Source organism: Paenibacillus sp. H1-7 (assembly GCF_022354825.1).
Classification (GTDB): Bacteria; Bacillota; Bacilli; order Paenibacillales; family NBRC-103111; genus Paenibacillus_S.
Window position 1 is genome coordinate 3,283,095 of record NZ_CP031168.1, and the last position, 57,671, is coordinate 3,340,765.

Below are 57,671 nucleotides of genomic sequence, written 5' to 3' on the forward strand. Positions count from 1 at the left end.
GGAGATAAAGACGTGGAAGCGATTATGGGCTACTTGGGAGGTGCTGTTCATGAATCGCATTGATCGCACGTTTGCCGAGCTGAAGGAGCGCAAGCAGCCTGCATTTATTCCTTTTCTGACCATAGGCGATCCGGACCTGAAGACGTCCGTCGATATTATTAAGCAGCTGGAGCAATCCGGAGCGAGCATTGTAGAGCTTGGAGTACCGTACTCCGATCCGCTAGCCGACGGTCCGGTTATTCAGCGGTCCTCGATGCGCGCGTTGAAAAATCATCAAGTATCCATCCTGGATGTGATGAATGCGGCTCGTCAAGCACGGAGCGAAGGCTGCGAGCTGCCGTTTATTCTTTTTACCTATTACAATCCTGTTCTGCAGTTCGGTCTAGACCGCATTTTCCCGATGCTGCAGGAGAGCGATATCAGCGGCCTTATTATTCCCGATCTTCCGATGGAAGAGGATGAAGAGGTACGCAAGCGGGCAGCCGAGTACAACATTCATTTGATTCCGCTTGTCGCACCAACGTCGAACGACCGGATTCGCCGTATTGTTTCGCGTGCCTCCGGGTTCGTCTATTGCGTTTCCTCGCTCGGAGTTACCGGGACAAGAACGGAATTCCACAGCGGCATCGATGGCTTCTTAGAAACCGTCAAGCAGTCGACTTCTTTGCCTGTTGCTATCGGCTTCGGTGTCTCTACAAATGAACAATTTGCTAGATTCGCAGAGATTTGCGACGGCGTTGTCGTCGGCAGCGCACTGGTTCGTCAGGTGGAAGAAGTACTGCCTTTATTTGAGCAGGATGAGACTCGTTCACAAGCGCTCTTGCAAATTCACGAATTTGTGAGAAAATTAATAGGAAAGAATTAATAGCATTACAGTTCAAAAAGTTTGGTTTTCAGCACCAAGAAGGTTGTGAGAAGTCGAATTGAGCTACTTATGCCTTCGTGATCTAAAGACAACTTTTTGAACTGCCATTAATAGTGCGAGCGTGTTCATTATTGAACACGCATTTGCCTTAGTTAGAACCAATTATCGAATGAGGTGACCAGCGTGCAGCCTAAGAAGAACATTGTCCACCTGCCGGTGTATAAACCAGGCAAACCTATGGAAGAAGTAAAGAGAGAGTTGGGCTTGACGGAAGTTATTAAGCTCGCTTCCAACGAAAACCCGTTCGGCTGCTCTCCGAAAGCGAAAGAAGCCATTATTGCAAGTGTTGAGCAAACTAGCATATATCCGGATGGCGGCGCGGTGGAATTAACGAATGCGGTAGCTGCCCATTTTGGCGTGGAATCGAACCAAGTCATTTTCGGAGCGGGCTCGGACGAAATTATTTTGATGCTTGCGCGCGCTTTTTTCGTGCCTGGAGACGAAACGATCATGGCTTCGCCAACATTCCCGCAATATAAGCATAATGCGGAAATAGAAGGCGCGGTATGCATCGAGGTTCCTTGCGTGGATGGATACCACGATCTGCAAGGCATGCTGAGCAAAGTGAACGAGCGCACCAAAATTATTTGGGTGTGCAACCCTAACAACCCTACGGGCACGATGAATACGCATCAGGAGATTGTCGACTTCATCAATGCCGTACCGGAGCATGTGCTGATCGTTTTGGACGAAGCTTATGCCGAGTACAACGTGAGCGGCCAATATCCCGATAGCATCGGATTGGTTTACCAATACAAAAATGTGATCACCCTGCGTACGTTCTCGAAAATTTACGGTTTGGCGTCGCTCCGTATCGGCTACGGTATCGGACATCCCGATGTGATCAAGTCGATCAATCAGGTTCGCGAGCCGTTCAATACGACAAGCTTTGCCCAGAAAGCGGCAGTGGCTGCTCTGGCCGATGAGCAATTCATCGCGGATTGCCGTGAGGCGAATGCCAAGGGGATCGTCTATTTGTCCGCTCAATTCGATGAGCTGAAGCTGAACTACTACTCCGCACACGGTAACTTCATCATGGTAGACGTCGAGCGTCCGGGCAATGCCGTATTCGAAGGGCTGCTGCGTAAAGGGATTATCGTACGCCACGATCCAGGTTGGGGCCTTCCGACCATGCTGCGCGTAACCGTGGGAAGCCAGGAGCAAAACGAGAAGTTTATCGGCGCTCTCAAGCAAGTGCTGGAGGAAGTAGCCGTCATTGCCTAAGGCAAGTAAGGCAAGCGGAGACTCTTCCCGTATAAAACAAAATAAAGGAACTTATTCATGACAAAAATTGCAATTTTTGGCGTAGGGCTGATCGGCGGATCTTTGGCGCTGTGCTTCAAGGGGAAGCCTGGAATTACGGTTGTAGGCCATTCGAACAGCCAGTCGTCTGTAGATAAATACTTGAAGCGGAATGTTGTCGATCATGCAACGACTTCGATGGAAGAAGCGGCTCAGGATGCGGACTTTATATTCGTCTGCGTCCCTGTCGGCAACATAGAAGACTACTTGAGGAGGCTTTCGGAGCTTCCTCTGAAGCCCGGATGCATTATTACCGACGTCGGCAGCACCAAAGCGTCGATTGCGGAGTTTGCGTCCAAGCTTCAGTTCAAGGATGCGTTCTTTATCGGCGGGCACCCGATGGCCGGCAAAGAGAAGTCGGGCGTAGAAGCTGCCACATCACTATTGTACGAGAATGCGTTCTACGTGCTCACACCGGAGCAGTCGACGCCTGCAGAGGTGTATGACCGCCTGGCAGGTCTGCTCCTGCATACGAGAGCGCAGCTCGTCAAAGTGGATCCTCGTCTGCATGACGACGTGGTCGGTGCTATCAGCCATCTTCCGCATATTATTGCCGTTGCATTGGTCAATCAAATTGCTCGGTACAATGGGGATAACGCGCTCTATTCGAATCTGGCGGCAGGCGGGTTCCGGGATATCACGAGAATCGCGTCCAGCGATCCTGTCGTTTGGCGAGATATATTGATCGATAACCGGGATGTCGTACTGAAGCTGCTGGAGGACTGGAATCTGGAGATCGCTTCGTTCATAGAGCTGCTTAAGCAGGGCGACGGGGCAGGGATTGCAGAACAGTTCCGCATGGCGAATGACTTTCGTTCTGCGCTGCCGGAAAGACGTAAAGGCGTCCTGACCTCGGTGTATGAGATCTATGTAGATATCCCTGACCATCCGGGGATTATCGGCCAGATTGCGACGCTCCTTGGCAATCACAGAGTCAACTTGAGCAATATCCAGATTATCGAGAGCCGGGAGGATGTCCCGGGTGTGCTCCGTCTTTCCTTTAGAGACGAGTACCAAATGGATAAAGCGGCCGAGTTGTTGAACAAGGAAAACTATGCGGTTCACGCATAGTTTTCTTTTTTATAATTAAAATTAAAACGTTTTCAAAAAAGTATTGACATTTTGAAAACGTATACATATAATAAAAGTACAGTATGGTTTCTCTCCACTCCTATCCGAATATTTGCACTCTGTGCAGCCGCCTTTTATAGGCGGTTATTTTTTTTGTTTTGTAACCATTTTTTGAAGTTGGAATCGTACAATAGTAGTAACAATATACACCTTTTTTTGGAAGTAATTCTGAAAGTTGTATGAAAGATGTCGATTAAGCAGGATTTTTGACCAAGTTTACCGAATAAAATAAAGAAACCAAATTATTCTTAATTTTTTTTAAAATATACCGCAACTTTTTTACTCCCTTATAGTCAAACAAGTAAGAATCACTGGGGGTAAGCTAGGAATCACAAGGAGGGTCGTATTTTGATGACCGATTCCCAGTTGATCAGAGAGATCAAGGACGGTAACGTCCAGCTTTACGATGAATTAATGCGTCGTTATGAGCGTAAAATACTGGCTTTCATCTATCACATGCTGAAGAGCGCACAAATGGAGTCGTTTGCGGAAGATCTATGCAACGAAACCTTTTATAAGGCATATCGGAGCCTGAATTCATTCCGGGAGGTCGAGGCGACTTTTTCCACGTGGTTGTATACGATTGCCAGGAATACGGTGCTAAGCGAGCTGCGTAAAAATAAAAGTATTAAGGTTTCTTTAGAGCAAAAGCATGAGCCTCTTGCAGGGGAAGACGTCATGCCGGAGCTATCCATGCTGCGTAATGAGAAAGTATCGATGGTTCGAGACGCTATTAACAATTTACCTGAGAAGCAAAGGTCAGCGCTTATATTACGCGAATACGATCAATTGGACTATCAGGAGATTGCCAATATCCTTGGGCAGACCGTAAGCTCGGTGAAATCCTTATTGTTCAGGGCAAGGGCGAGTGTAAAGCTCCAATTGGAACCATACTTTCTTGATCCCATATTTGAGGAGATTGAAGGGATGAAATGATGATGAAATGTGATGATATTCAAGAGCTGCTGGGCGTCTATTGGGATTTGCCGGAGAATGATTTAAAACGCCAGCGTGTTGATGAGCATATTAAGCATTGCCGCAGCTGCGCGGCGGAGTTTGAAATATGGCTGGAGAGCACGGAATTGATTAAATCTGCAGCCGGGCACGAGCCGTTCGAAGAGAGCCAGTCGCCGATCTCGCGCAACGTAATGAACCGGATTTATCAGGATGAGTCGTGGAGAGTTCCCGTTGCGGATCGCATGTACTCCATATCCTATAAGTTTCGCCGGAATATAACGGCCGTAATCGCCTTTTGCCTGGCGCTGTTCATATTCTCGTTTGTTTACTCGATCACCCATTCGCCTGCACCTGATACGCTCGCTGCAACTACGGATTCTTCCGTTTTCGGGCGGATAGGAGATCCGGTCGTAGTAGCCGGAAGCAAATCGGAGTCGATGAACGTACATACGATGCCATCGGCTGTGGCAAGCTTGAAGGGCTTCAGCGAACCGTTCATGTATCAAGTCGGACCGATTCATACGTTCAAGGATTATATGATTTTTGTATCGCTGCTCGGCCTTACTTGTACACTTCTTATTATGAACTGGTTGTCCAGAACCCGATCGTAGTCTAGCGCGAAATTGCCCCTTTCGGGGCATTTTATTTTTTTGGAGTCCTATATAGAAGTAACACTTGCAGGAGAGAGAGGCGGAATGAATTGATCACTTTAGGCTTTATTCGTCACGGTACTACGGAATGGAACCTGGCCGGCAAGATGCAGGGGCAAATGGATACGGAGCTCGCGGAAGTCGGATTGCTGCAGGCAAAGCTGCTGGCTGAGCGGTTAAAGGGAGAGGCATGGGACGGGATTGTCTCCAGCGACTTACTGCGGGCCAAGCAGACGGCGCTTACGATCTCTGAAGCTACCGGCACTCCTCTGATCGGATTGGATATGCGGCTTCGCGAGCGTTCGTTCGGGCAAGTGGAAGGGACGACGCTGGAGGAGCGAATTTCCCGGTGGGGCGAAGGCTGGAGAGGGCTGGAGCTGGGTATGGAGAAGGATGAGGCTTTGCTTGAGCGGTGGAATTCGTTCCTTCAGGAGCTGGAGCAGGCACATCCAGGGAAGCGCATTTTGCTTGTCAGTCACGGCGGTTATATCGCCCCGGTAATAGAATCCATGCTGGGCAATCCCGTGGAATCCCACCTGAACAATACTTCGCTTACCATCATGAATAAAGAAGCCTCGGGGTGGAGCTGCGCATTGATGAATTGCACGGCGCACTTAGCAGAAATGTGATCCGAACATATAGAAGAAGTCCGCATACGACAGCGGGCTTTTTTTGTTTTCAAAAGACATCCATCATGAAAATTTCCTTTAGAGCGTTTAAATTCGGCACAAATTCCCATAATGGTACTAAGCAAGCTTGGAGGTGTCGTACGATGAATCTGGCGGACATGTTAAGTTATGCGGACATTCAGGACTTGAGCCGAATTGCCCATACGTACAACTGCGAATGCAACGGTCACTCCAAAAATGAGCTCATTCAGTCGATTCTCTCAATGGTCAGCCGCAGAGAAGTGTTCGAGCGTCAAGTCATTGACCTGTCGATCGAAGACATCCGCTTCTTGAACTCCTTAATTTTCGATCAGCGAGGCTCATTTAGTCTGGAGGAGCTTATTGCGCGGGTGCAGCAAAGCCGTTTTGTGAAAGATGAGAATGAAGGCTGGAATCCGCGGGACATGATCTCCCGGTTCAAGCAGCGCGGCTGGCTGTTTAACGGATATTCGCAGAACACAAGGTATTTGTTTCAGGTTCCTAACGATTTGAAACGAAGATTTAGCGAAGCGTTGACCAAACAGCTTCAAAAGCAGCTGGTTTACACGAGCGAGCCGATGGTATACCGCGATGAGCAGAAGCTGATCGTCGATGACATCTATCATTTTCTGCACTACATTGAGCAGAACGAAGCGGTGCTGACGGCGGACAATACGATGTATAAAAGGCAGCTGCAGCAGGTGCTGGACCGGCTCTCCGTCAAGGAGGAGACGGTAGGCAAGACAGCTTGGCGGTTCGGCTACGGCCGGCTGTTCAAGGATTATCCGAATCGGTTCTCACTCATCTATGATTATTGCTATTATGCCGATTTGATAACGGAGCATAACCAGGTTCTCGCATTGAGCGAGAAGGGCAGGGAACGTCTAAGCCAAGCCCGCAAAGAGGATATTGTACAGGTGTACCGGTTTTGGCTGCGTCTATACAAGGGAGCCATTCCCAACCTGCAGTCGCTTGTCCATTGGATGGATAAGCTGTCGAAAAGCTGGGTGACGGCGGAATCGCTAAAGGAAGCATTGCTTCCTTTAATACGGCCCTTTTATTACGATTCTGCCGAGTCGATTATGGAGCAGCGGATTTTGCAGATGATGATGCATCTCGGATTAATTCGAATCGGTGAAGCCGAGGACGCCGGGACGGTCATCCAGGTTACGAAGCTGGGCAGCAGTGTCATTCAAGGGAGCTACGTTGCGGAGGACGACAAAATCGAGATCCCGTTTGACAATGATTCGGAGTATTGCTAAAATCACTCCACCATCTATTGGAAAAGGGGAGTTGTCAACATGCTGCACAGCTATAACGGCATTATGCCGCAAATTCACCCAACGGTCTTTCTTGCCGACGGGGTTCAAATTATCGGTGACGTGGTAATTGAAGAAGGAGCGAGCATTTGGTACAATACCGTGCTCAGAGGAGACTTGGCTCCCATTCGGATCGGACGTAACAGCAATATACAGGACGGATGCATAGGACATGTGAATACTGACCAGCCGTTGATCGTTGCGGAGGAAGTATCCGTAGGACACGGCGCCATTATTCACGGATGCAAAATAGGTAAAGGCACATTAATCGGCATGGGGGCTATTGTACTTAACGGAGCAGAGATTGATGAATATGCTTTAGTAGGGGCAGGTTCGTTGGTTACCGAAAACAAGCACATTCCTTCGTACACTCTTTCACTAGGTTCACCTGCCAAGGTCGTAAGGGAATTGCAGCAGAGCGATCTTCAAAGAATGCAGCGAACGATGGAAAGCTATGTGAAGAAAGGCAGCGAATACAGGCAGCAGGCTAAGCCTTAAGCTCTAACAATATGAATATGCCATTAGGTTTGGAGGTAGGTTCTATGGGCAAAATGAATGTTTCCAATGATATGATGCTGAGCTTGTTTGCGGAAATGGTGCTTGATGAAGCCGTGCGTAAATACAGGGAGCAGTATTTGTACAGAGAAATTGATTTGGCTTTGGCAAAAGGAGACGAAGTATCGTTTCTAGCCCTCACTACAGAACTGAAATCGCTCCACAGTAATGGAACATAACCGATACAACTCCTGGACCTGAATTATGACATCTTTTTGAAAGACATATGAATTCCACTCATATGTCTTTTTTTTGTGTTAGAGTGAGATCATATGAAGCCAGCTGATGGAGGAACGACGATGAAATTTAGCGATGTGGAAAGCTCAACATGGAACGAACTTAAGCCTTACGTGGATACTTGCCTGCTGCCGGTGACCGGGCTGACCGGGGATGAAGAGCCTTGGGAGGCGACCCGTGCTCTCGAAGCGCTCAGGGACGCGCTGGACTGCTTTGAAATTCCTTATAAAGGAAGAGTGCTGACGTACCCTGCCTTTCATTATATAGAAGGAGAAGAGGGAATGGCACTTCTCACCGGTGTCGTCCGGCGCTTGAAGGAGCGCTTCCCTTATGTCGTTGTTATCTCCGCCGAGGCTGAGGGACTGGAGCAGCTTGCATCGGACGAGCAGCATGCGGACCTCGTATTCGTTCTTAGCCCTGAGCAGCTGTCAACTTCCATGCCGGAAATTAAAGAGAAGATCGCAGTAAGCCTGCAAACTTTGTGGACAGGGATGTAACGTTCCCGGACCGTGTATGAACGGTACCTTTTTTGCTAATTCTAAGTTATGGGACATACTATTTCCCTTTGTGAACAGATGTGACAATTTCGTTAAATGTTGCAGCAGGGACAAGATTTGATGGCTCGAAATGGAAGTCAACATTCTTGACGCACCTAGAGTCGTAAGCTATTATTAGTAATGTCCTAGTATGTGGTGTAAAGTTATGTCGAACGACGTGATATATGTTGCAAAAGGGGGTAGAACGAGAATGAGTCAGCACAATAGTCATGATGCGCAGCATCAAGGTGAACGGCCGGTTAAACGTCGCGAGATGTCCCGCAGGCAGTTTCTGTCCTATACCCTTGGTGGGGCTTCCGCATTCATGGGCGCCGGAATGATTGTTCCTATGCTTCGCTTTGCTGTCGATCCGGTACTTCAACCGAAATCGCAAGCGGCTTGGGTGAAGGTCGTCGAAGAAACGAAGATCGAGAGCGTTCCGAAAGCATTTAAATTTAAAGTGCATCAGGTTGACGGCTGGTATGAGAGCGATGTCGAGCTGGAAGCTTGGATTTCCAAGGACAAGGAAGGCAAGATTTTTGCTTTGAATCCGACCTGTAAGCATCTTGGATGTACGGTTAACTGGAACGCAAGCCCGGACTACAAGGATCAATATTTTTGTCCTTGCCACGGCGCACACTACACGGTTGACGGTAAGAACCTTGCCGTAGCGCCATTGCCTTTGGATCAATACGAACTGAAGGTAGAGAACGGCTTCGTTTATTTAGGACAACTTGGTCCTAACAAAAGGGTATAAGGAGGCGTAACATCGGATGTTTAAAAGCATGTATAACTGGATTGATGAACGTCTTGATATCACGCCGATGTGGAGAGATGTTGCCGATCACGAGGTTCCTGAACACGTTAACCCGGCACACCATTTTTCCGCATTTGTTTATTGCTTTGGTGGATTGACGTTTTTTATCACGGTTATTCAAATTTTGTCCGGTATGTTTTTGACGATGTACTATGTGCCGGATATTATTAACGCGTATGCAAGTGTTGACTATCTGCAGCATAAAGTAGCGTTCGGAGTTATTGTCCGCGGTATGCATCACTGGGGAGCCAGCTTGGTTATCGTCATGATGTTCTTACATACGCTGCGTGTATTTTTCACAGGTTCGTATAAAGCGCCTCGCGAAATGAACTGGGTCGTCGGCGTTCTGATCTTCTTCGTTATGTTGGGTCTGGGCTTGACAGGTTACCTGCTTCCTTGGGATAACAAAGCTTACTTCGCAACAAGCGTTACTCTGAAGATCATTGAATCCGCTCCGCTTATCGGTGGCTATGCGAAGACGTTCCTGCAGGGCGGCGAGATTGTCGGTGCACAAACGTTGACTCGATTCTTTGCTTTACACGTGTTCTTCTTGCCAGGAGCTTTGCTTGCATTGCTGGCGGGACACTTCTTCATGATTCGTAAGCAAGGGATTTCTGGACCGCTATAAAATGAATGAGATACCGGGCGCGTGTCGGCTGATCCTCCGGGAAGGGCGATTGCGTTGTAACGGTGGTTTTTCTTGCGTGCAGAAAATGTCCATCGGTTGTTATGATGGCCTTTCTGACACTTAAAGAAGTAAGGAGGGGCGGAATTTGGCACACGGCCATAAGTCTGACGAAAAAATCGTTTATGTGGGAGATTCCCGTGTTCGCGCGAAATCTTCGAGAATGGTTCAGCCGGATTACTCGGCATATCCGGGCAAATCCGAAGTATTTATCCCGAACTTCCTTCTGAAAGAATGGATGGTTGGGGTCGTCGTTCTGGTTGGGATTTTGGCACTTGTTGTATCCGAGCCTGCACCGTTGGGTTATCCTGCGGATCCTACCAATACGCAATTTATTCCAATGCCTGACTGGTACTTCTTGTTTATGTACCAATTGTTGAAATACCCTTATACATCCGATCAATTCCTCGTATTGGGAACATTGGGTGTACCGGGCATCTTGTTCGGCAGCTTGATGCTTGCTCCTTTCCTGGATACAGGCAAAGAAAGACGTTTTTACAGACGTCCTATTGCATCCTCTTTGATGATTCTAACGCTGATCGCTTGTACGTATTTGACTGTTACTTCCTGGAGCCACTATCAACACGAGCTTAAGGAAAAGAACATCATTCCTGAGCACATCAAGCGTGAAGAAGAAATGCATGCCGGTAAAGGCGAAAGCGGCGGAGGCGGAGCGAAGAAGCCTGCTGCAGCAGCGGCTATCGTGGCTCCTGACGATCCGGGCGCTGAAATTTTCAAAAAATCGACTTGTATCGCTTGCCATGGCGGTGAACTGAAAGGTATGCCGTCGTCCGGTATTCCTGCTCTTCGCGGAATCGGTGACAAGCACAGCAAGGATGAAATTATGAACATCATCAAAAAGGGACAAGGCAACATGTCCGCTCAATATGATGAGAACATCAAGAAGGGCTTGACCGACGCAGACATCAACAAGATGGCTGACTGGCTGGCCAAACAGAAGAAAGAGTAGTGCAAAGACCTGACCGGCAGCGGTCAGGTCTTTCTCTTAGGGAGGTAGCCCATTGCTTAGCATGTCGATTCGCACCTATGTTTCCAAAGCGTTCCTATCCGGCCGGTTTATGCTATGGTCTTTGTTTTGGGTCAACTTTTTGGGGACGATTTACGGGTATCAATGGTATTGGAAACAAATGACCTATACGGCTGACACGATGTCTCCCGCCTACTTGCCCTTTGTACCTGACAGCCCGACGGCAAGCTTATTTTTTACAGGCACTATCGTGTATTTGCTTGTGGACTCCTACAAAAGGAACGGCGAGCCCCGGCGCTCCTGGTTTCGCAGCTTTGTCGAAGCGTTCGGAGTAGTGACTTCCTTCAAATACGGCATCTGGGCCGTATCCATGATCTGGGCGGGCGCTTACCAAGGAAGCGAAATCGTGTGGCAGGACTGGATGCTTACGATCTCTCACCTGGGGATGGCGGCGGAAGCGTTGTTATATTTACGGTTATACACATACCGAATTTGGCCTATCATCGCCGTCGCGGCATGGACGTTGCTGAACGACTTTATGGATTACGTCTATGGGGTGTTCCCGTGGCTTCCGGATCCGCTGATGGATGACTTGCCGACGATCGCCGCTTTCACCATTGAGCTTAGTATTGTAAGTATTATCGTGGCTTGGGTTATCTATAAGATAAGAGAAATTTTAGCGAAGCGCGAGGTCTAAATGTGGACATCCCTCCATAGGATGATGGTAAGAGGAGGGATGTCCGATGTTGTATAGAGGCACTTGGAGAAGCCTTGGCCTCGTGCTTGTCGTTGTGTTGGGAATACAGCTTGTTGCGGGTTGCAGTAAAGGGGACAAGCCCATAGAGTCCGTCGAACCGAAGCCATCCACAGAACAGCTGCAAAGGGTGGAGCTGCTTAACGAGACAGCCGACGATATGTATAAGAAGGTCATGCAGGGGGATTTGGATGGGGGACGAGCTCTGCTTCAACAAGTAAGCGATCAAGTCACTACCATTCGATATGAGGGGCTAACGACGCTCGAAGGCTTGAATGCGCTAACTGAATCCGTAACTCAGGGGAAAAAGCTGTTCAATTCCGTCCGCGTATCTCCCGAGGAGGGGCAAATAGCCGCTGCGCAAATCAGACTTGCAACGGATGCGCTCTCGCATCCGGAGCAGCCGATGTGGTTGCAATATTACAAGCTGCTGCAAGAAGATGTGAACCGTGTCGAGCAAGCCGGCAAGGAGCAGAAGCTTCCACAGTTCCAGAAGGCCGTCTCCGTATTGGACAGGCATGTTACGATCATTATCCCGAGCTTGCTGATCAGCCGCGATCCGGTGGACGTAGATAAATTCCGTTCCTTGATCACGTTCATTGCCGGACAAGCCCGAACGGAGCAGCAGCCGTATCAGCCGATTGATAATGTACTGCCCCAAGTAAGGCAATTGATCGACAAGCTCTTCCTGAAAAAGGATACGACGGCCTTTTTACCGGTAGTCGATGATAACGATCCGATTCTGTGGACGGTAGCCATCGGATCGGTCATTATTGCTGCGCTAGGCTTCGCCGGCTGGCGCTTGTCCAAGAAAGATAACGGGCTTGTTCCGGTAAGAAAGAACGATGAGGGTTAACCCTGGTGTACTGCTTTATTCCGGCTTAAAGCCTTCCCCGACAACGTCATGAACCTCGGTAATGATGATGAAAGAACGAGGATCGACGGTTCGGGCGATGTCTTTAAGCCTTTTCATTTCTTGCCGGTACACGACGCAATATACCATGTGCTTATGCGTCCGCGAGTAGGCTCCTACCGCTGGAATGAGAGTGGCTCCGCGATCCATATGCTCCGAGATGGCATCTACAAGCTCTTCCGCATGATCGGTAATGATAGTGAATGCGCGAGCCGCGTAAGCTCCTTCGATAATGATGTCGATCACTTTGGTCGTAATGAATACGACAACGAACGTGTACAATATTTTTTCCTTCGGAATGAAGAAAAGCGCGGATCCGATGACCAGCGTGTCGAACGCCAGGATGACGCGTCCCATGCTCCAGCCGATCCACTTTTGACCGATAGTGACGATAATGTCCGAGCCCCCGGTAGTCCCTCCGTACCGAAACACCAGTCCAAGGCCGACTCCCAAAGTTAAACCGGCATAAGCCGTAACGAGAAAATAATCGTGCTCCGAGCGGAACGGAACAATCCAGCCGTTATGTATTAGCACCTCCATTACCCACAAGAAGAACGACAATGACAGCGTGCCGATGACGGTATTGTACATTGTTTCTTTGCCAAGCACCCTCCAGCCCAAATAAAACAACGGGATATTGATGAGCAGCGTCGTCATCGACGGCGGAACATGGAAAATATAATTCAGCAGCAGCGCGATCCCGGTAATGCCGCCTTCCATCAATTCATTCGAGATGACAAAATAGTGCAGACCGAACGCATAAATGGCGGTTCCCAGCATAATGGGGCACCAAATTTTTAGTTTCTTTGTAAGCAAATCCATTTCCCTCCCGCCCTGCGCAAGGATCCGATTCATGTCAGGTTGTTACTAGTATACCTCATCATTTGGCAAAAAAAAATTTGTCTTCCCTACCTGTTTGCGTTAACATGGTAAATGGGAATCTAAAACATATATAGCGTTGTACAAAGTGACAAGGTTGGTGAACATACTCGATGACGGAACGATCGCTTAAGGAACTGCAGCAGGAAGTCGACCAATACATATCGCAATATAAGGAAGGGTATTTCAGTCCGCTGTCGATGCTGGCCCGGATGTCGGAAGAAGTGGGTGAGCTTGCGCGGGAAGTGAACCACCAATTCGGCGAAAAGCCGAAGAAGCCGACGGAAGAGGACAATTCTATCGAACTGGAATTGGGAGATATTTTGTTTATAACGATTTGCTTTGCCAATTCACTCGGAATCGATCTGACGGAAGCGCACGACAAAATCATGCATAAATTCCGTACTCGTGACGCGAACAGATGGACAAAAATAAACACCGATAACGAGTAGAACACATATGCTGTACCATCACCTTTAACTAAAGGAGGATGGGCAGATGGATGGGAAAGAGCTAGTCAAGAAAGCATACGAAGCCATACTCAGCAATGATTTTGAGCAGGCGATTGTATGGTTCGAGCAGGCGATTGCGATGGAGCCGGACAATGCTGCCTTTCATTATAGACTATCGATTACTTATGCTAGAAGCAACAAACTCTCCAAAGCGATAGAGCACGCCACCCAAGCAATTCAGCTCGAACCGGAAGAGGAGCATTTCCGCTATCACCTGCAGCATTTGCGGGCCAAGGAAATCATTCAGCAAGCCGAAAAGTATATTAATGAAAGCGAAGGTCAGGTCTGGATGGCCATATCGCTCCTGAAGCAAGCCGTAGCTCTCGATTCTTTGTCATCGGAAGCTTTCTTGCTCCTCGGAATCGCTTATTCCATAGCCAAAGAATACAGTCTCGCGATTCAAGCCATTCGAGAGCTGCTGAAGCTCGATCCTCAGCACGAGATCGGCATTCAGCTGTTTGAAGAGTACCGGATGAGGCTAAAACAATATATGCAATCTTAGAACAATGACATTTCATGTACAAGAAAGGATCATAACAAGCGATGAGTCGAATTAGAGTTGCAGTAGCTGGAGCCAGCGGCCGTATGGGCCGTGAAGTAGTGAAAATGGTATTGAATGATCCGGATCTTGAGCTGGCGGCAGCCGTAAGCCGTACGTCGGATACGACGATGGATGCCGGCCGGCTCGTTGGTCTGGAGCCTTGCGGCGTATTGATGAGCAACGATTTGGAATTAGCTCTGGTAGAAGGCAAGCCTGATGTGCTGGTTGATTTCACGGCACCGCATTCGGCTGCAACCCATACGGCATTGGCGATTCGGTATAAGGTTCGTCCCGTAATGGGGACAACCGGCTTTACGCCTGAAGATATCGAGAATCTGGACAAGCAATGCAAAGAACAGGGCATCGGAGGCATCATCGCTCCCAACTTCTCGATCGGCGCCATCTTGATGATGAAGTTTGCTGCGCAAGCAGCTAAATATATGCCTCATCTGGAAATCATCGAGTACCACGGTGACCAGAAGCTGGACGCGCCTTCCGGCACGGCGATCAAAACGGCGGAGCTGATATCGGAGAGCCGCCAGGAGCTGCGTCAAGGCAATCCTAACGAAGAAGAAACCATTGAAGGATCGCGCGGCGGATTATACAATGGATTTAGAATACATAGCGTTCGCCTGCCGGGAGTATTCGCACAGCAAGAGGTAATCTTCGGAGCGTTCGGTCAGACGCTGAAGATCCGCCACGACTCGTATGATCGAGCAGGCTATATGCCTGGCGTTAACGTTGCTGTGAAGAAAGTAATGGAGTTTACCGGCCTAGTGTACGGTTTCGAGCATTTCATAGACTAATTGAAGAGAAACGGACAAAGGACCATGGAGCATGCGGATGACGCATGTGCCGAGTCCTTGTTTTGTAAGTTATCCAAAGGAGCCGACCAGGATGTCAATGAAGATAGCGTTAATCGCACACGATAGAAAAAAAGAAGAGATGGTTAATTTCGTCATCGCTTATGAAACGGTGTTCGAGCACCATGAGCTGTATGCGACGGGAACAACCGGCACGCGGATCATGGAGAATACGAGTCTGAACGTGCACCGGTTCATGTCAGGCCCCCTCGGAGGCGATCAGCAGATCGGAGCGATGGTTGCGACCAATGAGATGGACTTCATCATTTTTCTCCGCGATCCGTTGATGGCGCAGCCTCATGAACCGGATATCATTGCATTGCTTCGTCTCTGTGACGTTCAAGGGATTCCTGTTGCAACGAATATCGCCACGGCGGAGATTTTGGTAAAGGCGCTCGACCGCGGAGATTTTGCGTGGAGAGAGCTGGTGCATAAATATAAGCCGGGTATCGAGGAATGACCGAACCATTAGATATTCTTATTTTCGGTGCTCATCCGGATGACGCGGAAATTGGTATGGGAGGCACCATCTATAAGCATACCTCGGCAGGTTACAAGGTTGGGATCTGCGACTTGACGTTGGCGGAGATGTCCTCTAACGGTACCGTAGAGATTCGGCAGCAAGAGGCGGCTTTGGCTTCCGAGCTGCTGGGTCTGGCAATGAGGAGCAACCTGGGCTTGCCGGACCGTGGGCTGTGGATGGGGCCGGATTTGATCCGGATCATTACGCTGGAAATCCGCAAGCATAAACCTAGAATCGTATTTGCACCGTATTGGGAAGACCGTCACCCGGACCATATCGCTTGCAGCAAGCTGGTGCAGGAAGCGGTATTTAACGCTAAGCTGCGCCGATACGAGCCCGAAACCGAAGCTCATACGGTGGAGCAGTGTTATTTTTATTTTATTAACGATGTTGCCGAGTCCGATTTGATCGTAGATATTACAGACAGTCATGACAGCAAGATGCAGGCGCTGCAAGCCTACCGGACGCAATTTGAAGCTGTCGGGTCCGGCAACGATTTTGTCAACACGCCTCTGAACCAAGGATATTTGGAGCGCGTAGAAGCGAAGGATCGGATGCTCGGGCAGAAACGAATGGTGCCTTATGCGGAAGGCTTCGTCAGCAAGCTTCCATATTTAGTCCATTTATTCTGATTCAATGGAAGTCAGTGGGAAATACTAATAAACAGTAACCATGAGCAAGGGAGGGAGCCGCGTGAAAGATCGGTTGAAAATAGGAATTACCTGTTACCCTACATTGGGAGGATCAGGTGTTGTGGCTACCGAACTAGGCAAGCTGCTTGCCGAAAAAGGTCATCAGGTCCATTTTATTACTCATAGCATGCCTTTCCGCTTAGGAAAATTCGATAAAAACATTTATTATCATGAAGTGGAAGTCAACGATTATTACGTATTCAAATATCCTCCGTACGACTTGTCGCTTGCAAGTAAATTGGCGCAGGTGGTCCAGCTGGAGGAATTGGATCTATTGCACGTTCATTATGCGATTCCGCATGCCGTATGCGCGCTGCTCGCCAAACAAATGGTCAACGACCGGATCAAGGTGGTTACGACTTTGCACGGGACCGATATTACGGTATTGGCCCAGGATGAATCGTTGAGCGATCTGATCCGCTATGCAATCAACCGTAGTGATGCCGTTACGGCGGTATCCAAGGATTTGATTCAGGAAACGCGCAATCTGCTGTCCATTGATAAGCCAATTGATCTGGCGTATAACTTTGTAGATAAACGAGTCTATTATCCGCGGGAGGTTTCGGCATTACGCAAGGAGTTCGCGCATCCCGACGAGAAGATTCTCATACATATTTCCAATTTCCGCCCTGTCAAACGGGTAACGGACGTAGTGGAGGTATTCGACCGGATCAGCAAGGACGTTCCGTCCCGGCTTCTATTCGTTGGCGAGGGGCCGGAGCTGTCCAAAGTATTGTGCAAAGTGAAGGAGAAGGGACTGCTGGATCGGGTTACCTTCTGCGGCAAGCAGGATGATGTCGCTCAATTGCTCTCGCTATCCGATGTCATGCTGCTTCCATCCGAGAAGGAGAGCTTCGGTCTAGTAGCGCTGGAGGCGATGGCTTGCGGCGTACCGTCGGTCGCTTCGAATGCCGGAGGGATTCCGGAGCTGATTACGCACGAAGAGACCGGATTCTTGGCCGAAATCGGCGATGTGGATCAAATGGCGCATTATACGAAAATGCTGCTGACCGATCCGGGCTTGTACGAGAAGATGAGAGAAGCTTGTCTTTATAGAGCGCGGTATACATTCTGTAATGACATCATTACTAGGCAGTACGAGGAAATCTACTATCGCGTGCTGGGAATCCCCATGCCCGACGAGCTCAAGTTGAAACCATTGAACTGTTAAAACGGGGGTCGGCATGAAGGAAGCTTTGGAAAAGGGAGCTTATGAAGTGATTGAAACGCTTCATAAGAACGGATTTGAAGGGTACCTGGTCGGCGGCTGCGTCCGCGATCAATTATTGAATCGGCCAGTGAAGGATTACGATATCGCGACTTCGGCGCGTCCGGAGCAGGTTGAGCGTATGTTTGCCAGAACGATTCCGACCGGGATTCAGCATGGAACCGTAACGGTAGTGATCCAGGGGCAGCCCTATGAAGTAACGACATTCCGCAAAGAGGACGCTTATGAAAACTATAGGCGTCCTGCGGAAGTTGAATATATCGACAGCCTGTATGAGGATTTGCGGCGCAGAGATTTCACGATGAACGCCATGGCGCTGGATCGCGAACGCAAGCTGATCGATCCTTTTGACGGTGAATCCGATATGAAGCGGGGCATTCTTCGATGTGTCGGCAATGCCGACGAGAGGCTTCAGGAGGATGCGCTGCGGATGCTTCGCTGTATCCGGTTCGCATCAGAATATGCTCTCGAAGTAGAGGCGGCCACTTGGGATGCATTGTGCAGGCTGGCTCCGCTGCTCCAGCATATTGCAATGGAGCGGGTACGGATGGAGCTGGAGCGAATGCTGTCGGGATCATCGCCCAACCGAGCTATTGACCTTTTGGCGGCGAGTGGAATTTTGCGGTACAGCAAAATTCCGCTCCTTCTTGCATCTCTCGGATCCTTGAAGGAACCAGCGGATTTAAGCAAGCTGAAGGGGCCGCTCAGAAGGTGGGCCTATGTCTATTTGCGACTAGGCGCTTCAGCGGATCAAACCGAGGAAGAACTACGAAGCTTGACGTTCTCGAAGCAGCAGATCGACGAGGTGCGGCATATCGTTGGAGCAGCCGTCTATGTTGGGGAAGGCTTGTCTCAGCATCCTTCTGAACCGATAGAGAAGGTTGCGGCGATGGTATGGAAGCTTGCCGCCATCCGCCATGGCAAACCGGCGATGGAAGCGTTGCATGACATTTTGTCCATGAACCTTCAAGTGCTTCTCGCTTTGGGGGGATCGGACGAAAGCGCAGCATATTGCATGAGATCTGGAATGCAATGGCTGGAGGAAATGCCGGTAGACAAGGTGGCTTCCCTGCAGCTGAGCGGCGGTGAGCTTATAGCTGCTATTGGGCAGCCGGCGGGACCGTGGGTGGCTCAGACTTTGCAGCACTTGGTCAAGCAAGCCGCACTCGGACAAGTTGCTAATGACAAAAGTGCGCTATTAGATGAAGCGGCACAATATGCAGCAAATAATAAGGAAAGTGATAACCGTGGCCATACATGAACAACTGCTTCAAATGTTCGAGGCGCGTCCGGATGAGTTTCTGTCCGGCGAAGAGCTGAGCATGACCTTGAACTGCAGCCGGACGGCGATCTGGAAGCACATTGAGCGACTGCGCCAGGAAGGCTATGAATTCGAAGCCGTCTCGCGTAAAGGGTACCGTCTTGTAGGAAAGCCGGCTCGACTGGATATACCAAGCTTGCTGTCCCGCCTGCAAACAAAGAGCTTCGGCAAAACGATCCGCTATTTCGACGAGGTTGATTCGACGCAGATCGTTGCTCGCGAGCTTGTCGCTAAGGGAGCCGAGGAAGGCACCTTGGTCATTGCGGAGCAGCAAACGTCCGGCAGAGGCCGGCTGGGGCGCAAATGGCATTCGCCCAAAGGCAAAGGCATATGGATGAGCATCCTGCTGAAGCCGCGAATTCCGCTGCAGTTCACTCCTCAGCTCACATTGCTGGTGGCGGTAGCGCTTTGCCGTTCGCTGCGCCAGACGACAGGTTTGCAGATTGGTATAAAGTGGCCTAACGATCTGCTGATCGAAGGTAAAAAAATTAGCGGCATCTTGCTCGAATCGAGCGCGGAGGACGAGAATTTGCAATTTGTCGTCGCGGGTATCGGGATCGGCGTCAATCTGAAGCAGGAAGATTATCCGGATGACGAGCTGAGGGCCAAAGCGACATCGCTGGCCATAGCCGCAGGCAGGGAATGGAATCGCGAGGACATCTTATGCCAGTTCCTGCAGGAGCTGGAGTCATTGTACACGCTGTATCACGAGCAGGGCTTCGGACCGATTAAGCTGCTGTGGGAAGCGCTCAGCGTATCTCTTCAGCGCTCGATCCGGCTGCAGACGCCGAAAGGCGTGTCGGAAGGATTCGCGGTCGGACTGCACGACTCCGGCGCCATCACCGTGCGATTGCCGGACGGGAGCTTGACCAACTGGTATTCTGGAGATATTCAGTTTGCTACGCCGGATGCATAATGTCGAAAAAAAGGTTCCCAAACTTGAAAAGTCTGGTATACTGTAAGTATCAAGGTGATATCCGCGAGGAATCACACTTGTACTTGCTTGTATGGCTTTATCTGGACAACTTTATAGCTTTACCTGGAATATGTCGGATTCTGCTCTGAGCCTAACGGACCGAGACAGAAGGATCATATGATTTTTTTTGCATGTGAACCTTTTAGCTCTCGAGGGCTAAAAGGTTTTTTAGTTCATACTAAAACTAACCTTGGCCTTTGTAGTTAAAATTCAATGGAGAGGTGTGTTGTTAGATGGAAAAACGCAAACCGGTCACTACGTCGAAATTAAAAAAAATGAAAACGGATGGCGTTCCTATTTCGGTAATAACGGCATACGACTATCCTTCCGCTGTATTGGCTGAGGAAGCGGGCGTGGATGTCATTTTGGTCGGCGATTCATTAGGAAATGTCGTGCTTGGTTACGACTCCACCGTACCGGTAACCTTGGACGATATGGTATATCATACCCGGGCGGTCGTAAGAGGAGCCAAGTCTACTTTCGTCGTGGCGGATTTGCCGTTCATGACCTACCATGGAAGCATCGATCAAACGCTGCGCAATGCGGCTCGCCTTATGCAGGAAGGGGTAGCCCATGCGGTCAAAATGGAAGGCGGAGCGGAGATCGCCGAAGCTGTCGCAGCCTGTACGCGTGCCGGTATTCCAGTGATGGGGCATATCGGCTTGACGCCTCAATCGATTCATCAGATCGGCGGATATAAAATCCAGGGAAAAAACTCAGAGTCGGCACGCAAGCTGCTTGAGGATGCAAAAGCGTTGGAGCAGGCTGGAGCTTTTGCCGTAGTACTGGAGCTCATGACGGAGCAATTGGCCGCGCATATTTCCGAAGAGCTCTCGATCCCTACGATCGGTATCGGAGCAGGGCCGCATTGTGACGGACAAGTGCTGGTATTTCACGATGCGCTCGGCTACGCCTCCAACATTGTGCCGAAAAGGTTCGTTAAAGAATATGCTTCCATTGGAGACACGGTTCGAAAAGGCTTGATAAAGTATGTGGAGGAAGTAAAAAACCGTGAGTTTCCGGCGCCAAGCCATTCCTTCCAAATGGAAGAGGAAGTTGCGGAATTTTTATACGGAAGCAAGAAATAAATCGGGGGGGCGAAGAAACGATGCAAACGACCAAAGAAATGAAAGTGCTCCATAGCGTAAATGAAATTCGCCAAGCGGTTCGCGCGGCGAGAGCCGGGCGGCCGACCGTCAAGGTTGGCTTCGTGCCTACGATGGGCTATCTCCATAAAGGACATGCGAGCTTGCTGGAGGCAGCGCGCAAGAAGAGCGACATCGTAGTCCTGAGCATATTCGTTAATCCTCTGCAGTTCGGTCCCAATGAAGACTTCTCGCGATATCCGCGCGACGAGCAAAGAGATTTGGCTCTTGCTAAGGAAGCGGGCGTCGATTTCGTATTTCTGCCGTCGGTAGACGACATGTATCCGCGGCCGACCAAGACGATCGTATCGGTGTCGGAAGTAACCGATCGTTTGTGCGGAGCATCGCGTCCGGGGCATTTTGACGGAGTGGCTACCGTAGTTACGAAGCTGTTCAATATGGTGCAGCCCGACTTTGCGTTCTTCGGGATGAAGGACGCTCAGCAGGTCGCCGTCATTCAGCAAATGGTGGATGATCTGAACATTCCGGTCGATATCATTCCTTGTCCTACCTTAAGAGAAGAGGACGGCTTGGCGATGAGCTCGCGCAATGTGTATTTGCAGCCGGAGGAACGCAAGCAGGCACTGGTGCTGTCTTCCGCATTGAGACTCGCCGAGCGGCTCGTTAAAGAGTCTAATGGAACAATAGCGGCGGAGGAACTGCAGGCAGCCGTCAAGCAGCATATTGAGCAGTCTCCGCTTGCGCAAATCGATTACGCCGATGTTTTGACGTATCCTTCATTGGAGCCGGTAACCGATTTGAAGGCAGTGTCGAGCATCATCGTCGCGTTGGCGGTTAAGTTCGGTAAAACAAGGTTAATTGACAATACCATCATTCAGTTGTAATTTATACGAAGCCGGTTTTCTATTCAGAAAACTTCTTACAGGAGGTTCAACTCATGTTCAGAACGATGCTCAAATCCAAAATACACCGCGCGACCGTAACCGAAGCGAACCTGAACTACGTAGGCAGTATTACGATCGATGAAGATTTGCTTGATTTGATCGATATGCTTCCAAATGAAAAGGTGCAGATCGTCAATAACAATAACGGCGCCCGCTTAGAAACCTACATTATTCCCGGTCCGAGAGGATCCGGTGTCATCTGTTTGAACGGAGCAGCGGCACGCATGGTGCAGGTAGGCGATACCGTCATTATTTTATCGTACGTTATGCTGACCGATGAAGAAGCACGGAAGCATCATCCGCAAGTTGCCATTATGGGCGAAAATAATAAGGTTATCAGCGTATTGAAGGAAGAAATTCATTCCACCGTCATGTAACGAATGAAAAGCCGTGTGGGGGCGAAAAATGAGGGTATGCTCAGCTAAGGTGGGATGCCTACATGTTCAAACATTTATTTGCCTCCATGAACGAAATGCTTGATGAAGTGACTTCCCAATATGCAACGGCGACAGGCGTCAGAAAGAAGCAGCTTCAGGAGAAGCTGAAAGCATTGAAAGCGATGAGCGATACGTTTATTGAAGAATGGCTATTATTCGAAGAAAAGCTGGCCGCTTTTCACCAGCAGCATCATCCAGCCCCACTTACCAATGATTATACGGATCCCGAAATGGTCGGCAAGCGCTCCGACGCTTTTTCCAAAGGCCAAGGATATTATAAGCTCCTGATGTTTGACGAAGCGATCCGCGAGTTTTCCGAGATGGTGCATAAGCAGCCGGATTTTACATTGGCTCGGATGTACTTGGCCATGAGTTATTTGCGCAAAGGAGACATCGCGGAGAGCTACAGTCATTTTCATTTTTTATCTCAATTAACCGAGAACAACCAGATGAGAGCTATTTCGTACAACGCTATGGGCTGCATTCAAGCTCACCACAGCAACATGGACAAAGCCTTCGAGTATTTCAATCTTGCTTTCCAAACGGATCCGACGAGCGTTCAGCCGTTGATGGAAATGGGGCTCTGCGCAGAAAAAAAAGGCCAGCTTCAATTTCATCAGCAGCCGAACCGGCTCCCATAGGATGAAGTTTACTATTCCCTTTTCCCTGCAGTATTGGTATGCTAAGAAGAGAGTGGGAATGAAGGGATTGACATAAAAGGAATGAAATTCGCGGTATTGGATTTTGAAACGACCGGGAGCCAGCCTGCGGATCGCATTATACAGGTTGGCCTCGTCATCATACAAGACGATATCATCACGGACAGGTATACTTCTCTGGTAAATCCCGGGATAGGTATACCTTCTTCTATAACAACGCTAACCGGCATTGACGACGAGATGGTTCGCGAAGCTCCCGAGCTTGATGCGGTAGTAGCGGAAATGGTTCCACTTCTGCAGGATTGCGTTCTGGTCGGACACAATATCGCTTTTGATTTGAGCTTTCTGCAGAGAGCGCTTGATGAAAACGGCTATTTTCCGTTCGACGGCCGGGTGCTGGACACGATGGATACGCTGCGGGTATTGTTCCCTTTATTAACGAGCTTGCAGCTGAGCATGGTTTGTCTTGCCTTCGGGATCGAGCACGAGAGGCCTCATCAGGCGGATAGCGATGCGGAAGTAACCGCTGAAATTTGGCTGCGCTGTCTGCAGAAATTTCAAAGTCTGCCGCTATTGACCATTCAGCGCTTGTCTATCCTGTTCGATGGAGTAACGTCCGATTTCGGCTGGTTTGTTCAAGAGATGAAAACGTACAAGGAAATGTTCACCACCGTTGATACGGAGACAGGACGTTATTTCCGCCAGTTCGCAATCAATGTAGACGATTGGGGAGACGAAGAGCCGGTTAGGGAGGATGCGGACGTATCCAAGCTTCCCGATAGCTTTTCGGACTTCTATGAGCAGTTGAAGGAACAGATGAAGCAGCGGTTCGCCTCATATGAGGACCGGGAAGCTCAAGTGCGGATGCTTGAGGAAGTGGAATCGGCATTTCAGCAAGGACTACACTTGATGGTTGAAGCGGGAACCGGTACGGGTAAATCGCTGGGCTATTTGATCCCATCGTTGTATTACGGGCTGAAGCAGGATAAGAAGGTATTGGTCAGCACCCATACGATCAATCTGCAGGAGCAAATTCGCGAGCGGGATATTCCTCTGCTTCACAGCTTGTTTCCCGTAGGATTCCAGGCGTCCGTACTGAAAGGAAGAAGCCATTATTTGTGCTTGCGTAAATTCGAGCATAAATTGAATATGCAGGATTTCGAGAACGGCAAGGAAGACCGGATCACGGCCGGCCAGATGCTGGTTTGGCTGAGCGAAACGAAAAGCGGAGATGAAGAAGAGCTGCATTTTGCCGCTAACCGGGGTGCGCAGTTCTGGCATTCGGTGGCGAGCGATTCCGACTCCTGTCTGAATAGGGCTTGTCCATGGTTCAAGAAATGCTTTTACCATCGCGCCCGCCATGAGTCCAACATAGCGGACGTGGTCATTACAAACCACTCTATGTTGTTTACGGATACGAAGGCGGAGAACCGCCTGCTGCCGACTTATAAACATTTGGTCATCGATGAGGCTCATCATTTCGAAGAGGTGGCGAGCAAGCATTTAGGCATTGAGCTGTACTATGGCACCTTTATTAACACGCTATGGTGGCTTTATAAAGACGCGAGAAGCGGCCAGCTGCCTTCGTTGAAAGCGCGCCTGCAAAGAAACGAATCGGAGCGGGCCCAAGCGTGGTGCGATACGATCGATGCGGTTGCACCGAAGCTTGTTCAGGTTAAGGAGCAGTGGGATGAGCTGGCGGAAGCGTTGTATCAGCTGTTAGCTACCCGTTCGGATCCTTCGCAAACCGAAGGCGGCCAGCTAGTTTTCCGGGTCAAGAAAGACGATACGCCGGCCGTTTGGGAGAAGCTGCTTGTTCTGGAGGAGAATATTCACCTCGTAACGAATGAAGTGCTGAAGAAGCTGGACAAAATGGTCAGCGAGCTGAAAGAAGTGCAGGAAGAGCTGGATCTGCAAGGCATGGTGACCGACCTTAGCGGTACGGTGAAGGAGCTGTCGCGTCAGAGGGACAATCTTCATTTCTTCATGACCATGCCGGATGATAATTATGTGTACTGGCTCGAAGGCGGCCAATTCAATAAAGCCAAGTCGCTTCAATTGGTTTGCGTGCCTATCGACGTAAGCCCGATGCTTCAGCAGCATTTTTTCGATGTCAAGGACAGCGTGGTCATGACTTCGGCTACATTATCCGTGGGCAAATCGTTCGATTATACCTGCGAACAGCTGGGGCTCGAGAGCAAGGATGAACCCGCCAAACTGAAAACGGTTCAATTGCCGTCGCCATTCAATTACCGTCAGCAAGCGCTGGTTGTGATACCGAGAGACTTTCCGAGCATTAGAGGAAATTCCGGCGAGCAGCAATTTCTCGATCATTTGACGCAGTCGCTTGCGGAAGTGGCCTTGGAGACGAAGGGCCGGATGCTGGTGCTGTTTACTTCCAACCGGATGCTGAAGCTGGTTCATACTTCGCTGAAGGAGGTTCTAAGCCCGTTCGGCATTCAGGTGCTGGGGCAGGGGGTAGACAGCAGCAACCGCAGCAAATTGACGCGGATGTTCCAGAGCAGCCCGGCAAGCGTGCTGCTTGGCACAAGCAGCTTTTGGGAAGGGGTCGACATTCCCGGAGATGCGCTGACCTGTCTGGCTATTGTCCGGCTGCCATTTCAGCCGCCGAATCATCCTCTGGTGGAAGCCAAGACGGAGAAGTTAAAAAAGCTGAACCAAAACGCGTTTATGAAGCTGTCGGTTCCGCAAGCGGTCATTCGTTTCAAGCAAGGATTCGGAAGGCTCGTACGCACCGCAAACGATAAAGGTATCGTCATCATTTATGATACCAGGGTCATTGATACGACGTACGGGAAGTACTTTTTGTACTCGCTGCCCGGCCCCAAGATCGAGCACATGCCGACCAATCAGTTGGTTCCGAGAATTAAGCAGTGGATGGGGGAAAGCGGTACATGAAAACAATAAAAATATCAGAGGCGGTCGTTCGGCGGCTGCCCGTCTATCTTCGATTTTTGAACGAACTGAGCAAGAAAAATGTCAGCACCGTATCTTCACAGGATCTGGGTCAAAAGCTTGATTTGAATCCGGCGCAAATCCGAAAGGATTTAGCCTATTTCGGAGAGTTTGGAAAAAAAGGTATCGGCTACGACGTCGATTATTTGATAGAGAAAATACGGCAAATTCTGAAGCTGGATAAAGTCATTCCTGTTGCATTGGTCGGAGCGGGAAATCTTGGGCGCGCCTTATGCAATTACAACGCTTATTTGAAGGATAATATGAAAATTGTGGCCGTGTTTGACGCCCATGCCTCGAAAATCGGGGAGTCCATCAATAATCTTCATGTGAAGCCGATGGGCGAGCTGAAGGAAACGATCGAAGCTCTGCATGTTCGAATCGGCATTATAACCGTACCGGCGGCCGAAGCGCAGAACGTAGCCAACCAGTTTGTGGAAGCAGGCGTTGAAGCGATACTGAATTTTGCACCTATTATCATCAAGGTCCCGAACGAAATTCGTGTCCATCACGCCGATTTCACCACCGAGCTGCAAAGCTTGGCGTACTACTTGGATTAATGGAAAAATGAGAACATGAAAAAAGCCTACATTCGATGTAGGCTTTTTTGTGCGTCCTTACCTTATGCAGACAGTAGGAAGATGATTTTGTAAATGATATAGGCCAGAGCCATACTGATTGGGATCGTAATAATCCAGGTCATGACCATTTTGGTAACCGTAGCCCATTTCACATCATGGAACCTCATGACAGCACCCGTACCGATGATGGAAGAGGAGATAACATGAGTGGTGGAAAGAGGCATCCCCATGGCCGTCGATGTTTGGATAATGATGGAAGAATTTAAGTCGGAAGCAAATCCGTTGATCGGCTCGATCTTGATCAGGTTTTTACTTACCGTTTTAATAATTTTCCATCCGCCGATCGAAGTACCCAAGCCCATTGCGGTAGCAGCCGACAGCTTGACCCATAACGGAACATCCAGTGAGTCGTGATGACCTAAAGCAACCATACCGAAGACAATGATTCCCATCGCTTTCTGAGCATCGTTCCCGCCGTGGGACAAAGACAGCAGCCCTGCGGAGAAAATTTGAAAGAAACGGAACATCCGGTTCAGCTTCGATCTGGAATGATTGCCGCTCATGAAAATAATTCGGCGAATAATCCACATAACAATAATCCCCGTAGCAAATGCAACGATGGGCGATAAGATCAGAATGATGATGATTTCCTTGAAGCCGCTCCAGTTGACGGAGGCTACCCCAGCGCCAGCAATAACCGCGCCGGCCAGCGAGCCGATCAGCGTATGCGAGGAGGAGGATGGAATGCCGAAATACCATGTGACTAGATTCCATATAATAGCAGTTAGCAATGCCGCAATAACAACAAGTACGCCGTTCTCGACCGTCGCAGGGTTCGCAACCTTTCCTCCGACCGTCTTGGCCACCTCCGACGAGAAGATCGCTCCAATAAAGTTCAATATCGCTGCATAAAAGACCGCGAACTTGGGAGAGAGCGCCCGGGTTGAAATAGAAGTTGCTATAGCATTCGCCGTGTCATGAAATCCGTTAATAAAGTCAAACAGAAGCGCCAGAGCAACGATGATTATTAAAAAGGTTAGCATGTTTACCTCCTACCGATTATGAAAGACCTTACGAATATCGCAGGACGACGCTCTCCAAAATATTCGCTACGTCTTCACAGGCATCCGTAGTTTGTTCGAGTCGCTCATACAATTCCTTCAGTTTAAAATCATGATACGGATCCTTCGGATTCAAGAAAATTTCTCGAATGCCTTCGCGCATGAGACGGTCCGCCTCGTTCTCCAGGCTGTTGATCTGAACGGTGTGTTCGGTAATTTGCATATATTTCTTTTTGGACAACAATTTGAATGCGTCCAGAATGTGCTGACAGCTATCGACCAATACGGCGGAAAATTCTCTCATGTAATTATCGCTTGTGCTGATATTCAGGTAATCGAAACGTGCGATAGTCGCCTCGATACCGTCGATCACATCATCTACTTTGGAGGCCAGCTCCATAATGTCTTCCCGATCCAAAGGAGTTATGAACACTTTGTTAAGGCCTTTAAAGATTTGGTGCGTGATTTGGTCGCCTTTATTTTCCAAATCCTTCAGCTGAGGGTAAAATGCAGCCGGCGGCTGATCCCCCATAACGGCGTTGCGGAACGTTTGTGCCGCGTGCAGCGTGTTCTCCGACGCTTTGATTAACAGGAGCAAAAAGTCGGTGTCGTTCTTTTTGGCAAAAAGCATGAAACGGCCTCCTTAATAATATCTCAATATAAAAACGCTGATTAACGCAGATTATGTAGAAAAATAGCGTTAAAATTAACACAAAAATAAAAATAACACATGATACTGATGGAATGCAATCATAGTTTGTCCATTTCGGGAGATGTTCATCAATGTTCAAATTATGCTCCCCAATTGGGACTGGGCCAGCATTCCTTACTTGATTTTGACGGATTGAAGTTGTACAGTGGAGATTGATGCTATTGAACATGGGAAGGACTAGGTGATGATGAAAAAAACGATTATTACAAATGGGATTTTCATAACATGGAATCACGATAATCCGGTAGTCCACGGGTGTATGGTGATTGAAGGAAATGTAATTACATATATAGGTAAAGAAGCGCCGCTTCCTTTGGATCATTATGATGAGCAAATCAACGGGAACAACAAATTGTACATGCCCGGTCTGGTGAATACGCACTGCCATGCAGCGATGTCACTGCTTCGCGGATATGGTGACGATCTTGCCCTGCAAGTATGGCTGCAAGAGAAGATGTGGCCGATGGAAGGCAAATTCACCGCACACGATGTACAATGGGGAACCCAGCTTTCGATCCTGGAAATGATCAAAGGCGGTACTACCACGTTCGTCGATATGTACGACCATATGAATGAAGTGGCGCAAGCCGTGGAACAAAGCGGTATGCGCGCATGCCTGACACGCGGCGTAATCGGTCTATGCCCTCCGGAGGTGCAGGACGCGAAGCTGAAAGAAGCGATCCAATTCGCGAAGGATTGGCACGGAAAAGCGGGAGGTCGCATTACGACGATGATGTCGCCTCACGCTCCCTATACATGCCCTCCGGATTATATCGAACGTATTGTACAAGCAGCTCATGATCTGGATCTTCCTATTCATACGCATATGTCCGAAACGGCGAGAGAAGTACAAGATAATGTAGATTCCTATGGCGCAAGACCGGTTGCTCATTTGGAGAAGCTCGGTGTATTCGCAAGACCAACCTTAATTGCCCACGGGGTGCATTTGACGGATGAAGAAATTCAAGTATTGAAGAAATATGACGTTAGAGTCTCGCATAATCCGGGCAGCAACTTGAAGCTTGCAAGCGGAATTGCAAGAGTGCCGGAATTGCTGAACAACGGGGTGAAAGTATCCTTGGGTACGGACGGCGCGGCGAGCAACAACAACCTGGATATGTTCGAAGAAGTGCGCTTGGCTGCTCTGATTCATAAAGCCGTTACTGGAGATCCTGTGGCCGTTCCTGCCGAAGCGGCATTGCGCATGGGTACATTGGAAGGAGCCAAGTCAATCTGGCTTGATGATGTAGGAGCTCTGGAAGCGGGAATGAAGGCCGACTTCATCGCGCTCGATATAGACCAGCCGCATTTCTTCCCGAAAACGAATTTCATCTCCCACGTCGTTTATTCCGCGTCGGCGAAAGACGTTACGGATGTGTGGGTAGACGGAGCAAGAATTGTGAAAGACGGCGAATGCCTCACTTTGGATGAAGAAAAGGTGCTATTTGAAGCTCAGCGCTGCTTCGAACGGCTGACTAGCGAGTAATCGGATGATTACTCATAGGAGGTTAGTTTCAACATGAAAATCAAAATAGCGGTTGCAGCGGTCGCTGCAGCTGCTCTTCTTTTGTTTTTTGGCTTGCGCTTCATTAACGCCGTTCAGGAAGACGAATGGAAAATCCAGCGAAGCGCGGTACAGACCGCCTACGAAAAAACGATTTTGACGAAAGCGGACAAAGTAGAGCGGTTCGTAGGAGACAAAGCGTATACCGTCATCCGCGGTGAAGATAAAATTGCGCAAAAGCTGATCGTATGGGTTGGGGAAGACGAGATTTTCACTCAAATGCAAAGCGATGGAGTTACGGAAGAGCAGGTTCTCTCGGTACTCCAGACAAAGCAGCCGACGGCGGACGTACTGCGGACGATGCCCGGCGTGCTGAACGGAAATTTGGTCTGGGAGGCTTTCTACAAGCTGCCGGCCGATGAAACAGGCAGCGAGCGCTTTTATTACGATTATTATAGTTTTAAAGACGGTGCATGGTTGGACACTTATCGTCTGAGCATTCAATGAATAGCGAAGCCAATGTCGGTTCCTGAGAGTTCGCGGGTTCCGGCATAAGCTTCGTTTTTTTATTGTTCTGTTAGGGAAATGGCTTCATTGCCACACATTGCATCAGTACTTTTGATATATCATGTGATATACTCTTAATATGCTTGCGGCGATATATTAATCGATATACTAAATAGAAAGGGGGACGTCGGCTCATGAAGTTGCGTCTCTTACCTGTACTTGTAAGTGTAGTTATTTCGGCATCCGTCTTGTTTGGCGGCTGGTTTGCATATCAAAGCTATGCTATGGAGAATCCGTTGGAAAGTATCGTTGCGAAAACGCCAGGAGTGGACTTGGTCAATACGCGTATTACGAATAATGAGGCTATAGTGGAATTGAAGCTTCAACCGGGAACAAGCTTGCGCGAAACCTATGCGAAAATTCAAAATGAAAGCACTGCTTTCCTTGGTAAAAAAGAGTTGAAGCTTAAAGTCGTGAACGATACGACTCCGGAGATGGAGCAATGGTGGTCTTCGGCGTTGTTCGATGTGGCTCAGGCCATGGAAACGAGACATTACGCTCAAATCCCGACTACCCTGCAATCCCGTGTCAAGAATGCATCGGATATGAAAGTGGCGACGGAAATGGATGACAAATTCGTCTTCATTACATTGACGGACGGTGACAAAAGCAAATATGTGATGCTTCCTCGCACGCCTGAGAAAATGGGGGTGTGGCCTAATGAGTAAGATCTATAAAGAAATTGCCATCGGATTTATTCCGGTCTTAATAATATTCCTCTTTTTCATAGGAGTAAACGCCATTCCGCTGGTGTTTATGGCCATTATTTTGGGTTCGCTGTTCTATATGAATCAAATGCGCAGCGCCAGCGCCGGCTTTGGAGGCTCGGGCGGCAAGTCGAAAAGACAGCAGGCACCGTCCTATATGACGTTCGACGATATCGGCGGACAGCAACGGGCGAAGACGGAGCTGAAAGAAGCGCTCGATTTTCTTATTAAGCACGAAGAAATCCGCAAGCTGGGCATTCGTCCTTTGAAGGGCATCTTGCTTGAAGGGCCTCCGGGCACCGGGAAAACGCTGCTGGCCAAAGCTGCGGCGCATTATACGAATTCGGTATTTATCGCCGCATCCGGCAGTGAGTTTGTCGAAATGTACGTCGGTGTCGGTGCGAGCCGCATCCGCGATTTGTTCAAGGAAGCGCGCAGCCGTGCCGTGAAAGAAAATAAAGACAGCGCGATCGTCTTTATAGACGAGATCGACGTCATCGGCGGTAAGCGCGATGGCGGCCAGCACCGCGAATACGATCAGACGCTGAACCAGCTGCTGACCGAGATGGACGGCATCCACACGACGGAAAGTCCCCGCGTGCTGATTATGGCCGCGACGAACCGCAAGGAAATGCTCGACAGCGCATTGCTTCGTCCGGGACGTTTCGACCGTCATATCGAAGTGGATTTGCCTGATAAGAAAGGCAGACTGCACATCCTGAATTTGCACGGCAGAAACAAGCCTCTTGCCGAGAATGTCAATCTGGAGAGCATTGCAGAGGAAACGTTCCACTTCTCCGGCGCGCAGCTGGAGAGCGTGATGAACGAAGCGGCGATTTATGCTATGCGTGAAGATAGCGAGCTGATCGAGCAGCGTCATTTGTCCCAAGCCGTGGACAAAGTCATGATCGGCGAAAGAACGGACCGTGAATCGACGAAAGAAGAACGCGACCGCGTCGCATTGCACGAGCTGGGCCACGCGATTGCAGCTGAGGCGGTACGTCCCGGCTCCGTGTCTCAGGTTGCGCTTAGCCCGCGCGGCAAGGCGCTCGGCTATGTGCGTCATAATCCGCAGCAGGATCAGTATTTGTATACGAAAGAGCAGATCGAGGATCAAATCGTTATCGCCTTGGGCGGAGCAGTAGCCGAAGAAATGTTCTACGGCGGACGCAGCACAGGCTCCCGTAATGACTTCGAACAGTCGTTGAATATGGTGCGCACGATGATGGATTCCGGTTTGACGAATCTTGGGATCATAGATCGTCAAATGGTAACGAAGGAAGAGCTGATGAAGGAAAACGCGATGATTCTGGATCAGCTTACGGAGCGCACTCGCGAGCTGTTGGAACGTCATCGGATTGTATTTGAACAATCGCTGTATATTTTGATCAAAGAAGAAGTGCTCTCCGGGGATCAGTTCCGAGAATTGCTGGAGCAATCCCGTCTGCAAACAGCTTAATATTTCCGGTTTGCCTAGGCAAATTCGGGCAAAGCTCAAAGATGCAAGCATGGCTGCTTGTATTTTTGAGCTTTTTTGCGTTAAATAACCGTTCTGGCTCAGCAAGACGGGTTTACGGCAAGGGCAGCAGCGATTCTATGAAAAATTTATCGATTTTCGCAACTTTTTCGCTATTTTTGAGTCTAATAGATTGGTAAGTTTCGCCAAAATATCCTTTGATCCGATTTCCGATCATATCCATAAACATAATACTACATAAGCTGAGGTGTATGATGAGAGTTATTACCGCTTTAATCTCTATGCTGCTTGTCTCTCTGTTGCTATTTCCAATGATGGCGCTTGCCGCGGTTCAGCCGATTCAATTGTTCTTGAACGGAAAACAGCTGAATGCGGAAGTGCCGCCACGAATTATTAAGAACAATACGGTTGTGCCTGTACGCATTATCGCGGAATCGTTGGGATCGGAAGTGAAATGGGAGGAAAAAAGCCGCAAGGTTACGGTAGATAAATCCGGGGTCAGCATCCAGCTCTTCATTGATAAAGCGGAAGCTTTAGTGAATAACAAGAGCTTTAAGCTGGAAACCTCCCCGACCATTGTTGAAGGCAGTACGATGCTGCCTTTGCGGTTCGTAAGCGAGCAATTCGGCGTGAAGGTGACATGGGACGATTTGACGCGATCCGTGTTTATGTTCCAGAACGAGGAGGAGCAGCCTTCCGCAGGCAATGCTGAGGGAGAAGCTTCTACAGGTAAAGACAACAGTTCCGGGGACAAGCAGGCTGAGGCTGATAAGCCGTCGGACACAAAACAGCCTGAGGATTCCAAGAACGACGATAAATCGCCGGCGAAGCCAACACCGACACCGACTCCGATCCCGTCTAAACCGGAAGGAACCGGGCAGGACAAAGGCAGTACAGGTACAAACGCCAGCGAAGCGGACAAGCCTTCCGGCAAACCTGTAGACAAACCTGAGGACAAACCGGCTGGCAAGCCGGAATCCGGCTCTAAAGACGATCAGCAGACGTCTGGAGACAATGGGAAAGAAACGAAAACGACCGTCCGCTCGATTTCGCTTGAGAAGGACCAGTTCGTAATCAAGACCGGCGGAGCGGTAACCAAACCTAGCGTAAAGATAGAATCCAATCCGGATCGCATTGTCATCGATATCCCTAACGGGCAGCTGGATCCTTCGTTGAAGCTGAATGAGAAAGGCGAAGGCGATATCAAGGAGAACCACGATAGTGTCACGCAAATTCGATATTTGCTATTTTCAAAAGAATCGTCTATCGTTAGAATAATAATAGATTTGAATAAAAAAGTAGATTTCCGATCCAGTACAGCGACCGTCACATCTCAGCTGTCATGGACGCTTTCCGCAGCAAAGGACCGTTATAAGGTTGTGATCGATCCTGGGCATGGCGGCAAAGATACCGGCGCGATATCCCTTACGAAACGACGGGAGAAAGATTTCGTATTGTCTTTGGGGACCAAAGTATACAAGCTTCTGGAAAAAGAGCCGCGCATCCAGCCTTATATGACGCGCGACGACGATACATTCGTTGAATTGGACGGGCGTACCGAGTTTGCCAACGACTTAAAGGCGGATCTATTTGTTTCCGTGCATGGCAATTCGGCGGGCAAAGAATCGGTGGAAGGAATAGAAACCTATTATTATACCGAACAAAGTCTCGAATTCGCCAAGCTGATGCACGAGAAGCTGTTGAAGGCTACGCAATTCAATGACCGCAAGGTAAAGCAGAACAATTTCTATGTCATTAAGAATACCGCGATGCCTTCCTTACTGCTGGAGCTCGGCTTTTTAACGAACAAATCCGATGAAGCAGCCATGTATTCGGAAGAATTCCAGGATCGAGTTGCCGCGTCCATCGTTGCTGCTATCAAACAGCAGTTGAATATCGACTAAGGAGAGGGTAGCGATGCAAAGACGGATACGTAACAGCGCCATAATCGGTTTGACGTTGATCGTGCTGTTGTCCGGTTGCGGGCAGGCCAAAACTCCTGCGCAAGGTTCGGGGAGCCAGACACAGACCCCCATAACCCAACCGACGCCTACGCCGGCGCCGACACCGGCCGTACCGGAAAGCAAGCAATTGAAGATCAAGGTATATTATGGGGATGAAAATGCAGAGAAGCTTGTCGAGCAGGAAGCATCTATCACTTACAAAGAAGACAGCGACAAATATGCGGCAGCCTTGAAAGCTTTGACAGCCAGCCCGGACAGCAAGAATCTGGCGCTGCTAAAAGGGTTTACTTTCAATTCCGTTGCATTAAAGAATGGAACTTTAACGGTTGACGTATCGATGGCTCCCGAGTCGAGATTAGGCTCCGGCGGAGAAGCGATGCTGTTGGAAGCTATGAAAAAAACGGTTTTCCAGTTTTCAGAGATTCAGAGTCTGGATATTTTACTAGACGGAAAAGCCGTAGACAGTTTAATGGGACATATGGACCTGCCTCATCCGATGAAGCGCGGATAACCGCGCTTTTTTGAGGCTCTCTTTACCAAAGTATACCGGAAGGGGCAATAACATGAACAACAAGCATACACACACCAAGAAAATGGCCGCGGCGATCATTGCGGCATCCATGCTGGTAAGCAGTCCCGCGTTCGCTGCAGAAACGGTTAAGAATAGTTCAACAACTGCGGTGAATACAAGCTCTGCATTTACCGACGTCGCTAGCGACCATTGGGCGATCAAGCATGTTACCAAATTGGCCGCATTGGGTATTATTCAGGGCGTAGACAAAGGCAAGTTCAGCCCGGATACCCAAGTATCCCAGCAGGATGTCGTCATTATGGCCGTGCGGATGATGGGGCTGGAAAGCGAAGCCTTGAAGAACAAGACGGAAACGAATCTGCCGGTTACGGTGGACAGTTATGCCAAACCATACATAGCATTGGCGTTTGAAAAAGGCTTATTGAGCGTCAAGGAAGAATCCGACGGAACTGCGGCAAACTCCAAGACCGCTTGGGGATCCAAGTCTGCAACAAGAGAATGGGTCGCAAAGCTCGTTATTCGTTCCATCGATAAAGAAAACTTGGCCGATCAAAAAAATGCCGATCCGTCGACGTTTGCCGATTCCAAGGACATCTCCTCCTGGGCGGTAGGCTATATCAATGCTGCCGTTAGTTTGAACATCGTCAACGGGATGGACGACAATATGTTCCAGCCGAAGGGAAATGTCACCCGTGCGCAAATGGCGACGTTCCTGAGCAGAGCGGACAAGGAATTGACGACCCGTTCGGATCGCGTATTCATCGGTTATATGATGGAAATGAAGGACCGTAAAATTTCGGTTCTGGATAAAAAAGGAAATACCAAGGAGTTTACCGTTTCAACGGATACCGTATTTTATAATGCCAAGGATGACAGCAGAATTCCTTCGACTCAGTTGAAGGAAACCAATGAAATCTATGTCATTCAATCGAATGGAACGGCCTCATACATCGAATTGACCAATGACGAAGAGCAAATGGAAACGTTCGAAGGAACGCTGGATCAAATTTATGTGCCTAAGATGATGGTATCCGTAACTCAAGGCGGTACGGAGGATCTGAAGGAGTTGGCTCCTAACGTAACGGTGACGGATAAAGACGGCCGCGGCTTGAGTCTGGGCTCCATTCCGCTCGGAAGCATTGTTGAGCTGAAACGCAACCTGCTTATTCCGAATTCCAAATATTCAAAAATCATTGTGAAGCAAGTTCCGGTTACCAAGACGGCCGAAGGCAGCGTTGTAAACGTTGATCGCGACGCGAATACGATTACGTTCATGGAGAAGGCGTCCGGACAGAACGAGACATTCCCGATCAGCATCAAGCTGTCGGTAACTTTGCCAGGCGGTGCGGCAGGCGATTTGTCGAAGGTTCGTTCGGGAGATATCGTTTCCTATGATATTAAAGGCAACCAGGTTACAGGTATCAAGGTATCCAAGCAGGCCGACATCGGAGCGAGTATCGAAGGAACGTTACAAAGCGTCAGCGAAGATAAGAAAATATTGACGATTAACAAGGCCGACAACACATTGGGTGCTTATTATATTGCGGAAAATGCCGTAGTTTCCATCGAGGGCTTGGGCAATGCCGGATTATTCGATCTGGAAGCCGGAGACCAATTGAAGCTGGATCTGGTGAACGACAAGGTTGTTAAGGTTGGCGTAACGAGCCGATCGGTCAAACAAATGTCGTTTGCCAAAATCGTCACTTACGAGCCTGAATCGAAATTGCTTACGGTTACCGACGAGAACGGAAATCCGTTTGCTTATCGGATGACAGATACTACAGGAATCAGCTATTGGGATGCTCCGATGAATCTGGACGATTTTACGGATAAATTTACCAAGACCAAGGGCACGAAGGTGGATTTGAAGGTTTCCAAAGATAAGGTCATCAGCATTAAATATGCGATGAATGCGGAAGGAACCGTAACGCAAATCAACTCGAGCACGAATCAAATTACCATCCGTGCGTCCGGCGGACAAAACGTAACATTCAGTATGATGGCTAACATCGGAGTGGAAACCTTGGCGAAGGCCGGCGCTACTTTGAGCGACCTTAAGATCGGCGATACCGTAGTCGGCAACTTGAATAAAGATCAGGATCTCATTACGCAAATTGCCGTGAAGAGAACCGACGTATACAAAACGCTCATATCCAACTCCACCGAAAGACAGCTAAGCGTAAAAGACGAGAGCGGCGGCATGCTTGTATTCACGATCGACAGCAATGATAAGATTGTGAATCCGGGTAAAGCGACGCACAGCTTCGGTGATATTTTGGTGGATGAGTATATCAAGGTTTCTTACACCGGCAAAAAGCTGGAGAACGTGGAAATTTTGAATACTACTCGCGGTAAAGTGACAGGCGTGGATTCCAATGCCGGCACGATTACGGTTTCGGATTACGCCAAAGGAGTACAAATATTAACGGTAGGCAGCAAGTTCGTAATCAAGGAGTTTGGCACCACTTCGGCGGATTTGAACAGCATTAAAGCTAATGATCGTGTCGAAATCATCAAAGACGCCAAGGACCAATTGATCATTACGAAAGCCGCAGCCTCCAAACGGACGGTCAGCTCCTATGATCCGGTTCTGAACCTGCTCCAGCTGAAGCCGGGCGGCTCCGGCGATAAAACGACGTACAACTTCTACGCAAGAGCCTATCTGCACCAAGGCGCTACGACCGTTGCACCGTCGAGCTTCGTAGAAAACGATGAAGTAACCATTTACGTGTTGGATGATAAAATTTACGAAGTAGAAAAATAATCGGATTTTTCCTTATTTTTCTGCACAAAGGCAGTAACTTTTACTTTCATGAAACCGTCTATAGGAGAGAAGCATCAATATCTGTCCTGTAGGCGGTATTTCTTTCTTAGGGCTTGTCGAAAAATTTATTAAGAATTTTCGTGAAAAGTTCGTATTTTGTCGTATGAAGTCATTGATTCCTATGCCGCGATTCGTTAAACTGAAGTTTATACTACGAGAAAGAGGTAGCTTGTGCCAATGAACAAGAAGCAGGTTCGCAGCATTCTCGATACGATAGCCGGCATGTTTCCCGATGCCCATTGCGAGCTGAATCATTCCAATTCCTTCGAATTGACGATCGCCGTATTATTGTCCGCCCAGTGTACGGATGAGACGGTCAACAAGGTGACGGCTTCTTTGTTTCAAAAGTATAAGCGGCCTGAAGACTATCTAGCCGTTCCACTGGAAGAACTGGAGCAGGATATTCGGCGTATCGGGTTGTTCCGGAATAAAGCCAAGAACATTCAGGCGTTGTGCGCTATGTTGTTGGACAAGTATGGCGGTGAAGTACCAAAGCTTCACGAGCAGCTGGTAGAGCTGCCGGGCGTGGGCCGGAAAACGGCTAACGTGGTAGTATCGAACGCATTCGGCGTTCCTGCTATTGCAGTGGATACCCATGTGGAACGTGTTTCGAAGCGATTGGGAATGGCGAACCTGAAGGATTCCGTCCTCGAGGTGGAAAAAAAGCTGATGAAGCTCGTTCCGCGTGAGGAATGGACGGAGACGCATCACAGGCTGATCTTTTTCGGGCGCTATCATTGTAAGGCGCAAAACCCGCAATGCGAGAGCTGTCCGCTGACGGAATCGTGTCGTGAAGGAAAAAAACGTATGAAATCCGGTAGTCGTAGGAAACCTATACAGTAGCAAACTTTACCACAGCAAAAAATAAGGATGGGATTAACAATGAAATGTATCGCAGTATACACCAACGATTTCGAAGTGTTCTCGGATATTTACGAAAAGGTGCTCAGCACACCGTTAGCAGAGAATGAAGAGAAGCAAGTGGAAGGCGTAACCGTTATGGAATCGGGAAGCGTTCCGGACAACTATTTGGACCGCATGAGAACGAAGCCGGAAGTTGTCGTTATGAAAGTTCGCGATAAAGACATCACCATTTTGCAGCACCGCAACTTGTTTGAAATCTTTATCCCCGAGAAGGAAAGTGTGGTACACTAAAAGCCGAAGCAATTCGGTTTTTTTTGTTGTATGCACAAAGCTGCAATAATTATGGGGGATTAGAAATTAGTTACGGGGAGATTGGGATGAGCAACTTGACAGTTATCGGGGAAACCATGGAAAGCGCGATTCGGACGCTTCTTAAACAGGTAGAGGAAGCTAAGGATGCGGAAAATAAGAAGAAAATTACGCAGCTGCTGCAGAAAGCGGAAACCGGCAGCTTTTATATCGCCTTTTGCGGACACTTCTCCGCCGGGAAGTCGAGCCTGATCAATAAATTGTGCGGGCATATGCTGTTGCCCTCGAGTCCGATTCCTACAAGCGCGAATATCGTCAGCATCAGCAACGGTGAAGCGGGAGCAAGAGTGACCCACCGGGTAGAAGGAGACGTGGAGCAAGCGCGTGTACAGACCGTACCGCTGGAGGAGCTGGCGGCTTATTGCCGAGATGGAGAAGCCATTGAAACGGTCAATCTGCGGTATCCGATTCCGTTCCTTGGCGAGCACACCTCGCTATTGGATACACCGGGGATCGACTCCACGGACGATGCCCACCATCTTGCGACAGAATCTGCGCTTCATCTGGCTGATGTCGTGTTCTATGTAATGGACTACAACCATGTCCAGTCGGAAATCAATTTTGCCTTCACGAAAAAAATGCAGGAGTGGGGCAAGCCGCTGTATTTGCTGATCAACCAGGTGGACAAACACCGGGATCAGGAGCTGTCCTTCGAAACGTATCGCGAAGGAGTCAAGGAAGCGTTCGGCAATTGGCACATTAAGCCCGACGGGATTATTTATACGTCCGTTAAGGTCCCGGCTTATCCCCACAGCGAGTGGGGCAAGCTGGATTGGCTGCTGCGCAGGCTGATCGAGGAACGCGGGCAGCTGACGTCGCTGAGCCTGGAAAAGTCGGCGAAGCATCTGGCTGCGGCGCATGCCGGAAAAATGGCCGAGCGCAACGAGCCGGCCAAAGAGGAGCTGCGCGCCCGCTTAGCCGCCGACGAGGGTGCCGAGTCGGCACAGCAGCAGTGGGCGGAGCTTGGCAAGGCGGCAGCCGAGACGGCAGCGTTGCCGGAGACGCTGCGTGCGGCGCTGCGCAAGGAAGTGGGAGCGATATTGGACAATGCCAATATCACACCCGCGGTGACGCGCGATCTGGCGCACGAGTATTTGCAAAGCCGGAAGCCCGGCTTCAAGGTAGGCTTCTTCGCAGGCGCAGCCAAGACGGCGAAGGAAGTGGAGCGACGGCTTACTGCGTTCCACGGCGATTTCGCTGGACAGGTCGCGACGCAGGTGGAACGGCATTTGCAGCAGGCGCTGAGCAAAGGAATGGATGATTCGCCGCAGGTTGATCCGGACCGCGTCAGAGCCGCTGTTGAGCGTTTGCATGTTGACGTGAGGCCGGAATGGCTCGCCGATCAAGTCAATGAAGCAGCCGGCTTCGGCGGCGATTATACGCTCAATTATACGAAGCAGGTGGCGAGCGACCTGAAGATGCAGTACCGCAAGCTCGCGCATGATCTGATCGACGAGCTTGCGGCCGCCCTTAAGGCTGCGACGGAGCCGCAGCTGAAGAGCCTGCGCGAGCAGCTCGGCGCGCTTGAGAGCCGCCTCGGCAGCCTGCGGGAGCTCGAGCGCCTCGCCGCCGCAGAGGCGGCCTACGCCGCGCAGCTGCAGGCGCCGCTTGCCGCGCTGCACGTGGCTGCGCCGGCGCTGCCGGACCCGGCCGCGGCCAACGTGGCGGCCGCTTCCGGCGCCGCAGCGCCGCAGACTGCCGCCGACGACGCCGCGCGCGATGCCCTAGCGGCGGTAGCCGCCGCAGCGGGCCGCGCGGCGCGCACAGGCGCTGCGCCGCTGGCGAAGGGCGGCCACCGCGCCCGCCTGCGCGAAGCGGCGGCGCGGCTCGCCCAGGGCGCGCAGGAGCTTGCGGGGCTCGCTCCGCTGGCGAGCATCTGCCGCTCCTTGCAGGAGAAGGCGGAGCGGCTGGAGCATAACCGCTTCACCATCGCCTTGTTCGGCGCGTTCAGCGCAGGCAAATCCTCGTTCGCCAACGCTTTGATCGGCGAACGGGTGCTTCCGGTATCGCCGAATCCTACGACCGCGGCGATCAACAAGATCATGCCGCCGGAGCCGGAGAACGGATGGCCTCACGGCACGGCGAAAGTACGGATGAAGACGATGGACCGTCTTACCGACGATATCCGCTATTCCCTCGAGGTGCTCGGAATCGAAGTGTCTACGCTCCAGGAGGGCTTGAGCGCGATCCGCCGCTTGTCGGCCGAGCAAGTATCGGCTAAGGGCAAGCCTCATTACACCTTCCTCAAAGCGGTGGAGCGGGGCTGGAGCGACGTTGAAGACCATATCGGCAGCGAGCTGAAAGTCGATAAGGAGCAGTTCGGCGCGTATGCGGCCGACGAAGCCAAATCGTGCTTCGTCGATCTGATCGAGCTGTATTATTCCAATCCGTTAACCGATCAAGGGATCGTCCTGGTTGATACGCCGGGGGCGGATTCCATTAACGCGCGCCATACGGGCGTTGCCTTCAACTATATAAAAAATGCGGACGCCATTTTGTTCGTTACCTATTATAACCATGCCTTCTCGCACGCCGACCGGGAGTTTCTGCTTCAGCTTGGCCGCGTGAAGGACAGCTTCGAGCTGGATAAAATGTTTTTCATCGTTAATGCGGCGGATCTTGCATCCACTGCGGAAGAGCTTGAAGGCGTTGTGGGGCATGTCGTGACCAACCTGCAGCAGCACGGAATCCGCCAACCGCGGATTTACCCGTTATCGAGCTATTACGCGCTGGAAGGGAAGCTGGCCGGCAGCGAAGAAACGATACAAAACTCCGGTATCGCACAATTCGAATCGGATTTCGTCCGGTTCTCTCTGGAGGAGCTTACCGAAATTGCCGTTCGGTCCGGCATCACCGATTTGGCTCGTGCATCCGACGTGCTGAAGCAGTGGATCGGGAGCGCACAGTCGGATGCCACCGAGCGCAGCAACAAAGCGGCAGCCGTTCGGAAGGCGCTGCAAGAGGCGGTCGGGATGCTGCAAGGCATCTCGACCGAGCCGGAAGAGCGGGAGCTCCGTAAAGAAATCGAGGAGCTGCTCTATTATGTGAAGCAGCGCGTCGGTTTCCGTTTCGGCGAGCTGTTCAATCTGGCTTTCAACCCGGCGGTATTCCGCGAGGAAGGCAAAGATACAAAGTCCATCATACAGTCCGCTTGGGACGATCTGCGCCGGATGATTGCCTTCGACTTGTCGCAAGAAATTCTCGCGACCACGCTGAGAGTGGAGAATGCCATTCATAAGACGGCCAAGAAACGAAGAGAGCAATGGCTTCTGGCGCTGGGCGCCGATCTCTCCGCGTTCCAGCCTTCGGCCTATGAACCGCGGGAGCTTCAGACGCCGCAGCTGTCGGACGCTTTTCATGCCGGTGACAGCGTAACGTTGAAGTGGCTTGCCGGATTTTATAAGAACGCGAAGCATTTCTTCGAAGGAGACGGCAAGCAGACGATGCGAACCGAGCTGGAGGCGCGGCTGAACGAGCCGCTGGCCGCTTTCGTGCAGCAGCAGACGGATCGGCTGGAGGCGGAATACCGCGAGCAGCTCCAGGCATGGTACCGCGATTTGGCGGAACAGATGCAGCGGGAGCTTGGAGAATATGCGGAGGGCCAATTGGCCGCCTTGGAGATGTCGATCGATATCGGCGAGCTTCAGGCGAAGCAGAGCAAGCTGCAGTCGTTTCTCTAGGTCTTCCGAGGCTCTGTAAGTCTTGTCCCACCCTCGAATTTCTTGGTTGAAAAAACGGTTTATACCGAAAGTTTCACTGGCTTCAAACCGCAATTTCATGTCGGCTGTCCTGTCGGGGACAGCCGATTTCATTAGTTTTATTGAAAGGGTTTTCATTGGCGGGAATTGGCATTATTCACGTGATATAGGTGGATTGTGCTGCCATTTTGTGAAGAAATGCGCTTATTTCTCCCGTAAAGGGGAATTATGACAGGACGGTTTGTTGCCGCTCCCGGGGGATGATGTTAAGATTCAAAAAAAGCGAACGCTTTCGAATGCAGTCCACGCTGCTTCGGAAGCAATTTTTGCTTAAGCGGCCTTTTTAGGCTGCAAGTCACTGGAGGGGGTCACCATGGAAGTCTTTAGGCAACTTAAGGAATTTTACTGGTCGGAGAAAAAGTATTTGTTCGCATCGATTTTCTCGCTGATGACCGCAACGGCGTTAGGTTTGGTTTACCCGAACCTGCTGCGCTACCTGATTGACGATGTGATTTCGAAGAACAATTTTTCCGTGGTGCCTTATCTGTCATTACTTGTCGTAGGGGTGGTAAGCTGTAAAGCCTTTTTCCAGTTTCTTCACGGGACTATGAGCGGAAGGCTCGGCAACAATGTAGCGTATAATTTGAGAAATGCATGTTACAAAAAATTGCAGTATTTGTCGTTTCAGTACTACGATAAAGCTCGCACAGGGGATTTGATGTCCCGTCTCACAGCGGACTTGCAGGCCGTTCGAGATTTCATAGGGTTCGGCTTCGTACAAATATTAAACGTTTTCATGATGTTCACCTTCGGGACGATCATGATGGTAAGCATCAACTGGCAGCTGACCTTGATCACGATGATTTTTATGCCGTTTCTTGTATTTACGGCGATCCGTTTCGAGGGGAAAATACATCCTGCCTTTCGGTCGATCCGCAAATCGATGAGCACGATGACGACATCGGTTCAAGAGAACATTACCGGTGTCCGCACCGTGAAATCGTTTGCCCGGGAGCCTCATGAAATTATTAAGTTCTCGGAGCGCAACGAAGAGTACAAGGTCAATAACGTGTTGACATCCGGAATTTGGGCGCGCTATTTTCCTTTGATGGAGCTGTTCGCGAACCTGAGCGTCGTGATTTTGCTCGGGATCGGCGGCTATATGGTCATAAATCAATCGATATCCCTCGGAGAATTGGTTGCCTGTTTCAGCTTGATCTGGTACATCATCGGGCCAATGTGGGGTATCGGGTTTCATATCAATAACTTTACCCAGTCCAAGGCGGCAGGTGAACGGGTTCTTGAAGTCCTGCATCAATATGTCCACGTCAAGGATAAAGAGAACGCGATTCAGCTGTCCTCCGATCAGGTTCAAGGACATGTTCGCTTCGATGACGTAACGTTTGCTTATACCGATAAACAGCCTGCTCTGCACCATTTTAACCTGGACGCGCCGGCGGGTTCGGTCATCGGGCTGCTCGGCGGAACGGGATCGGGCAAATCCACGGTCATTCAGCTGCTGCTGAGAGCCTATAACGTCAAGGACGGCAGCATTTCATTAGATGGAAGGGACGTCCGCGACATCGAGCTCGAAAGCTTGCGCAATCAAATGGCCATCGTATTCCAAGAAACGTTCCTGTTCTCATCCACCATCCGCAACAACATAGCTTACGGCGTACGGGATGTGTCTATGGATCAAATAATTCATGCCGCCAAGCTGGCCAAAGCGCATGACTTCATCATGGAGCTGCCGTTAGGCTACGACACGATTGTCGGCGAGAGAGGCATGGGACTGTCCGGAGGCCAAAAGCAGCGTATCGCCATTGCGCGCGCTTTGTTGAAAAATCCGAAAATTTTGATCCTCGACGACGCAACCAGCGCAGTCGACATGGAGACGGAGCACGAAATTCAGCAAGGGTTCCAGGAAGTGATGAAAGGGCGGACCACCTTTATTATCGCTCATCGGATCTCTTCTCTCCGGCATGCGGATGAAATCATTGTACTCGATGAAGGACACATTGTTCAAAGAGGTACCCATGAGCAGCTAATGGAGCAAGAAGGGCCGTACCTTGAAACCTATAAAATCCAATTTGCCGACAACCCGGACCTCATTCAGTCATCGGCGGACGTTCATTCCGTCGTTCCGGAGGAAAGCCATCAGGCGGCGAATCAGGTTGCAGCAGCGGTTCATGCCAAAACAGGGGGGTACGCACAGTGAGCAAGTCAGCGTCAGCGAAAGCGGCGTCCGGACTGAAGGCTGATAACAGCCAGGCCGGTCAACGGTTTGTATATCAGGACGATGAAGTACTCGATAAAGAGTTCGACTGGGGCCAGGTAAAGCGGCTCAGTCATTACTTGAAGCCTTATTCTAAGCAAATTTTGCCCGTTATTATTACCATGATGATCGTTGGAGCTTTAACGAAGCTGCTGAATCCGCTGCTTATCGCCTATGCCATCGACAATGCATTGAAACAGGGCAACACGCAATTATTGATGCTATGTGTTAGCGGGATGCTCGGATTGTACGTCATTCAGTGGGCGGCGAACAATTACCGAATCCGCTACACGAATATGATTGGCCAGAAGGTCATTTACGATCTCAGGCACGATTTGTTCAGTCACATTCAGACGCTGTCGTTCAAATTTTTCGACAAGCGGCCTGCAGGATCGATTCTGGTCCGGATTACGAACTACGTCAACTCCTTGCAGGATCTGTTTACCAACGGGGTCGTGAACCTGCTGATCGACTGCGTACAGCTGATCGGTATTATATTCATCCTGTTATTCTATAATTTCAAGCTGGGAACGGCTATTATCGTTACCGTACCGATTATGTTCGTCATCTCTACCAAGCTGCGTTTACATATTCGACGTGCATGGCAGGTTGTGCAGACGAAGCAGTCGCGAATCAATGCCCACTTGAACGAATGTATTCAAGGGATCAAGGTAACACAGGCGTTTACGCAGGAAAAAGAAAACATCGCTTTCTTCGACCACATGAATCTTGATAACCATAAGTCGTGGAACCGGGCGACGACGCTGAACCAATCGTTCAACCCGATTATTGAGGTTACCGGAGCTATCGGCTACTGTATCTTATTCTGGTTCGGTGCATATTTGATACAACAAGAAGAAATTACGATAGGTATATTGGTTGCCTTCGCTACGTATATCGGACATTTCTGGGAGCCGATCAACCGTCTCGGTCAGATGTACTCGCAAATGCTGATTGCTATGGCTTCATCGGAACGGATTTTCGAGTTCATCGACGAGAAGCCGAACGTGGATGAAGCTGCCGATGCAGTCGTACTGCCGCGGGTGAAAGGCGATATTGAATTGAAGAAAGTGGAATTCGAATACGAACCGGGCCGTTTGGCGCTAAAAGGCATCGATCTCAGCGTAAAAGCGGGCGAATCCATTGCCCTCGTCGGCCATACGGGATCGGGCAAGAGCACGATTATCAACCTGCTCTGCCGCTTTTACGACATTACGAGCGGTTCGATCACTATCGACGGTCACGATATCCGCAATGTCTCCGTTCCGAGCTTGCGTTCGCAGGTCGGTATCGTACTGCAGGATACATTCATCTTCTCGGGGACGATTCGGGATAACATCCGGTTTGGGCGTCTCGATGCAACGGACGAAGAGATTGAATTTGCGGCTAAAGCGGTACGCGCTCACGATTTCATCGTAAACCTGCCCCAAGGCTACGATACCGAGGTGCAGGAGCGGGGGAACGTTCTCTCGATGGGCCAAAGGCAGCTGATCTCCTTCGCCCGCGCGCTTCTCGCCGATCCTCGCGTCTTGATTCTCGACGAAGCGACGGCAAGTATCGATACGGAAACCGAGCTCAAAATCCAGGAAGCGCTCAAGACGCTTCTGGCAGGCAGAACCTCCTTCATTATCGCTCACCGGTTGTCAACCATCCGCAATGCGGATAAGATTGTCGTACTGGATCACGGAAACATTATGGAGCAAGGAAATCATGAAGAGCTTATGCGACATAAGGGAATTTACTACGGATTAATTGAAGCGCAATACCGCTTTTTACGAGAAGTAGGCTAACAAGGAGACACCCGCAAGGGTGTCTCAGTCTGTCGAGAAACCCGTTTTTACCCGAAAATAGTAGCTGGGGGTAGGTGGGGTATCTCCTGGAGGAGCGTAAGCGACCGCCTTTGTTTTCAGAAAATTACTGCTAGAAAGCGATAAATTAAAGATTTTCTGAAAACAACAGCAGCTGGAAGGAGGTACCCCACCGGGTTACCATACAGAATTTTCGATATCAAGGGCTTCACGACAAAATTGACACCCGCAAGGGTGTCTTTTTGTGTCGATTGCTGTTTCTTCACACATTGGCCGGAAGACCTGTATTGTGAAGAGAGGTGCTATTCAGGGACTAGCGAGAATACGATGATAAGGTGTTCGTAAATATTTTGAAGTGCAGGAGGTTCAAGTGGATTACATAACAAGCTGGAAAAAGAATCAATGGTTGGTCGTCTCGTGCTGCTTGATGACGGTGCTCGTTGTAGTTTTTTCCTCTGTTTATGTATACATGTACCAGCATATCGTTACCCGGTATCAAGTGTTTGTAGGAACCGAGCACATAGGCGCGGTCAGTGACCAGGCTCTCGTCAACGATTGGCTGGCACGTAAACAGCAGCAGATCAAGCTGCAAAATCCGACCGTTCAGGCGGAGATGGTACTTGGGGATGTGCATTTTGTGAAGGAGCAGGAGTATAAAGCGGCTTTCAACAATGAGCAGGTATTGGCGTCGTTGGAGAAGAGGGCGCGAGTCCGGACCAGCGGTGTACAAATTCAAATCGACGGGGTTCCGCTTGGAATCGTCAAGGATGAGCAGGCCGTGAACCGGCTTTTGGACAGGTACAAGAGTAAATATGTTCCAGCCGCGGAGGCAGGTGCAGAGGGCGGCGGCGGACAGCTTGTGTCCGCAGAATGGACGCAAAAAGTGGAGCTTGCCGCGGTGGAGATTCAACCGGAGCAAGTGGACGAGTCGGAAGCATTATTAAACAAGATCGAAACGGGCGGCATGCAGCCCATTACATATACGGTTCAGCGGGGAGATTGCATCTCATGTATCGCTCACAAGTTCGGAATCAGCCAGCAAGTGATTTACAGTAACAATCCATCGATCAAGAGTACGGTGATCCGGGTTGGGGATGTACTCGATTTGACCGTAATGAAGCCGCTTTTATCGTTGAAAACCGTAGAAAAGCACAACGAATCGGTGGAAATCCCTTTTACGACCGCGTATATTGAAGAGCCTGAGATGAAGGCGGGAAGCTTTGAGACCGTAACGGCCGGGGAAAAAGGCGTAAAAAGTGTGGACTATTTGACGACAAAAATTAATGGCGAGCTGATAAGCGAATCGGTTGGAGCCGAGATCATGATTCAACCGGCCAAGCAGGCTGTTGTGAAAAAAGGAACCAAAGTCATTCCGGGCGTCGGAACAGGAAGCTTCGCGTGGCCAGTCTTTCAAGCGCAGCTCACAAGCGAGTTCGGCCAAAGATGGGGCAGGCTGCATCCAGGGACCGATATGGTGTCGGAGCAGACGGGTATATTGGCCTCTGATCATGGTAAAACCGTGTTTGCCGGCTGGAAAAGTGGGTATGGAAACTGTATCATTATCGACCATCAGAACGGCTACAGCACCCTGTATGGGCATTTAAGCAAAATATCCGTTACCGAAGGAGAAAACGTGCAGAAGGGCGAGAAAATCGGCGTCATGGGGAGGACCGGGAACGCTACCGGCGTTCACCTTCATTTTGAGGTGCGCAAGGGAGATTCGCAGCTGAATCCGCTGAAATTTTTGGGCAAGGCGGCGTCTTAGAAGCTCTGATCTGATAAATATTTTTTATCAACGTACAACCTTGTGAAGGTTCGGTTTTGAGCAGTCATTCACAACTACAATCACTAGACCGGGATCGGCTAACGATCACCGGTTTTTTGCCGTACATTTGCAAATTGCCCCATAAACCGCTACTCTAAAATGAAGCGACTGTCAATTGTCGAATGCTGGTAAAGGGGAGAAATTGTCTTGTCTACTCGATTTTTATGGCGTACGGTCGGACTTGCCGCGTTGTTGTCTACGCTGCTGTGTATTTTTGGCTTTGTGTATGCATTCAATCAAATCATTTTTCCCAAGAAAGCAGTCAATCCGGATGTCGCTGCAGCGCCTCAAGAAACAGTGAAGCCGGTGAAAACCTCATTCGCCGATAAAGAGAAAATTCAGATTGTGGCATTGGGCGATTCGTTAACGGCAGGCACCGGCGATCTATCAGGTCGAGGGTATGTCGGCCAGGTGAAGGAGATGCTTGGAAAGCAATTCGGAAAGCCGGTATTCGTCCTCAACAACTTCGCCATTCCCGGATTCCGTACCTACGATGTGCTGAAGGATATGGATGCGAAGCAGGATATCGGCAAATCGATCGCCCAAGCAGATCTAGTTCTTCTGACGATCGGAGGCAACGATTTATTCGAGGGTGGACAAGGCATATTCAACGGGCAAAACGAGGAGGGCTTTAATCCCGCAGCGGCGGCGGGCCGTGTGCCGGAGGCGCTGAAGAGGCTCGGTCAAATATTGGATACGGTGGCCAAAGCCAATCCGAATGCCGTTATTGCCTACGTCGGCTTGTATCATCCGTTCCTTGACTTGGATGAGAAAAGGGAAGGCTCGCTGCTCATTCAGAAGTGGAATACGGCTGCGTTCGAAATGATCAATAAATACCCGAATATGGTGCTGATACCGACCTACGATCTGTTCGAGCTGAACCTGAACAAATACTTGTACACGGATCATTTTCACCCGAATCAGGACGGTTACGAACGAATCGCCGAGCGCGTCGTCCAGGTTGTGAAATAAATCGCAGCAGACAAAGGAGAGAAGGATTATGGGAAGCCATCCGGAAGTTGTATTGTCTGTCCACAATGTGAAGAAAACGATCAAAAAGAAAGAGATTATAAAAGGCATTTCCTTCGAGGTGTATGCAGGCGAAATATTCGGCTTTCTTGGTCCCAACGGCTCCGGCAAAACGACCACGATCCGCATGCTGGTCGATCTCATCGCACCGACGGAAGGCACCATTACGATATGCGGGTACGACGTGCACAAGCAGCACAACGAAGCGATGCAGTACGTAGGCTGTATCGTTGAAAATCCGGAGCTCTATTCGTATTTGAGCGGGTGGGAAAACCTCGAGCATTTTGCCCGCATGCTGCCGGGGATCAACGAGGAGCGGATTCAGGAGGTTGTCAAGATCGTCGGGATGGATGCGCGTATCCACGATACAGTCAAAACCTATTCTCTCGGGATGCGTCAACGTTTAGGCATCGCGCAGGCGCTGCTGAACCGTCCGAAGCTGCTCATCTTGGACGAGCCTACGAATGGCTTGGATCCGCAAGGGATCAAGGAGATGCGGATGTTTATCCAAGAGCTGGCACAGACCGGATTAAGCCTGTTCGTGTCGAGCCATCTGTTGAGTGAAATTCAACAAATGTGCGACAGGGTTGCGATCATCAGCCACGGGCAAGTGATCAAGGTCGGCGAGGTCGACGCCTTGATTGACGAGTCCGCAAGCCGGGTCGTGTGGCGCATTTCTCCGAAGGAACGGGCGCTGGAGCTGCTTAATGCGCAGAATGATGTGGTCGTTCTGGATGTAAGCCATAAGGCGGAAGAGTATGACAGCAGCGATTCCTCGCAAGAAGTGCATGATATCGTCACGCAGCTGAATCCGGAGACGGTACCGGTTGTAACCCGTCAGCTGGTCGAAGCGGGAATTCAGCTGTATGGAGTAGAGACGAAAAGTCCGACGCTGGAAGATTTATTTTTAAGCCTAACGGAGGGGAAACGCATTGGTTAGCCTATACCCGCTGGTCAAAAACGAGTGCATCAAAATCATCAAAAAGAAGCGGCTTCTCGTCGTTTTGCTAATTTTGACGGCTCTTATCCCCATGTTTACTTATGCGCAAATGAAAGTGGCGGAAAACAATCTGAAGCAGTTCGGCACTTCGGACTGGCGCGCGGAGCAAAGACAGAAAATTGTCGACTATACCCGAAGCATCGGGAGCGCCCGCGTTCCGGAGGAATGGAAGCAATTTCGCCGGGTGGAGGTCATGCTTGCGCAATATTATTTGGATAAAGATGTGAATCCTGCGGCTCCTAACGGGGTAACCTTTACAAGAGAATTCATTAAAAATGCCGTCGGCCTCTTTATTCCGCTGATGGTTATGGTCATCGCTTCGGACCTGGTATCCTCCGAGCATTCGACGGGGACGATCAAGCTGCTCTTGACAAGGCCGGTCGGACGATGGAAAATCTTGATGAGCAAGCTGATCAGTATCGTTTTATTTACTTCGTTAATCGTGACCTGCACGGCGCTCCTCTGTTATTTGATATCCGGGATCGTGTTCGGATATGGCGGATGGGATATGCCCGTCTTCTTCGGCTTCCAGATCGTCGGAACCGAGGTCGACACCTCCTATGTCCGTGCGGTAGATCAATGGCTGTATTTGATCATGGAATTCGGGCTTGTCTGGTATTCCGCTCTTATCGTCGCGGTCATGTCGCTTATGGTTTCCGTATTGATCCGCAGTACGGCGGCGGGAATGGGACTGATGCTCGCGGTGTTAATTTCGGGAACGATCTTGACCAACATGGTCTCGTCTTGGGAGGCGGCCAAATATTTGTTCATGGTCAACCTGCGGCTGACCGACTATTTGACGGGCAGCTTGCCGCCGATCAAAGGAATGGATTTGCCGTTCTCGCTCGCTGTTCTGACCGTCTGGGGACTTGCTTCGGTAATCGTCTCCTTTACGGTATTCACGAAAAAAGATATATTGAACTAACGGTGCGAGATGATATAATGCACAGTATAACTCACTAGAACATAAGCTTTGCAGGTAAAGGGGGGTCTTCAATGGCTGATCAGGTAGATGTATTTGATGCCGCTGCGACCACGCGTTCGGATTACGACGCTGACGATATACAAGTACTCGAAGGCCTGGTTGCGGTCCGCAAAAGACCGGGCATGTACATAGGAAGCACCAGCACGTCGGGCTTGCACCACTTGGTATGGGAGATTGTGGACAACGCGGTCGACGAGCATTTGGCCAAGTTTTGCAACAAAATCGATGTGACCATTCATAAGGATCAATCGATTACCGTCTATGACAACGGCCGCGGCATACCGACGGGGATGCACAAGATGGGCATCCCTACGCCGCAAGTCGTCTTTACGATATTGCACGCGGGAGGCAAGTTCGGCGGCGGGGGCTACAAGAAGTCCGGGGGACTGCACGGCGTAGGCGCTTCGGTTACGAATGCGCTGTCCGAATGGCTGGAGGTTACGATTTACCGGGACGGCAAAACTCACCGTCAGCGGTTCGAATATGGGGTGGATGATAACGGAGTCGAGCATGTCGGCGAGCCGGTTACAGGGCTTGAAGTCATAGGGAATACGCGTCAGACCGGAACCAAGGTAACGTTCAAGCCGGATAAAAGAGTGTTCCAGGGCGGCATTGCCGTAAACTACGATACGCTGCTGGAGCGCTTACAAGAGATCGCTTTTCTGAACTCCGGTCTCCAGGTGACGATTAAGGACGAGCGGACGGACAAGCAGGAGGTATTCCTCTACGAAGGCGGCGCAAGCCAATTCGTCCGGTTTTTGAACGAGGATAAGACGGTACTGCATGACGTAATCCATTACACGGCGGAGAAGGACGAGATCGAAGTCGAAGTGGCGCTGCAGTACAACGACGGCTATACCGAAACGATCGTTTCGTTCGTCAACTCGATTCCGACCCGCGGCGGCGGAACGCATGAGACCGGATTTAAGACCGCCTATACGCGGGTAATGAACGATTATGCCCGGAAAACCGGGATTTTGAAGGAAAAGGACAAAAATTTGGACGGCCAGGATTTGCGGGAAGGCATGATGGCCGTCATTAACATCAAAATGGGTGAAGTCGAATTCGTCGGTCAGACGAAGGACCAGCTCGGCAGCGCTTCGGCGCGCAGTGTCGTCGATTCGGTCGTATCGGATAAAATGGCGGTGTTTCTGGAGGAAAACCCTCAGGTCGCCCAAATGATAATGAAGAAGGCGGTCCAATCCGCCAAAGCGAGAGAAGCGGCACGCAAAGCCCGCGAAGAAGTACGGAGCGGGAAGAAGGGCAGGAGCGAGAGCTCGAACCTGGGCGGCAAGCTGACTCCGGCTCAATCCAAGGATTACTCGCGAAACGAGTTGTTTATCGTTGAGGGAGATTCCGCAGGCGGCTCGGCCAAGCAGGGGCGCGATTCGAAGCACCAGGCTATTTTGCCTTTGAAAGGGAAGCCGATGAATCCCGAGAAGGCGAAGCTGATCGATATTATGAAGAACGACGAGTACAAGGCGATCATTTCCGCCATCGGTGCGGGAGTCGGTCCCGAATTTGACGCGTCCGAAAGCAATTACGCGAAGATTATCATTATGACGGACGCCGATACGGACGGCGCGCATATCCAAGTGCTGCTGCTGACCTTCTTTTACCGCTATATGAAGCCGCTGATCGACTCGGGCAAAGTATATATCGCCCAGCCGCCGCTCTATAAGGTAACGAAGAAAGCCGGCAAAAACAGCTCGATCCGGTATGCCTGGACGGATGAGCAGCTTCAGGCGCTTAACAAGGAGCTGGGTAAGAACGTCGAGCTGCAGCGTTATAAAGGCTTGGGTGAGATGAACCCGGACCAGCTGTGGGAGACGACGATGGATCCTGCTACCCGAACGCTGCTGCAGGTACAGATTGAGGACGCGGCCAAAGCCGAACGGCGTGTATCTACGCTGATGGGGGACAAGGTTGACCCGCGGAAGCGCTGGATTATCGAGAATGTCGACTTCACCGAGTTCGAGGAGTAGATGAAACGTGACGATATTGGAAAGCTTTTTACCTGCATTTCTAGAAGAAGTGGTTGGCGACCGGTTCGGTCGCTACTCCAAATATATTATTCAAGACCGCGCGATTCCCGATGTGCGGGATGGCTTGAAGCCGGTTCAGCGGCGTATATTGTACGCCATGTACGATGCCGGCAATACGCCCGATAAGCCATACCGGAAATCGGCCAAAACCGTCGGCGACGTGATGGGTAACTATCACCCGCACGGCGACTCTTCGATTTATGAGGGCATGGTCCGGATGGCGCAGCCGTGGAAGATGGGGCATGTGCTGATCGACGGTCACGGCAACTGGGGCTCGCAGGACGACGATCCTGCAGCCGCGATGCGCTACACCGAAGCCCGCTTATCGGAAATCGCGATGGAGCTGCTGCGCGATATTGAGAAGCGCACCGTGCAGTTTAAAGATAATTTCGATAACACGACGAAGGAGCCGGTAGTGCTGCCTTCCCGTTATCCGAACCTGCTTGTGAACGGAGTAAGCGGGATTTCATCCGGCTTCGCGACGGAAATTCCGACGCATAACCTGCGAGAAGTCATCGACGGCTGTATTGCCTTGATGGAACGGCCCGAGATGGAGCTCGACGAGCTGATGCAGATTATCAAGGGGCCGGACTTCCCTACGGGCGGCATCATTATGGGCTCGGACGGTATTCGGGAAGCGTTCCTTACCGGCAAAGGCCGCATTTATATCCGTGCCCGTACGGAGATTGAGACGGTGCGCGGCGGCGCTCAGCAAATCGTCATTACCGAGATTCCGTATCAGGTTGTCAAAGCGCGGCTTGTTACCGCGATGGAGAACATCCGTCTCGAGAAGAAGATCGAGGGCATTGCCGTTGTCCGTGACGAAAGCGGACGCAACGGGCTTCGAATCGTTGTAGAGCTTAAGAAGGATGCCGACGCCCAAGGCATATTGGCTTATTTGTTCAAGAAGACGGACCTTCAAGTCACCTATAACTTCAACATGGTGGCTATCGTCAACAAGACGCCTCGGCAGCTTGGCGTCAAAGAAATTCTTCAAGCCTATATAGCGCATCAGAAAGAAGTGGTGACCTACCGCTCCCAGTATGAGCTGGACAAGGCGGAGGATCGGGCTCACGTGTTGGAGGGCTTGGCCAAAGCGCTTAACATATTGGACGAAGTCATCGCGGCGATCAAAGCGTCCAAAAATCGCCAGGATGCGCAAAACAACTTGGTTGCACAGTTCGGCTTTACCGAGCGTCAAGCGGACGCCATTCTTACGCTGCAGCTGTACCGGCTGACCAATCTTGAGATTCATTCCATCGAGAAGGAATTGAAGGATGTGCAGAAGACGATCACTTACCTGCGCGGTATTTTGAGCAGCGAGAAGAAGCTGATGGGTGTTATCAAAGATGAAATGTCCGGCATTCGCAGTAAGTACGGAGTGGACCGCCGTTCGGATATTCAGGACGAAGTGGAAGAGCTGAAGGTAAATCTCGAGGTCATGATAACGGCGGAGGACGTCTTCGTCACCTTGTCCAATGAAGGGTACATTAAGCGGACAAGCAAGCTCTCGTTCACCCGTTCGGGCGGCGAGCTGGAGAAGACCGGCCTCAAGGAGGGCGACTACGTCCGATATCTGCTGGAGGTCAATACGCTCGACAACCTGCTGATCTTTACGCAGAAAGGCCAGTACTATCTGCTTCCGGTACATCAGGCTCCCGAGTACAAGTGGAAAGAGAACGGAACGGCGATCGTCAATGTCATTCCGATTCCGAAGGATGACCGTATTGTGAACGTCATTCCGCTTCGCGACTTTGACGATCCGGGCAAATCGCTTGTTTTCGTCAGCAAGCGCGGACAGGTGAAGCGTACTGAGCTGAAGGAATATATGACGAATCGTTCGAACGGTATCGTCGCTTGTAAAGTAGGGGAGAACGACGCGATCATCGATGTGCGCGTGAGTACGAACGACCAGGATATTTTGCTGGTGACGAAGCAGGGGATGGCGATCCGGTTCAGGGAAGATGAGGTTAATCCAATGGGACGAGCAGCCGGCGGCGTTCGCGGCATTCAGCTGAAGGACGACGATGAGGTTGTCAGTGCCGAATGGATTCAAGGTGAGGAAGGAGAGCTTCTCGTCATTTCCGACCTTGGCTATGCTAAGCGCTCTCTCATACTGGATTATCCGGTTCAAGGCCGGGGAGGTAAAGGAATTTTCACGTTCGAGTTCCGGGAAGGCAAACGGGTAAGACCGAACGGCGACGTCCTTATCAAGGCGTATACCGTCAAGGAGGAGCTGCTGCTTACGGCCGTTCTGCAGAGCGGAGAGAGAATGTCCTTCTCGTCCGAAGCTACGCCGATCGAGCAGCGCAAATCTACAGGCAGACAAGTCATTTCAGTGCCTAAGACCGATTTGATCGTCGACCTGCTGAAGGTGGATTAATCGTAGCTGTTGTAGTTAGGCTCCATTTTTTCTATTAATTGGATGAACATTTCAAGGACGGCCCACACTGGCATGGAATCATCAAGTCTCTCCAGCCATTGTGGGTCGTTTATTATGCCCTTCTGCAGCGCTTTCTCTCCGATCATCTGCTTCCACGCTTCCATTACCGCATCGCTCCTTCGCATGAATTGACAAGCTCCGCCGATCCTCATGTGCCCATAATGCAATATATGTTGAATGAGGTCTAATGTGCCTGTTTTTTATCGATTAATGTCTTAAAATATTTATAGCGTTAACCTTTAAACCTTGGGCTGTCAATGGTATAATATTAGTAACAGCACAGATGGTGACGGTACTACCGATCTTGGAGCAAGTGCGGACGAAGGCAATAAAAGTAGATGCAGGAGTGATGAATTGTGGTTACTCACGAATTTGCTAAGCTATGGTGGAAGCTATCCAAAGATTTGCGCAATCATATGGAGACGGAGCTCGCGCCAACGTTGACGGAAGGACAATTGACCGTATTGGAGCTGCTATCGGGACACGAGCGAATGAAGCCGTCCGATTTCATTGAGTTTTTGGCTACGACGCCGGCCGCCATTACAACGTTGCTCGACCGGATGGAGAAGGCGGAGCTGATCACGCGGGAGCGCGATGAGAAGGACCGTCGTATCGTCTGGGTGCAGGTAACGGACAAAGGGAAGACCGAATGCCAGCGCGGAAAAGAGATTCGGGATCATTTCCTGCAAAATTATTTAAGCCGGATTTCCTCCCACAATCAGCAGGTACTGGTATATTTATTGGGGAAAGTTGCGAACGCCTAGTTGATCTTGATTGAAAATAGCGTTATGATATACGTACATAAGCTATGTGTAACTGGCGGAACATGGGTAACCATGAGGGAGCACATAGAAACATTAGCCGTACGCCTGGGCAAAGGTAAGGGATCGTATCCCTTGCCTTTTTGCGTTTTTACATTACTCAAGCCGAGAGGATGGATGGTTATGGAAACGAATAGCATGATTTTGGATGGCGCGAGTGTAGCAAGCGAAATCAAAGAGGAGCTGAAGGAGCGAATCGCCCGGTTGACGGACAAGGGGATAACTCCGTGCTTGGCTACGGTGCTGGTAGGCGATGATCCTGCCTCTGAAACGTACGTCCGAATGAAAGGCAACGCCTGCAGACGGCTTGGCATGGAATCCAAACGGATTCAGATGAGCGGGGAAACAACCACCGGGCAGCTGCTCGCAGTAATAAGGGAGCTCAATGCAGATCCGACCGTGCACGGCATATTGCTTCAGCATCCCGTACCGCATCACATTGACGAGCGGGCGGCTTTTGAGGCTATTGCTATCGAGAAGGATGTGGACGGGGTCACAACGCTAGGC

53 protein-coding genes, 2 pseudogenes and 1 riboswitch (2 of these 56 cut by a window edge) are annotated in these 57,671 nt (G+C 50.2%); of the genes and pseudogenes, 51 read left to right on the top strand and 4 right to left on the bottom strand.

The window, feature by feature from the left end; all coding sequences use genetic code 11:
* The 16 genes from trpB to DVH26_RS14685 all read left to right on the top strand — a co-directional run.
* Positions 1 to 63, top strand: the end of a protein-coding gene (gene trpB, locus DVH26_RS14610) for a tryptophan synthase subunit beta (RefSeq protein ID WP_239634408.1). 1,143 nt of this gene lie to the left of the window's left edge; 63 of the gene's 1,206 nt are visible here — the last part of the coding sequence; its start codon lies off the left edge, out of view; the stop codon is at positions 61 to 63.
* Positions 50 to 865, top strand: coding sequence for a tryptophan synthase subunit alpha (gene trpA / locus DVH26_RS14615; RefSeq protein ID WP_239634409.1), 816 nt, complete (start codon positions 50 to 52; stop codon positions 863 to 865). The genes trpB and trpA overlap by 14 nt, the downstream gene beginning before the upstream one ends.
* Positions 866 to 1,048: 183 nt before the next feature.
* Positions 1,049 to 2,149 (top strand): histidinol-phosphate transaminase, encoded by a 1,101-nt coding sequence (hisC, locus tag DVH26_RS14620; protein WP_239634410.1) that lies wholly within the window; start codon positions 1,049 to 1,051, stop codon positions 2,147 to 2,149.
* A 57-nt stretch (positions 2,150 to 2,206) separates the two neighbouring features.
* Positions 2,207 to 3,298 carry a prephenate dehydrogenase gene (locus DVH26_RS14625; protein WP_239634411.1) on the top strand — a complete coding sequence of 364 codons (1,092 nt, stop codon included), beginning with the start codon at positions 2,207 to 2,209 and terminating at the stop codon, positions 3,296 to 3,298.
* A gap of 411 nt (positions 3,299 to 3,709) precedes the next feature.
* Complete coding sequence (locus tag DVH26_RS14630) at positions 3,710 to 4,294, top strand: RNA polymerase sigma factor (protein WP_239635371.1); 585 nt, start codon at positions 3,710 to 3,712, stop codon at positions 4,292 to 4,294.
* A complete protein-coding gene (locus DVH26_RS14635; RefSeq protein ID WP_239634412.1) occupies positions 4,291 to 4,926 on the top strand; it encodes an anti-sigma factor family protein in 636 nt (211 codons plus the stop codon). The genes DVH26_RS14630 and DVH26_RS14635 overlap by 4 nt, the downstream gene beginning before the upstream one ends.
* An 89-nt stretch (positions 4,927 to 5,015) precedes the next feature.
* Positions 5,016 to 5,594 carry a histidine phosphatase family protein gene (locus tag DVH26_RS14640; protein WP_239634413.1) on the top strand — a complete coding sequence of 193 codons (579 nt, stop codon included), beginning with the start codon at positions 5,016 to 5,018 and terminating at the stop codon, positions 5,592 to 5,594.
* 143 nt (positions 5,595 to 5,737) lie between these two features.
* Entirely contained in the window at positions 5,738 to 6,874 is a 1,137-nt protein-coding gene (locus tag DVH26_RS14645; protein ID WP_239634414.1) for a hypothetical protein, read from the top strand.
* 39 nt (positions 6,875 to 6,913) lie between these two features.
* Positions 6,914 to 7,429: a gamma carbonic anhydrase family protein gene (locus DVH26_RS14650; RefSeq protein ID WP_239634415.1), complete on the top strand. Its 516-nt coding sequence runs from the start codon at positions 6,914 to 6,916 to the stop codon at positions 7,427 to 7,429.
* Positions 7,430 to 7,473: 44 nt separating this feature from the next.
* Positions 7,474 to 7,665, top strand: coding sequence for an IDEAL domain-containing protein (locus DVH26_RS14655; RefSeq protein ID WP_239634416.1), 192 nt, complete (start codon positions 7,474 to 7,476; stop codon positions 7,663 to 7,665).
* Positions 7,666 to 7,785: 120 nt separating this feature from the next.
* Positions 7,786 to 8,220: a DUF2487 family protein gene (locus DVH26_RS14660; protein WP_239634417.1), complete on the top strand. Its 435-nt coding sequence runs from the start codon at positions 7,786 to 7,788 to the stop codon at positions 8,218 to 8,220.
* 250 nt (positions 8,221 to 8,470) lie between these two features.
* Entirely contained in the window at positions 8,471 to 9,016 is a 546-nt protein-coding gene (locus DVH26_RS14665) for a Rieske (2Fe-2S) protein (RefSeq protein ID WP_275590473.1), read from the top strand.
* A 16-nt stretch (positions 9,017 to 9,032) separates the two neighbouring features.
* Positions 9,033 to 9,704 carry a menaquinol-cytochrome c reductase cytochrome b subunit gene (gene qcrB / locus DVH26_RS14670; protein ID WP_239634418.1) on the top strand — a complete coding sequence of 224 codons (672 nt, stop codon included), beginning with the start codon at positions 9,033 to 9,035 and terminating at the stop codon, positions 9,702 to 9,704.
* 145 nt (positions 9,705 to 9,849) lie between these two features.
* Entirely contained in the window at positions 9,850 to 10,731 is an 882-nt protein-coding gene (locus DVH26_RS14675; protein WP_239634419.1) for a menaquinol-cytochrome c reductase cytochrome b/c subunit, read from the top strand.
* Between the two features lie 61 nt (positions 10,732 to 10,792).
* Positions 10,793 to 11,446 (top strand): DUF1405 domain-containing protein, encoded by a 654-nt coding sequence (locus DVH26_RS14680; RefSeq protein ID WP_239635373.1) that lies wholly within the window; start codon positions 10,793 to 10,795, stop codon positions 11,444 to 11,446.
* Between the two features lie 46 nt (positions 11,447 to 11,492).
* A complete protein-coding gene (locus tag DVH26_RS14685) occupies positions 11,493 to 12,359 on the top strand; it encodes a sporulation protein YpjB (RefSeq protein ID WP_239634420.1) in 867 nt (288 codons plus the stop codon).
* A 15-nt stretch (positions 12,360 to 12,374) separates the two neighbouring features.
* Here DVH26_RS14685 and DVH26_RS14690 read toward each other — a convergent pair whose 3' ends face one another.
* A complete protein-coding gene (locus DVH26_RS14690; RefSeq protein ID WP_239634421.1) occupies positions 12,375 to 13,238 on the bottom strand; it encodes a YitT family protein in 864 nt (287 codons plus the stop codon).
* 170 nt (positions 13,239 to 13,408) lie between these two features.
* On the opposite strand from DVH26_RS14690, the gene DVH26_RS14695 reads away from it, so the two are divergent.
* From DVH26_RS14695 to DVH26_RS14760, 14 genes are all read left to right on the top strand, one after another.
* A complete protein-coding gene (locus tag DVH26_RS14695) occupies positions 13,409 to 13,747 on the top strand; it encodes a nucleotide pyrophosphohydrolase (RefSeq protein ID WP_239634422.1) in 339 nt (112 codons plus the stop codon).
* Positions 13,748 to 13,793: 46 nt separating this feature from the next.
* On the top strand, positions 13,794 to 14,309 hold the full coding sequence (locus tag DVH26_RS14700; RefSeq protein WP_239634423.1) for a tetratricopeptide repeat protein: 516 nt from the start codon (positions 13,794 to 13,796) through the stop codon (positions 14,307 to 14,309).
* Positions 14,310 to 14,350: 41 nt separating this feature from the next.
* The gene (dapB, locus tag DVH26_RS14705) at positions 14,351 to 15,154 is read left to right on the top strand and encodes a 4-hydroxy-tetrahydrodipicolinate reductase (protein ID WP_239634424.1); all 804 of its coding nucleotides are present in this window, start codon (positions 14,351 to 14,353) and stop codon (positions 15,152 to 15,154) included.
* 97 nt (positions 15,155 to 15,251) lie between these two features.
* Entirely contained in the window at positions 15,252 to 15,671 is a 420-nt protein-coding gene (locus DVH26_RS14710; RefSeq protein ID WP_239635374.1) for a methylglyoxal synthase, read from the top strand.
* Complete coding sequence (gene bshB1 / locus DVH26_RS14715; RefSeq protein WP_239634425.1) at positions 15,668 to 16,366, top strand: bacillithiol biosynthesis deacetylase BshB1; 699 nt, start codon at positions 15,668 to 15,670, stop codon at positions 16,364 to 16,366. The genes DVH26_RS14710 and bshB1 overlap by 4 nt, the downstream gene beginning before the upstream one ends.
* 61 nt (positions 16,367 to 16,427) lie before the next feature.
* Positions 16,428 to 17,597: an N-acetyl-alpha-D-glucosaminyl L-malate synthase BshA gene (gene bshA, locus DVH26_RS14720; RefSeq protein ID WP_239634426.1), complete on the top strand. Its 1,170-nt coding sequence runs from the start codon at positions 16,428 to 16,430 to the stop codon at positions 17,595 to 17,597.
* 13 nt (positions 17,598 to 17,610) lie between these two features.
* On the top strand, positions 17,611 to 18,915 hold the full coding sequence (locus DVH26_RS14725; protein WP_239634427.1) for a CCA tRNA nucleotidyltransferase: 1,305 nt from the start codon (positions 17,611 to 17,613) through the stop codon (positions 18,913 to 18,915).
* Positions 18,908 to 19,891 (top strand): biotin--[acetyl-CoA-carboxylase] ligase, encoded by a 984-nt coding sequence (locus DVH26_RS14730; RefSeq protein ID WP_239635375.1) that lies wholly within the window; start codon positions 18,908 to 18,910, stop codon positions 19,889 to 19,891. The genes DVH26_RS14725 and DVH26_RS14730 overlap by 8 nt, the downstream gene beginning before the upstream one ends.
* 293 nt (positions 19,892 to 20,184) lie before the next feature.
* Positions 20,185 to 21,039, top strand: coding sequence for a 3-methyl-2-oxobutanoate hydroxymethyltransferase (gene panB / locus DVH26_RS14735; RefSeq protein ID WP_239634428.1), 855 nt, complete (start codon positions 20,185 to 20,187; stop codon positions 21,037 to 21,039).
* Between the two features lie 38 nt (positions 21,040 to 21,077).
* Positions 21,078 to 21,941 (top strand): pantoate--beta-alanine ligase, encoded by an 864-nt coding sequence (panC, locus tag DVH26_RS14740; RefSeq protein ID WP_239635376.1) that lies wholly within the window; start codon positions 21,078 to 21,080, stop codon positions 21,939 to 21,941.
* A 53-nt stretch (positions 21,942 to 21,994) separates the two neighbouring features.
* A complete protein-coding gene (gene panD / locus DVH26_RS14745; protein ID WP_239634429.1) occupies positions 21,995 to 22,378 on the top strand; it encodes an aspartate 1-decarboxylase in 384 nt (127 codons plus the stop codon).
* Positions 22,379 to 22,440: 62 nt separating this feature from the next.
* Positions 22,441 to 23,079, top strand: coding sequence for a tetratricopeptide repeat protein (locus DVH26_RS14750; RefSeq protein ID WP_239634430.1), 639 nt, complete (start codon positions 22,441 to 22,443; stop codon positions 23,077 to 23,079).
* Positions 23,080 to 23,160: 81 nt separating this feature from the next.
* A complete protein-coding gene (gene dinG, locus DVH26_RS14755; RefSeq protein WP_239634431.1) occupies positions 23,161 to 26,016 on the top strand; it encodes an ATP-dependent DNA helicase DinG in 2,856 nt (951 codons plus the stop codon).
* On the top strand, positions 26,013 to 26,633 hold the full coding sequence (locus tag DVH26_RS14760; protein WP_239634432.1) for a redox-sensing transcriptional repressor Rex: 621 nt from the start codon (positions 26,013 to 26,015) through the stop codon (positions 26,631 to 26,633). Before dinG ends, DVH26_RS14760 begins: the two co-directional genes overlap by 4 nt.
* A 62-nt stretch (positions 26,634 to 26,695) precedes the next feature.
* Here DVH26_RS14760 and DVH26_RS14765 read toward each other — a convergent pair whose 3' ends face one another.
* Positions 26,696 to 27,697 (bottom strand): inorganic phosphate transporter, encoded by a 1,002-nt coding sequence (locus DVH26_RS14765; RefSeq protein ID WP_239634433.1) that lies wholly within the window; start codon positions 27,695 to 27,697, stop codon positions 26,696 to 26,698.
* Positions 27,698 to 27,725: 28 nt separating this feature from the next.
* Positions 27,726 to 28,346 carry a DUF47 domain-containing protein gene (locus DVH26_RS14770; protein WP_239634434.1) on the bottom strand — a complete coding sequence of 207 codons (621 nt, stop codon included), beginning with the start codon at positions 28,344 to 28,346 and terminating at the stop codon, positions 27,726 to 27,728.
* Positions 28,347 to 28,614: 268 nt separating this feature from the next.
* Here DVH26_RS14770 and DVH26_RS14775 point away from each other — a divergent pair, with 268 nt between their 5' ends.
* The 19 genes and pseudogenes from DVH26_RS14775 (at position 28,615) to gyrA (ending at position 56,283) form a co-directional block, all read left to right on the top strand.
* Positions 28,615 to 29,913 (top strand): amidohydrolase, encoded by a 1,299-nt coding sequence (locus tag DVH26_RS14775; protein WP_239635377.1) that lies wholly within the window; start codon positions 28,615 to 28,617, stop codon positions 29,911 to 29,913.
* 33 nt (positions 29,914 to 29,946) lie between these two features.
* Complete coding sequence (locus DVH26_RS14780) at positions 29,947 to 30,438, top strand: cell wall elongation regulator TseB-like domain-containing protein (protein ID WP_239634435.1); 492 nt, start codon at positions 29,947 to 29,949, stop codon at positions 30,436 to 30,438.
* A 194-nt stretch (positions 30,439 to 30,632) separates the two neighbouring features.
* Positions 30,633 to 31,166 carry a hypothetical protein gene (locus DVH26_RS14785; protein WP_239634436.1) on the top strand — a complete coding sequence of 178 codons (534 nt, stop codon included), beginning with the start codon at positions 30,633 to 30,635 and terminating at the stop codon, positions 31,164 to 31,166.
* The gene (locus tag DVH26_RS14790) at positions 31,159 to 32,664 is read left to right on the top strand and encodes an AAA family ATPase (protein WP_239634437.1); all 1,506 of its coding nucleotides are present in this window, start codon (positions 31,159 to 31,161) and stop codon (positions 32,662 to 32,664) included. The genes DVH26_RS14785 and DVH26_RS14790 overlap by 8 nt, the downstream gene beginning before the upstream one ends.
* A 269-nt stretch (positions 32,665 to 32,933) precedes the next feature.
* Positions 32,934 to 34,586: an N-acetylmuramoyl-L-alanine amidase family protein gene (locus DVH26_RS14795; RefSeq protein WP_239634438.1), complete on the top strand. Its 1,653-nt coding sequence runs from the start codon at positions 32,934 to 32,936 to the stop codon at positions 34,584 to 34,586.
* Between the two features lie 13 nt (positions 34,587 to 34,599).
* Positions 34,600 to 35,157, top strand: a complete 558-nt coding sequence (locus tag DVH26_RS14800) for a GerMN domain-containing protein (RefSeq protein ID WP_239634439.1) — start codon at positions 34,600 to 34,602, stop codon at positions 35,155 to 35,157.
* Positions 35,158 to 35,209: 52 nt separating this feature from the next.
* On the top strand, positions 35,210 to 37,942 hold the full coding sequence (locus DVH26_RS14805) for an S-layer homology domain-containing protein (protein ID WP_239634440.1): 2,733 nt from the start codon (positions 35,210 to 35,212) through the stop codon (positions 37,940 to 37,942).
* 237 nt (positions 37,943 to 38,179) lie between these two features.
* Positions 38,180 to 38,845, top strand: a complete 666-nt coding sequence (nth, locus tag DVH26_RS14810) for an endonuclease III (protein ID WP_239634441.1) — start codon at positions 38,180 to 38,182, stop codon at positions 38,843 to 38,845.
* A 39-nt stretch (positions 38,846 to 38,884) separates the two neighbouring features.
* A complete protein-coding gene (locus DVH26_RS14815) occupies positions 38,885 to 39,157 on the top strand; it encodes an NAD/NADP transhydrogenase alpha subunit (RefSeq protein WP_239634442.1) in 273 nt (90 codons plus the stop codon).
* An 86-nt stretch (positions 39,158 to 39,243) separates the two neighbouring features.
* Positions 39,244 to 42,915, top strand: a complete 3,672-nt coding sequence (locus tag DVH26_RS14820; protein WP_239634443.1) for a dynamin family protein — start codon at positions 39,244 to 39,246, stop codon at positions 42,913 to 42,915.
* Between the two features lie 391 nt (positions 42,916 to 43,306).
* Positions 43,307 to 45,151: an ABC transporter ATP-binding protein gene (locus tag DVH26_RS14825; RefSeq protein ID WP_239634444.1), complete on the top strand. Its 1,845-nt coding sequence runs from the start codon at positions 43,307 to 43,309 to the stop codon at positions 45,149 to 45,151.
* 32 nt (positions 45,152 to 45,183) lie between these two features.
* On the top strand, positions 45,184 to 46,998 hold the full coding sequence (locus tag DVH26_RS14830) for an ABC transporter ATP-binding protein (RefSeq protein ID WP_239635378.1): 1,815 nt from the start codon (positions 45,184 to 45,186) through the stop codon (positions 46,996 to 46,998).
* A gap of 1,222 nt (positions 46,999 to 48,220) precedes the next feature.
* Positions 48,221 to 48,322: pseudogene (locus DVH26_RS37295) on the top strand (hypothetical protein); the annotation flags it as partial.
* Between the two features lie 15 nt (positions 48,323 to 48,337).
* Positions 48,338 to 48,697, top strand: a pseudogene (locus DVH26_RS37300) (M23 family metallopeptidase); the annotation flags it as partial.
* Between the two features lie 291 nt (positions 48,698 to 48,988).
* Positions 48,989 to 49,813, top strand: a complete 825-nt coding sequence (locus DVH26_RS14840; RefSeq protein WP_239634446.1) for a GDSL-type esterase/lipase family protein — start codon at positions 48,989 to 48,991, stop codon at positions 49,811 to 49,813.
* Between the two features lie 28 nt (positions 49,814 to 49,841).
* A complete protein-coding gene (locus tag DVH26_RS14845; protein WP_239634447.1) occupies positions 49,842 to 50,810 on the top strand; it encodes an ABC transporter ATP-binding protein in 969 nt (322 codons plus the stop codon).
* Positions 50,803 to 51,795 carry an ABC transporter permease gene (locus DVH26_RS14850; protein WP_239634448.1) on the top strand — a complete coding sequence of 331 codons (993 nt, stop codon included), beginning with the start codon at positions 50,803 to 50,805 and terminating at the stop codon, positions 51,793 to 51,795. The genes DVH26_RS14845 and DVH26_RS14850 overlap by 8 nt, the downstream gene beginning before the upstream one ends.
* Positions 51,796 to 51,866: 71 nt before the next feature.
* Positions 51,867 to 53,840: a DNA topoisomerase IV subunit B gene (gene parE / locus DVH26_RS14855; RefSeq protein WP_239634449.1), complete on the top strand. Its 1,974-nt coding sequence runs from the start codon at positions 51,867 to 51,869 to the stop codon at positions 53,838 to 53,840.
* A 7-nt stretch (positions 53,841 to 53,847) separates the two neighbouring features.
* Positions 53,848 to 56,283, top strand: coding sequence for a DNA gyrase subunit A (gyrA, locus tag DVH26_RS14860; RefSeq protein ID WP_239634450.1), 2,436 nt, complete (start codon positions 53,848 to 53,850; stop codon positions 56,281 to 56,283).
* On the opposite strand, the gene DVH26_RS14865 is transcribed toward gyrA, so the two are convergent.
* The gene (locus tag DVH26_RS14865) at positions 56,280 to 56,447 is read right to left on the bottom strand and encodes a hypothetical protein (RefSeq protein ID WP_239634451.1); all 168 of its coding nucleotides are present in this window, start codon (positions 56,445 to 56,447) and stop codon (positions 56,280 to 56,282) included. The two genes, gyrA and DVH26_RS14865, sit on opposite strands and share 4 nt — an antisense overlap.
* Positions 56,448 to 56,699: 252 nt before the next feature.
* Here DVH26_RS14865 and DVH26_RS14870 point away from each other — a divergent pair, with 252 nt between their 5' ends.
* Entirely contained in the window at positions 56,700 to 57,107 is a 408-nt protein-coding gene (locus DVH26_RS14870) for a MarR family winged helix-turn-helix transcriptional regulator (protein WP_239634452.1), read from the top strand.
* Positions 57,108 to 57,145: 38 nt separating this feature from the next.
* A riboswitch (ZMP/ZTP riboswitch) is annotated at positions 57,146 to 57,225 on the top strand.
* A 62-nt stretch (positions 57,226 to 57,287) separates the two neighbouring features.
* On the top strand, positions 57,288 to 57,671 hold the 5' end (the start) of the coding sequence (locus DVH26_RS14875; RefSeq protein WP_239634453.1) for a bifunctional 5,10-methylenetetrahydrofolate dehydrogenase/5,10-methenyltetrahydrofolate cyclohydrolase. Its footprint extends 471 nt past the window's final position; 384 of the gene's 855 nt are visible here — the first part of the coding sequence; it begins with the start codon at positions 57,288 to 57,290; the stop codon falls past the right edge of the window.

What these genes read in the sequence shown, in the direction of transcription:
- trpA (WP_239634409.1), top strand. Translation starts at nt 50, where the DNA reads ATGAATCGCATTGATCGCACGTTTGCCGAGCTGAAGGAGCGCAAGCAG.
- DVH26_RS14625 (WP_239634411.1), top strand. Translation starts at nt 2,207, where the DNA reads ATGACAAAAATTGCAATTTTTGGCGTAGGGCTGATCGGCGGATCTTTG.
- DVH26_RS14630 (WP_239635371.1), top strand. Translation starts at nt 3,710, where the DNA reads ATGACCGATTCCCAGTTGATCAGAGAGATCAAGGACGGTAACGTCCAG.
- DVH26_RS14635 (WP_239634412.1), top strand. Translation starts at nt 4,291, where the DNA reads ATGATGATGAAATGTGATGATATTCAAGAGCTGCTGGGCGTCTATTGG.
- DVH26_RS14645 (WP_239634414.1), top strand. Translation starts at nt 5,738, where the DNA reads ATGAATCTGGCGGACATGTTAAGTTATGCGGACATTCAGGACTTGAGC.
- DVH26_RS14650 (WP_239634415.1), top strand. Translation starts at nt 6,914, where the DNA reads ATGCTGCACAGCTATAACGGCATTATGCCGCAAATTCACCCAACGGTC.
- DVH26_RS14655 (WP_239634416.1), top strand. Translation starts at nt 7,474, where the DNA reads ATGGGCAAAATGAATGTTTCCAATGATATGATGCTGAGCTTGTTTGCG.
- DVH26_RS14660 (WP_239634417.1), top strand. Translation starts at nt 7,786, where the DNA reads ATGAAATTTAGCGATGTGGAAAGCTCAACATGGAACGAACTTAAGCCT.
- DVH26_RS14665 (WP_275590473.1), top strand. Translation starts at nt 8,471, where the DNA reads ATGAGTCAGCACAATAGTCATGATGCGCAGCATCAAGGTGAACGGCCG.
- qcrB (WP_239634418.1), top strand. Translation starts at nt 9,033, where the DNA reads ATGTTTAAAAGCATGTATAACTGGATTGATGAACGTCTTGATATCACG.
- DVH26_RS14680 (WP_239635373.1), top strand. Translation starts at nt 10,793, where the DNA reads ATGTCGATTCGCACCTATGTTTCCAAAGCGTTCCTATCCGGCCGGTTT.
- DVH26_RS14685 (WP_239634420.1), top strand. Translation starts at nt 11,493, where the DNA reads ATGTTGTATAGAGGCACTTGGAGAAGCCTTGGCCTCGTGCTTGTCGTT.
- DVH26_RS14690 (WP_239634421.1), bottom strand. Translation starts at nt 13,238, where the DNA reads ATGGATTTGCTTACAAAGAAACTAAAAATTTGGTGCCCCATTATGCTG.
- DVH26_RS14695 (WP_239634422.1), top strand. Translation starts at nt 13,409, where the DNA reads ATGACGGAACGATCGCTTAAGGAACTGCAGCAGGAAGTCGACCAATAC.
- DVH26_RS14700 (WP_239634423.1), top strand. Translation starts at nt 13,794, where the DNA reads ATGGATGGGAAAGAGCTAGTCAAGAAAGCATACGAAGCCATACTCAGC.
- dapB (WP_239634424.1), top strand. Translation starts at nt 14,351, where the DNA reads ATGAGTCGAATTAGAGTTGCAGTAGCTGGAGCCAGCGGCCGTATGGGC.
- DVH26_RS14710 (WP_239635374.1), top strand. Translation starts at nt 15,252, where the DNA reads ATGAAGATAGCGTTAATCGCACACGATAGAAAAAAAGAAGAGATGGTT.
- bshB1 (WP_239634425.1), top strand. Translation starts at nt 15,668, where the DNA reads ATGACCGAACCATTAGATATTCTTATTTTCGGTGCTCATCCGGATGAC.
- DVH26_RS14725 (WP_239634427.1), top strand. Translation starts at nt 17,611, where the DNA reads ATGAAGGAAGCTTTGGAAAAGGGAGCTTATGAAGTGATTGAAACGCTT.
- panB (WP_239634428.1), top strand. Translation starts at nt 20,185, where the DNA reads ATGGAAAAACGCAAACCGGTCACTACGTCGAAATTAAAAAAAATGAAA.
- panC (WP_239635376.1), top strand. Translation starts at nt 21,078, where the DNA reads ATGAAAGTGCTCCATAGCGTAAATGAAATTCGCCAAGCGGTTCGCGCG.
- panD (WP_239634429.1), top strand. Translation starts at nt 21,995, where the DNA reads ATGTTCAGAACGATGCTCAAATCCAAAATACACCGCGCGACCGTAACC.
- DVH26_RS14750 (WP_239634430.1), top strand. Translation starts at nt 22,441, where the DNA reads ATGTTCAAACATTTATTTGCCTCCATGAACGAAATGCTTGATGAAGTG.
- dinG (WP_239634431.1), top strand. Translation starts at nt 23,161, where the DNA reads ATGAAATTCGCGGTATTGGATTTTGAAACGACCGGGAGCCAGCCTGCG.
- DVH26_RS14760 (WP_239634432.1), top strand. Translation starts at nt 26,013, where the DNA reads ATGAAAACAATAAAAATATCAGAGGCGGTCGTTCGGCGGCTGCCCGTC.
- DVH26_RS14765 (WP_239634433.1), bottom strand. Translation starts at nt 27,697, where the DNA reads ATGCTAACCTTTTTAATAATCATCGTTGCTCTGGCGCTTCTGTTTGAC.
- DVH26_RS14770 (WP_239634434.1), bottom strand. Translation starts at nt 28,346, where the DNA reads ATGCTTTTTGCCAAAAAGAACGACACCGACTTTTTGCTCCTGTTAATC.
- DVH26_RS14775 (WP_239635377.1), top strand. Translation starts at nt 28,615, where the DNA reads ATGAAAAAAACGATTATTACAAATGGGATTTTCATAACATGGAATCAC.
- DVH26_RS14780 (WP_239634435.1), top strand. Translation starts at nt 29,947, where the DNA reads ATGAAAATCAAAATAGCGGTTGCAGCGGTCGCTGCAGCTGCTCTTCTT.
- DVH26_RS14785 (WP_239634436.1), top strand. Translation starts at nt 30,633, where the DNA reads ATGAAGTTGCGTCTCTTACCTGTACTTGTAAGTGTAGTTATTTCGGCA.
- DVH26_RS14790 (WP_239634437.1), top strand. Translation starts at nt 31,159, where the DNA reads ATGAGTAAGATCTATAAAGAAATTGCCATCGGATTTATTCCGGTCTTA.
- DVH26_RS14795 (WP_239634438.1), top strand. Translation starts at nt 32,934, where the DNA reads ATGATGAGAGTTATTACCGCTTTAATCTCTATGCTGCTTGTCTCTCTG.
- DVH26_RS14800 (WP_239634439.1), top strand. Translation starts at nt 34,600, where the DNA reads ATGCAAAGACGGATACGTAACAGCGCCATAATCGGTTTGACGTTGATC.
- DVH26_RS14805 (WP_239634440.1), top strand. Translation starts at nt 35,210, where the DNA reads ATGAACAACAAGCATACACACACCAAGAAAATGGCCGCGGCGATCATT.
- nth (WP_239634441.1), top strand. Translation starts at nt 38,180, where the DNA reads ATGAACAAGAAGCAGGTTCGCAGCATTCTCGATACGATAGCCGGCATG.
- DVH26_RS14815 (WP_239634442.1), top strand. Translation starts at nt 38,885, where the DNA reads ATGAAATGTATCGCAGTATACACCAACGATTTCGAAGTGTTCTCGGAT.
- DVH26_RS14820 (WP_239634443.1), top strand. Translation starts at nt 39,244, where the DNA reads ATGAGCAACTTGACAGTTATCGGGGAAACCATGGAAAGCGCGATTCGG.
- DVH26_RS14825 (WP_239634444.1), top strand. Translation starts at nt 43,307, where the DNA reads ATGGAAGTCTTTAGGCAACTTAAGGAATTTTACTGGTCGGAGAAAAAG.
- DVH26_RS14845 (WP_239634447.1), top strand. Translation starts at nt 49,842, where the DNA reads ATGGGAAGCCATCCGGAAGTTGTATTGTCTGTCCACAATGTGAAGAAA.
- parE (WP_239634449.1), top strand. Translation starts at nt 51,867, where the DNA reads ATGGCTGATCAGGTAGATGTATTTGATGCCGCTGCGACCACGCGTTCG.
- DVH26_RS14865 (WP_239634451.1), bottom strand. Translation starts at nt 56,447, where the DNA reads ATGGAAGCGTGGAAGCAGATGATCGGAGAGAAAGCGCTGCAGAAGGGC.